37 protein-coding genes and 3 pseudogenes are annotated in these 43,497 nt (G+C 50.6%); 34 read left to right on the forward strand and 6 right to left on the reverse strand.

Annotated elements, in window-relative coordinates:
- Positions 1–8: 8 nt before the first annotated feature.
- From JCM17207_RS13855 to JCM17207_RS09080, 6 genes are all read left to right on the forward strand, one after another.
- Entirely contained in the window at positions 9–86 is a 78-nt protein-coding gene (locus JCM17207_RS13855; RefSeq protein ID WP_373871900.1) for a hypothetical protein, read from the forward strand.
- A 245-nt stretch (positions 87–331) separates the two neighbouring features.
- On the forward strand, positions 332–1,519 hold the full coding sequence (locus tag JCM17207_RS09060; RefSeq protein ID WP_238317346.1) for a cation diffusion facilitator family transporter: 1,188 nt from the start codon (positions 332–334) through the stop codon (positions 1,517–1,519).
- A 36-nt stretch (positions 1,520–1,555) separates the two neighbouring features.
- Entirely contained in the window at positions 1,556–2,743 is a 1,188-nt protein-coding gene (locus JCM17207_RS09065) for a pyridoxal phosphate-dependent aminotransferase (protein ID WP_238317347.1), read from the forward strand.
- Positions 2,744–2,788: 45 nt separating this feature from the next.
- Positions 2,789–4,003: an NADP-dependent isocitrate dehydrogenase gene (locus JCM17207_RS09070; protein ID WP_238317348.1), complete on the forward strand. Its 1,215-nt coding sequence runs from the start codon at positions 2,789–2,791 to the stop codon at positions 4,001–4,003.
- Positions 4,004–4,255: 252 nt separating this feature from the next.
- A complete protein-coding gene (locus JCM17207_RS09075; protein WP_238317349.1) occupies positions 4,256–6,091 on the forward strand; it encodes an NAD(P)-binding protein in 1,836 nt (611 codons plus the stop codon).
- Positions 6,085–7,866 carry a [FeFe] hydrogenase, group A gene (locus JCM17207_RS09080; RefSeq protein ID WP_238317350.1) on the forward strand — a complete coding sequence of 594 codons (1,782 nt, stop codon included), beginning with the start codon at positions 6,085–6,087 and terminating at the stop codon, positions 7,864–7,866. The genes JCM17207_RS09075 and JCM17207_RS09080 overlap by 7 nt, the downstream gene beginning before the upstream one ends.
- A 69-nt stretch (positions 7,867–7,935) precedes the next feature.
- On the opposite strand, the gene JCM17207_RS09085 is transcribed toward JCM17207_RS09080, so the two are convergent.
- From JCM17207_RS09085 to JCM17207_RS09100, 4 genes are all read right to left on the reverse strand, one after another.
- Positions 7,936–9,015, reverse strand: coding sequence for a foldase (locus JCM17207_RS09085; protein WP_238317351.1), 1,080 nt, complete (start codon positions 9,013–9,015; stop codon positions 7,936–7,938).
- A 72-nt stretch (positions 9,016–9,087) separates the two neighbouring features.
- The gene (gene mfd, locus JCM17207_RS09090) at positions 9,088–12,573 is read right to left on the reverse strand and encodes a transcription-repair coupling factor (protein WP_238317352.1); all 3,486 of its coding nucleotides are present in this window, start codon (positions 12,571–12,573) and stop codon (positions 9,088–9,090) included.
- A 141-nt stretch (positions 12,574–12,714) separates the two neighbouring features.
- Complete coding sequence (pth, locus tag JCM17207_RS09095; RefSeq protein WP_238317353.1) at positions 12,715–13,293, reverse strand: aminoacyl-tRNA hydrolase; 579 nt, start codon at positions 13,291–13,293, stop codon at positions 12,715–12,717.
- A 564-nt stretch (positions 13,294–13,857) separates the two neighbouring features.
- Entirely contained in the window at positions 13,858–14,610 is a 753-nt protein-coding gene (locus JCM17207_RS09100) for a DapH/DapD/GlmU-related protein (RefSeq protein ID WP_238317354.1), read from the reverse strand.
- Between JCM17207_RS09100 and JCM17207_RS09105 the strand changes: the two genes are divergently transcribed.
- From JCM17207_RS09105 to JCM17207_RS09240, 28 genes and pseudogenes are all read left to right on the forward strand, one after another.
- Positions 14,602–14,856 carry a hypothetical protein gene (locus tag JCM17207_RS09105; RefSeq protein WP_238317355.1) on the forward strand — a complete coding sequence of 85 codons (255 nt, stop codon included), beginning with the start codon at positions 14,602–14,604 and terminating at the stop codon, positions 14,854–14,856. The two genes, JCM17207_RS09100 and JCM17207_RS09105, sit on opposite strands and share 9 nt — an antisense overlap.
- Positions 14,857–14,950: 94 nt before the next feature.
- Entirely contained in the window at positions 14,951–17,617 is a 2,667-nt protein-coding gene (ppdK, locus tag JCM17207_RS09110) for a pyruvate, phosphate dikinase (protein ID WP_238317356.1), read from the forward strand.
- A gap of 267 nt (positions 17,618–17,884) precedes the next feature.
- Positions 17,885–18,244, forward strand: a pseudogene (locus JCM17207_RS09115) (replication initiator protein A); the annotation flags it as partial.
- 203 nt (positions 18,245–18,447) lie between these two features.
- Positions 18,448–19,326, forward strand: coding sequence for a ParB/RepB/Spo0J family partition protein (locus tag JCM17207_RS09120; protein WP_238317357.1), 879 nt, complete (start codon positions 18,448–18,450; stop codon positions 19,324–19,326).
- Positions 19,327–19,439: 113 nt separating this feature from the next.
- Positions 19,440–19,817 carry a TnpV protein gene (locus JCM17207_RS09125; protein WP_238317358.1) on the forward strand — a complete coding sequence of 126 codons (378 nt, stop codon included), beginning with the start codon at positions 19,440–19,442 and terminating at the stop codon, positions 19,815–19,817.
- 12 nt (positions 19,818–19,829) lie between these two features.
- Positions 19,830–20,114: a DUF6809 family protein gene (locus JCM17207_RS09130; RefSeq protein WP_238317359.1), complete on the forward strand. Its 285-nt coding sequence runs from the start codon at positions 19,830–19,832 to the stop codon at positions 20,112–20,114.
- Positions 20,115–21,319: 1,205 nt separating this feature from the next.
- Positions 21,320–21,772 (forward strand): annotated as a pseudogene (locus JCM17207_RS09135) (UDP-glucose 6-dehydrogenase family protein); the annotation flags it as partial.
- A gap of 509 nt (positions 21,773–22,281) precedes the next feature.
- Entirely contained in the window at positions 22,282–23,346 is a 1,065-nt protein-coding gene (locus JCM17207_RS09140) for an NAD-dependent epimerase/dehydratase family protein (RefSeq protein ID WP_238317360.1), read from the forward strand.
- Between the two features lie 87 nt (positions 23,347–23,433).
- Complete coding sequence (locus tag JCM17207_RS09145; protein ID WP_373871948.1) at positions 23,434–23,745, forward strand: 3-hydroxyacyl-CoA dehydrogenase NAD-binding domain-containing protein; 312 nt, start codon at positions 23,434–23,436, stop codon at positions 23,743–23,745.
- A gap of 702 nt (positions 23,746–24,447) precedes the next feature.
- Positions 24,448–25,497 (forward strand): NAD-dependent epimerase/dehydratase family protein, encoded by a 1,050-nt coding sequence (locus tag JCM17207_RS09150; RefSeq protein ID WP_238317361.1) that lies wholly within the window; start codon positions 24,448–24,450, stop codon positions 25,495–25,497.
- A gap of 39 nt (positions 25,498–25,536) precedes the next feature.
- Positions 25,537–26,769, forward strand: a complete 1,233-nt coding sequence (locus JCM17207_RS09155; RefSeq protein ID WP_238317381.1) for a nucleotide sugar dehydrogenase — start codon at positions 25,537–25,539, stop codon at positions 26,767–26,769.
- 39 nt (positions 26,770–26,808) lie between these two features.
- Positions 26,809–27,705 (forward strand): glucose-1-phosphate thymidylyltransferase RfbA, encoded by an 897-nt coding sequence (rfbA, locus tag JCM17207_RS09160; RefSeq protein WP_238317362.1) that lies wholly within the window; start codon positions 26,809–26,811, stop codon positions 27,703–27,705.
- 49 nt (positions 27,706–27,754) lie between these two features.
- Positions 27,755–28,774 (forward strand): dTDP-glucose 4,6-dehydratase, encoded by a 1,020-nt coding sequence (gene rfbB, locus JCM17207_RS09165; protein ID WP_238317363.1) that lies wholly within the window; start codon positions 27,755–27,757, stop codon positions 28,772–28,774.
- Positions 28,775–28,788: 14 nt separating this feature from the next.
- A complete protein-coding gene (gene rfbD / locus JCM17207_RS09170; RefSeq protein ID WP_238317364.1) occupies positions 28,789–29,703 on the forward strand; it encodes a dTDP-4-dehydrorhamnose reductase in 915 nt (304 codons plus the stop codon).
- A gap of 17 nt (positions 29,704–29,720) precedes the next feature.
- The gene (gene rfbC / locus JCM17207_RS09175; protein WP_238317365.1) at positions 29,721–30,329 is read left to right on the forward strand and encodes a dTDP-4-dehydrorhamnose 3,5-epimerase; all 609 of its coding nucleotides are present in this window, start codon (positions 29,721–29,723) and stop codon (positions 30,327–30,329) included.
- 15 nt (positions 30,330–30,344) lie between these two features.
- Positions 30,345–31,184: an NAD-dependent epimerase/dehydratase family protein gene (locus JCM17207_RS09180; protein ID WP_238317366.1), complete on the forward strand. Its 840-nt coding sequence runs from the start codon at positions 30,345–30,347 to the stop codon at positions 31,182–31,184.
- Between the two features lie 16 nt (positions 31,185–31,200).
- The gene (locus JCM17207_RS09185) at positions 31,201–32,193 is read left to right on the forward strand and encodes a WaaS/CpsH family glycosyltransferase (protein ID WP_507762593.1); all 993 of its coding nucleotides are present in this window, start codon (positions 31,201–31,203) and stop codon (positions 32,191–32,193) included.
- Positions 32,194–32,204: 11 nt separating this feature from the next.
- Entirely contained in the window at positions 32,205–32,765 is a 561-nt protein-coding gene (locus tag JCM17207_RS09190; protein ID WP_238317368.1) for a dTDP-4-dehydrorhamnose 3,5-epimerase family protein, read from the forward strand.
- Between the two features lie 14 nt (positions 32,766–32,779).
- Complete coding sequence (locus JCM17207_RS09195; protein WP_238317369.1) at positions 32,780–33,520, forward strand: glycosyltransferase family 2 protein; 741 nt, start codon at positions 32,780–32,782, stop codon at positions 33,518–33,520.
- Positions 33,521–33,528: 8 nt separating this feature from the next.
- Positions 33,529–34,065: an acyltransferase gene (locus JCM17207_RS09200; RefSeq protein WP_238317370.1), complete on the forward strand. Its 537-nt coding sequence runs from the start codon at positions 33,529–33,531 to the stop codon at positions 34,063–34,065.
- 11 nt (positions 34,066–34,076) lie between these two features.
- Entirely contained in the window at positions 34,077–34,775 is a 699-nt protein-coding gene (locus JCM17207_RS09205; RefSeq protein ID WP_238317371.1) for a glycosyltransferase family 2 protein, read from the forward strand.
- A 24-nt stretch (positions 34,776–34,799) separates the two neighbouring features.
- Entirely contained in the window at positions 34,800–35,645 is an 846-nt protein-coding gene (locus tag JCM17207_RS09210; RefSeq protein WP_238317372.1) for a glycosyltransferase family 2 protein, read from the forward strand.
- On the forward strand, positions 35,608–36,792 hold the full coding sequence (locus JCM17207_RS09215; protein WP_238317373.1) for an EpsG family protein: 1,185 nt from the start codon (positions 35,608–35,610) through the stop codon (positions 36,790–36,792). The genes JCM17207_RS09210 and JCM17207_RS09215 overlap by 38 nt, the downstream gene beginning before the upstream one ends.
- A gap of 12 nt (positions 36,793–36,804) precedes the next feature.
- Positions 36,805–37,740 carry a glycosyltransferase domain-containing protein gene (locus JCM17207_RS09220; protein ID WP_238317374.1) on the forward strand — a complete coding sequence of 312 codons (936 nt, stop codon included), beginning with the start codon at positions 36,805–36,807 and terminating at the stop codon, positions 37,738–37,740.
- Positions 37,741–37,756: 16 nt separating this feature from the next.
- A complete protein-coding gene (locus JCM17207_RS09225) occupies positions 37,757–38,605 on the forward strand; it encodes an ATP-grasp fold amidoligase family protein (RefSeq protein ID WP_238317375.1) in 849 nt (282 codons plus the stop codon).
- A gap of 23 nt (positions 38,606–38,628) precedes the next feature.
- A complete protein-coding gene (locus JCM17207_RS09230; RefSeq protein WP_282449905.1) occupies positions 38,629–39,030 on the forward strand; it encodes an ATP-grasp fold amidoligase family protein in 402 nt (133 codons plus the stop codon).
- 14 nt (positions 39,031–39,044) lie between these two features.
- Positions 39,045–40,547 (forward strand): polysaccharide biosynthesis protein, encoded by a 1,503-nt coding sequence (locus JCM17207_RS09235; protein WP_238317377.1) that lies wholly within the window; start codon positions 39,045–39,047, stop codon positions 40,545–40,547.
- A 3-nt stretch (positions 40,548–40,550) separates the two neighbouring features.
- Positions 40,551–41,078: an acyltransferase family protein gene (locus JCM17207_RS09240; RefSeq protein WP_238317378.1), complete on the forward strand. Its 528-nt coding sequence runs from the start codon at positions 40,551–40,553 to the stop codon at positions 41,076–41,078.
- Between the two features lie 938 nt (positions 41,079–42,016).
- Here the strand turns inward: JCM17207_RS09240 and tnpC are convergent.
- Together tnpC and JCM17207_RS09250 are read right to left on the reverse strand one after the other, a co-directional pair.
- Positions 42,017–42,751 carry an IS66 family transposase gene (gene tnpC, locus JCM17207_RS09245; protein ID WP_238317379.1) on the reverse strand — a complete coding sequence of 245 codons (735 nt, stop codon included), beginning with the start codon at positions 42,749–42,751 and terminating at the stop codon, positions 42,017–42,019.
- An 80-nt stretch (positions 42,752–42,831) separates the two neighbouring features.
- Positions 42,832–43,497: pseudogene (locus JCM17207_RS09250) on the reverse strand (DDE-type integrase/transposase/recombinase); the annotation flags it as partial.

Here is a 43,497-nt window from a genome sequence, read left to right on the forward strand (position 1 = left end):
ACGAGTACATCCACTTCTACAACCACGAGCGCCTCCAGACAAAGACTGGCCTGGCTCCGCTCTCGCTTCGCCAGGCCAGTCTTTGATTCGCTTGTTCTACCCCTTGCAGGCCTCTTTTTTGTACTGTCCGCACAATATGGGGCGGTTCATAAAGCCCCTGAGCTCCGCTTCGGCGGGGCTCTTTTTATTTCCGGGCCCCGGCGGCTGGAAAATTTTGCGCCCAGCACTTTAAAATGGTAAAGCAGGATGCTATAATAGATCCATGGTTTTTCATTCCGGATATTACGGAAGGTATAATAAAAACCGATATTTCCCCAAGGGAGAGGATTTCTTGACACAGCTTTTAACGAGACTTTTTGTAAAAAACCATCAGGACCTGAAAAAACCCGCCGTCCGCACCGCCTACGGCAACCTGGCCAGCCTGGTGGGGGTGGTCTGCAACCTGATTCTGGTGGTGGGCAAACTGGCGGCGGGCAGCCTGTTCGGCTCCATCGCCATTGTGGCCGACGGCATCAACAATCTGTCGGACGCCTCCTCCAGCCTGGTGAGCCTGGCGGGGTTCCGTCTGGCGGCCAAGGGCCCCGACGAAAAACACCCTTACGGCCACGCCCGGTATGAGTATCTGGCGGGGCTGGCGGTCAGTACCATGATTATGGCCATCGGCCTGAGTTTGCTGAAAGATTCGGCCCTCAAGGTCCTGCGGCCCGAGCCGGTGGGGTTCAGCGTCCTGTCGGTGGGGGTGCTGCTTTTTTCCATCTGCCTGAAATTCTGGATGAGCCGCTTTAACCGCCAGATCGGCGAGGCCATCGGCTCCGATACCCTGATCGCTACCGCCGCCGACAGCCGCAACGACGTGATTACCACCGCGGCGGTTCTGGCCTCCACGGTGCTGTGCAAAATCACCGGCCTGGACATCATCGACGGGCTGATGGGCGTGGGGGTGGCGGTGTTCATCCTCTGGTCGGGCTGGGGCCTGGTGATGGACACCCTGAGCCCTCTGCTGGGCGAGAGCCCCGACCCCGAACTGGTGGAGCGGATCGAGCGCAAGGTGCTGTCCTACCCCGGGGTGCTGGGGGTCCACGATCTGATGGTCCACGACTACGGCCCGGGCCAGCAGTTCGCCTCCCTCCACATTGAGTTCCCCGCCGAGGTGGACCCCCTGGACGCCCACGACCTGATCGACAACATCGAGCGGGACGTCCGCCGGGACGAAAAAATCCTGCTGACCATCCACTACGACCCCATCGTCACCTCGGACGCCCGGGTGGGGGTTCTGCGGGTGCGGCTGAACGAGAAAATCCGCCAGATCGACCCGGCCCTCTCCATCCACGATTTGCGGATCGTGCCGGGCACCACCCACTCCAACGTCCTGTTTGACCTGGTGCTGCCGGCGGGCTATACCGGCGACCGGGCCGAGGTGCTCCGCCAGCTGCGGGAGTTCGTCACCCAGCAGGACGAACATTACATCTGTGTGATCAAGGTGGAGCAGAGCTACGCCTCGGCCCACCGGGAAAAATAAACGGCCCCCAGGGGGCCAAGAGGGGGAGAGATCTCAATGCTGAACGAAACCTACCGCGCCATGCTGGGCCGGAAGAGCGTCATCCGGGAAACCTTCATGTACGGCCGCCAGCGGGCCGCCCAGATCGGGGCGGAGAACGTCTTTGATTATTCCCTGGGCAACCCCAGCGTGCCCTGCCCGGGCCAGTTTACCCGGGCCATGGAGCAGCTGCTGGCCGAGGGCGACCCGGTGGACCTCCACGGCTACTGCCCCAGCCAGGGAGACCCGGGGTTCCGGGCGGCGGTGGCGGCCCATCTGGCCGAGAAGTTCGGCCTAGCCTACCGGGCGGAGGATATCTTTCCCACCACCGGGGCGGCGGGGGCCATCGCCCACGCCATCCGGGCGGTGACCAAACCCGGGGACGAGGTGCTGACCTTTGCGCCCTATTTCCCTGAGTACGGCCCCTATGTGGAGGGCACCGGCGCCTACCTGAAAGTCGTCCCGCCCCAGGCCCCGGCCTTCCAGCCCAATTTGGACGAGTTTGAGCGGATGCTCACCCCGGCGGTGAGCTGCGTCCTCATCAACACCCCCAATAACCCCACCGGCGTGGTCTACTCTGAGGCCACCCTCACCCGGCTGGCGGAAATTCTGGCCGAGAAGAGCCGGGAATACGGTCATGTGATCTACCTCGTCAGCGACGAGCCCTACCGGGACATCGTCTTTGACGGCAAAAAGGCCCCCTATCCGGCGGCCTATTACCCCCACACCCTGACCTGTTTTTCCTATTCCAAGAGCCTGAGCCTGCCCGGCGAGCGGCTGGGCTATGTGGCGGTCTGCCCCGGCTGCGAGGGGGAGGAGATTCTGGTGGATATGATGAGCCAGATCTCCCGGTTCACCGGCCACAACTGCCCCCCCAGCATCATCCAGCGGGCGGTGGCCCTCTGCCAGGGGGTGACCAGCGACCTGTCGGTCTACGAGACCAACATGAACCTGCTCTACGACGCCCTGACGGCTTACGGTTTCGAGGTGGAGCGGCCGGGCGGCACCTTCTATATCTTCCCCAAAGCCCTGGAGGCGGACGCCAACGCCTTCTGTAGGAAAGCCCGGGAGTTTGATCTCCTGCTGGTGCCCAGCGACACCTTCGGGGTGGAAGGGTACGTCCGGCTGGCCTACTGCATCGAGACCGAGAAGGTCAAGCGCAGCCTGCCCGCCCTGGAACAGCTGGCCGCAGCCTACCGCAAATAAGGCGGCGCTGCTTTTATAAAAAAATTAGAGAGGAAGGGAACCCCGATGGAAAAAATCAAGATGACCACCCCCCTGGTGGAGATGGACGGCGACGAGATGACCCGCATCCTGTGGCAGATGATCAAGGACGAGCTGATCCTGCCCTTTGTGGACCTCAAGACCGAGTATTACGACCTGGGCCTGCCCAACCGGGACGCCACCGGCGACCAGGTGACCATGGACGCCGCCCTGGCCAACAAGAAATACGGCGTGTCGGTCAAGTGCGCCACCATCACCCCCAACGCTCAGCGGATGGACGAGTACAAGCTCCACGAGATGTGGAAGAGCCCCAACGGCACCATCCGGGCTGTTTTGGACGGCACCGTCTTCCGGGCCCCCATCATGATCGACTGCGTGAAACCGGTGGTCAAGAACTGGAAAAAACCCATCACCATCGCCCGCCATGCCTACGGCGATGTGTATAAGTGCACCGAGTTCCGGATCCCCGGCCCCGGCAAAGCCGAGCTGACCTTCACCGGCGAAAACGGCGAAAAGCAGACCGCTGTAGTCTACGACTTCGAGTGCGCGGGCGTCCTCCAGGGCTCCTACAACAAGGACAGCTCCATCGCCAGCTTCGCCCGCAGCTGCTTCAACTACGCTTTGGACGTGAAGCAGGACCTCTGGTTCGGCGCAAAGGACACCATCTCCAAGAAATACGACCACACCTTCAAGGATATCTTCCAGGAGATCTACGACGCCGAGTATAAAGAGAAGTTCGAGGCGGCGGGGATCACCTACTTCTACAGCCTGATCGACGACATCGTGGCCCGGGTCATCCGGAGCGAGGGCGGCTTTGTCTGGGCCTGCAAGAACTACGACGGCGACGTGATGAGCGACATGGTCTCCACCGCCTTCGGCTCTCTTGCCATGATGACCAGTGTCCTGGTGAGCCCCGACGGCAAGTACGAGTACGAGGCCGCCCACGGCACCGTCACCCGCCACTATTACCGCTGGCTCAAGGGCGAAAAGACCTCCACCAACCCCATGGCCACCATCTTCGCCTGGTCGGGCGCCCTGAAAAAGCGGGGCGAGCTGGACGGCCTCGATGATCTCGTGGCCTTCGGCGAGGCGCTGGAAGCCGCCAGCCTCCAGACCCTGAACGACGGCGTCATGACCAAGGACCTCTGCGCCCTGGCCGAGGGGGTCACCCCCACCGCCGTGGACAGCGAGGGCTTTATCAAGGCCATCCGCCAGCGTCTCGAGGCCAAACTCGGCGCATAAAATCGAATCCATAAAATAACCCCTGCCCGGGCAGCCCCCGGCGCAGGGGTTATTTTATTTAAGCAAAGACGGGGAATCCTTGCCTATTTTTTATCATAACTTGCAATAGTGCCAAATTTTGTATACAATAAAAACAGGTCGGTTTACCCGATACGAACGGGAAAAGGGGAGAAATTCCGTACAAAAGAGAGAGCGGAACCCCCGGCGGCAAAGCAGCCGCTTTTTTCACAAAGAAATAAGGAGGATTTACCATTGAGACGACTGGTCATCGAGACGCCGGGGCAGTCCCAGCGGGTGCTGGAAGGGCTCTACCGCGACATGCAGCGCCGGATTGGCTCCAGCCCCCTGGGCCTCTGCCCGGTGGATATGGCGCTGAACTTTTTGCGGGTCTGCCACGCCCAGACCTGCGGCAAGTGCGTACCCTGCCGGGTGGGCCTGGGCCAGCTGACCAAGATGCTGGAATCGGTGCTGGACGGCGAGGGCGAGCCCGAGCTGATCGACCGCATCGAGATGACGGCCGAGGTCATCCTGGACACCGCCGACTGTGCCATCGGCTACGAGGCGGCCCGGATGGTGCTGCAAGGGGTGCGGGGCTTCCGGGACGACTACGAGGAGCACCTGCTCCGGGGCCGGTGCATCTGCGGGCTGGAACATGCCATCCCCTGTACGGCGGTCTGCCCCGCCCATGTGGATGTGCCGGGCTATATCGCCCTGGTCAAGGCGGGCCGGTGCGAGGACGCGGTCCGGCTGATCCGGAAAGATAACCCCTTCCCGGCGGTCTGCGGCTATGTCTGCGAACACCCCTGCGAGGCCAGCTGCCGCCGCCATATGGTGGACGATGCGGTGAACATCTGCGGCATCAAACGGTATGCCGTGGACCACGCGGGCCAGGTACCCCTGCCGCCCCGGGCCGAGCCCACCGGCAAACGGGTGGCCATCGTGGGCGGCGGCCCCGGCGGCCTGACCGCGGCCTATTTCCTGACCCTGATGGGCCACAAGACGGTGGTCTATGAGCAGCGCCACAAGCTGGGCGGAATGCTGCGGTACGGCATCCCCGACTACCGGCTGCCCCCCGAGGTGCTGGATGGGGACATCCAGTATATCCTGGACACCGGCGTGGAGGCGGTGCTGGATACCGAGGTGGGCGGCAGCGTCACCCTGGAACAGCTGAAAGCCGAATACGACGCGGTGTACATCTCCATCGGCGCCCACGACGACAAGAAGCTGGGCATCGAGGGGGAGGACAACCGGAACGTGGTCAGCGCCGTCAAGATGCTCCGGGGCATCGGCGAGGGGGAGATCCCCGATCTGAAGGGCAAGCGGGTCTGCGTCATCGGCGGCGGCAACGTGGCCATGGACGCCACCCGCACCAGCCTGCGGCTGGGGGCCGAGCACGTCACCTGTGTCTACCGCCGCCGGGAGGAGGATATGACCGCCCTGCCCGAGGAGATCGAAGAGGCCAAGGCCGAGGGGGGTGAGATCCTGGCCCTCCACGCCCCGGCCCGGATCGAGGCGGACGAGTCGGGCGCCTGCGCCGCCCTCTGGGCCCAGCCCCAGCTCATCAGCCGGGTGGGCCGGGACGGCCGCCCCGCCCCCAAACAGGCCAGCCAGCCCCCGGTGCGGATCCCCTGCGACTACATCATCGTGGCCATCGGCCAGGCCATCCACACCCAGCCCTTTGAGACCAGCGGCATCGGCACCCGGCGGGGGGCCATCCAGGCCGAGCGGTCCTGCTTTGTGCCGGGCAGCGGCAACGTCTTTGCCGGCGGCGACGCGGTTTCGGGCCCGGCCACCGTCATCCGTGCGGTGGCGGCGGGCAAGGTGGCCGCCGACAACATCGACAGCTTTTTGGGCTACCACCACACCATCACGGTGGATGTGGAAGTGCCCGCCCCCCAGCTGACCAACAGCCCCGCCTGCGGCCGGGTCAACCTGCGCAGCCGGAACATCCCCCACATCGATGGGGATTTCGACCTGGTCAGCCAGGGCATGACCGAGGAGGAGTGTCAGCAGGAGTGCGGCCGCTGCCTGCGGTGCGATCACTTCGGCTATGGGGTCTTTAAGGGAGGGAGAAACGTCAAATGGTAACACTCAAGATCGACGAGCGGACTGTCTGTGTGCCCGAGGGCACCACCATCCTGGACGCCGCCCTCTCGGCGGGCATCCAGATCCCCCACCTGTGCTACCTGAAAGAGATCAACGAGATCGGCGCCTGCCGGCTCTGCTGCGTCCAGGTGGAAGGGGAGGAGAAGCTGATCCCCGCCTGCAACAACGTGGTGGCCGAGGGGATGAAGATCAGCACCAATTCCCCCCGGGTCCGCCGGGCCCGGCAGACCAACCTGCGGCTGATCCTCAGCAAGCACGATGCCCGGTGCGCCCTCTGCGCCCGGAGCGGCAACTGCCAGCTGCAAGCCGTCTGCAACGAGCTGGGGGTGGTGTCCAACCCCTTTGAGGAGGATCTGCCCAGCCCGAAACTCCGCCAGTGGAGCCGCCATTTCCCCCTGATCCGGGACACCGCCAAGTGCATCGAGTGCATGCGCTGCATCCAGATCTGCGACAAGGTCCAGAGCCTCAGCGTCTGGGACCTGGTGGCCACCGGCGGCCGGACCCGGGTGGATGTATCGGGCAACCGGCTGATCCGGGAGTCGGACTGCGCCATCTGCGGCCAGTGCATCACCCACTGCCCGGTGGGGGCCCTCTATGAGCGGGACGACGTCCAGAAGGTCCTGCAGGCCCTGGAGGACCCCGACACTGTTACGGTGGTCCAGATCGCCCCGGCGGTGCGGGCGGCCTGGGGCGAGGCCTTCGGCCTCGAGCCCGAGCAGGCCACCGTCAACCGTCTGGCCGGGGCGCTGCGGGCCGTGGGCTTTGACTATGTGTTTGATACCAGCTATTCCGCCGACCTGACCATCATGGAGGAGGGCAGCGAGTTTCTGGCCCGGCTGGGCCGGGGCGAGCTGGACAAATACCCCATGTTTACCAGCTGCTGCCCGGGCTGGGTGCGGTTTGTCAAGAGCCAGTACCCCCAGCTGGCGGGCCAGCTCTCCACCGCCAAGAGCCCCCAGCAGATGTTCGGCGCGGTGGTCAAAAACTGGTTCGCCGAGAAAATCGGCGTCCCCCCCGAGAAGATCTGCTGCGTCTCGGTGATGCCCTGCGTGGCCAAAAAGGACGAGTGCGCCCTGCCCACCATGAAAAACGAAGTGGGCATCCCCGACGTGGACTACGCCCTCACCACCCGGGAGATCATCCGGCTGATTCGGTCCGAGCACGTCCAGGTCCAGAACGTCCTGGAGACCCCCTTTGACCGGCTGCTGGGGGACTACACCGGCGCGGGGGTCATCTTCGGGGCCACCGGCGGCGTCATGGAGGCGGCCCTCCGCACCGCCTATTACCTGGTGACCGGGTACAACCCCCGGCCCGACTCCTTCCGCCAGGTGCGGGAGAGCCGCCGGGCCGACGGCCGGGCCTGGCGGGAGGCCGAGTTCGAGATGGCGGACTCCACCATCCGGGTGGCGGTGGCCAGCGGCCTGGGCAACGCCCGGGCCCTCTGCGAGGCCATCCTGAAAGGGGAGGTCCACTACCATTTCGTGGAGATCATGGCCTGCCCCGGCGGGTGCGTGGGCGGCGGCGGCCAGCCCATCCACTGCGACGACATCGAGCGGGCCCATGAGCGGGGCCAGGTGCTCTATGGTCTCGACCGGGTGAGCGCGGTCCGCTTCAGCCACGAGAACGCCGACGTCATGGCCCTCTACCGGGACGAGCTGGGGGCGCCTTTGAGCGAAGAAGCGGAGAAGTGGCTCCACACCGACCATTTCGGCTGGCAGATGCCGGGTGAGACCGCTCGCACCGGGTCTGCCGAATAAAATCCGGAAACCCAAAACGAGAAAAACCCCCTGCCGGGCAGCCGGCAGGGGGTTCATTTTATTTGGGGATTAGCCCATGGTGATCTTTTTAGCGGGCAACTTCGCCATCACCCCGGCGTCCAGCCCGTCGGCCAGGGCTTCGCCCTGGGCGGTCAGGTCGTTTTGCAGGGTCTCAGAGCAGAGATCCGAGAGGATATCTCCCCGCAGCTGGTCGAGGGTCAAAGTGTCCAGGGGGTCCAGCCGGACCAGGAGCAGGATGGCATAGCTGCTGTACTCCACAGCGGCGGCCTGGCCCACTTCCAGCCCCCGGACGGTGTCGGCGGCTTCCTCGGTGAAGGAAGTCTCAAGATCGCTGTCCAGCAAAAAGCCGGTGGCGAAATCGGCGGCGGTGGGGGTGTACTCGCCGCCCAGGACGGCGTACATCTCAGACACGGTGTCGGTGACCGCGGCCTGGAAATCGGCGGCCGAGCTGCCGGTGTACCCGGCGGCGGCCTCTTCGGCCAGGGTCAGCATCTGGGCGGTCTGGTCCTCGTCGGCAAAGGCGAAGGTGGACGAGTCATAGAGGGGCACCGAGATATAGCAGGTGTAGAGCATCTCGTCCAGATGGGCCAGCAGGTCGGCATCCGAGACGGGGGTCTCCCCCTCGGGGCCGTAGACCAGATCCAGCAGGGCGGCGGATTTGACCAGGTTCCGCTCGTAGAGCTTGAGGCTCTCGAGGCCGATGCCGTTGGCGGTGTAGATGGTGCCGTAATTATCCAAAAGCTGCTGGGCGTAGGCGTCGGCCTGGGCGGTCTGGGCCTCGGTCAGCTCGCCCCCCAGTTCTTCGAACCGCTCCTCCACCGCGGCGTAGAACCGCAGAGTCTCCATGGTCTTTTCGGCCACATAGTCGCTGACCAGGGCGGTTTCGCCGGTTTCCTCGTCCAGGGTGATGGTCTCCTTCAAAAAGGATTTGACGTCGTTATAGTCCTGGTCGGTGCCGGCCAGCTGGGCGGCCTGCTGGTAGGCGTCGAACTGGGCCAGCAGGTAAAGCCCCGAAGTGATTTCGGTCTCGCCGACCGTGCCCACCGTGTCGGGGGTGGAGATGTGACAGCCCGCCAGGGCCAGACAGAGCGCCAGCACCAGAGCCAGCGCGGAAAATGCTTTTTTCATGGGTGATGCTCCTGTATTTTTTATGGTTTTATCGTGGGATATCCTTGAGTATACCCCGCCGAGGTCCGGCCGTCAACCGGTTTCGGGGCGGTCGGGGGTCTTGCCGCTCTGGAGGGCGGCCATCTCCCGGAGGATGAGCTGCAGCAGTTCCAGCGGTTTTTCGTCGGGCCGGAGGGTCACCGACAGGTAGGGCCGGGCCCCGGCCCCCGCCGTCACCCGCCCGTCAAAGGCCACCAGCAGACCCCGGATCATGGGCAGGCCCAGCTCTTCCAGGGAGAGGGTGATCTGGTCTTTCTTCTGGGTGACCTCGTAGACCCCCACATTGGTGGCCAGCACCCGCACCAGGGAGACGTTCACCAGGTCGCTCACCGAGGGGGGCGGGTCGCCGTAGCGGTCGATCAGTTCGTCCAGCACGTCGGCCCCATCCTCGGGGGTCTGGATGGCGGCGATCCGGCGGTAGGCTTCGATCCGCCCCGGCCCGTCGGGGATGTACCGCTCGGGGATGTAGGCGTCCACCCGCAGGTCCACGAGACACTCGCTCTTGTCCCGGCGGATGGGCTCGCCCTTGGCCCGGGCGATGGCCTGGGTCAGCATTTTCACATAGAGGTCATAACCCACGGCCTCCATGTGGCCGTGCTGGCTGTGGCCCAAAAGGCTGCCCGCGCCCCGGATCTGCAAATCCCGCATGGCGATCCGGAACCCGGAGCCGAAGGCGGTGAACTCCCGAATGGCGGAGAGGCGCTTCTGGGCGATGTCCGAGAGGGTTTTGTCCCGCCGGAAGGTGAAGTAAGCGTAGGCTTTCCGGCCGCTGCGGCCCACCCGGCCCCGGATCTGGTAGAGCTGGGCCAGGCCCATCCGGTCGGCGTCCTCGATGATCAGGGTGTTACAGTTCCGCACGTCGATGCCCGTCTCGATCAGGGTGGTGCAGACCAGAATGTCGATCTCCCCGTTGATCAGGTGCTGCCAGACCGGGTTTAGCTCCTCCTCGGTCATCTTGCCGTGGGCGATCCCCACCCGGGCCCCGGGGGCCATCTGGCTGACCCGGGCGGCGGTGGCCTCGATGTTGTCCACCCGGTTGTGGAGGTAGTAGACCTGGCCGCCCCGGGCCAGTTCCTTCTTGATGGCCTCGGCCAGAATCACCTCGTTGTATTCCAGCACGAAGGTCTCCACCGGCTGCCGCTCGATGGGGGGCTCCTCGATGGTGGACATATCCCGGATGCCGCTCATGGCCATATTCAGGGTGCGGGGGATGGGGGTGGCCGAGAGGGTCAGCATATCCACCCCGATGAAGCTCTCTTTCAGTTTTTCCTTGTGCTTGACCCCGAACCGCTGTTCCTCGTCGATGATGACCAGCCCCAAATCGTGGAACCGCACGTCCTTGGAGAGGAGCCGGTGGGTGCCCACCACCAGGTCCACGCTGCCCGATTGCAGCCCCCGGAGGGTCTCTTTCTGCTGTTTGGGGGTGCGGAACCGGGAGAGCAGCCCCACCCGCACCGGGAAAGCCTCCATCCGGGAGAGGATGGTGTTGTAGTGCTGCCAGGCCAGCAGGGTGGTGGGGGCGAGGATCGCGCACTGCTTGCCCCCCATGATGCACTTGAAGGCCGCCCGCAGGGCCACCTCGGTCTTGCCCACGCCCACGTCGCCGCAGAGCAGCCGGTCCATGGGCCAGGCTTTTTCCATGTCTTTCTTGATCTCGGCGGTGGCGGCCAGCTGGTCGTCGGTCTCGTCGTAGGCAAACCGGGCCTCAAAGTTCTGCTGCCAGTCCCCGTCGGCGGGGAAGGCGTAGCCCTTGGCCTCCCGGCGGCGGGCGTAGAGCTCGATCAGCTCCTGGGCCATCTCCTCGGTGGCCTTTTTCACCTTGGCCCGGGTGCGTTGCCACTCGGCGCCGCCGAGTTTGGCCAGCTTGACCTTTTCTTCATCCCCGGGGGCGGTGTACCGGCTCAAAAGATCCAGCTGGGTCACCGGCACGTAGAGCACGTCCGACCCGGAATATTGAATCTTCAGATAATCTTTGATGGCGCCCTGGACTTCCAGCCGCTGGATGCCCGCATACATGCCGATGCCGTGGCTCTGGTGGACCACATAGTCCCCGGGCTTTACGTCCGACAGGCTGGTGAGAGCGTCTTTGTTCTTCTTCCGTTTTTTCTTTTGTTCGGCGGCCTCGTCCAGCCCGTGCCGCCGGGAAGAGAGTACCGCGAACCGCCCAAAGGGGAAGCTGCATCCCCCGTGGAGGTGGCCGGGCAGAATCTGCACCAGCTTTTTGGAGGGGCGGACGTCCCGGCTCATGCTGACGGCGTAACCCTTGTCCGCCAGATCCCGGGTGAGGGCGGCGGCGCTCTTGGGGGTGCCCGCAAAGAGAGCCACGGCGTAGCCCTGTTCCAGCAGGGGGTCCAGATCCTCGGCCAGGGTTTTCAAATCGCCGCTCCAGTTGGGGGCGGCGTGGGCCTCGGCGTTGATCAGGTCCTTGAGCTTGAACTCATTCATCCCCCGCAGGAAGTTCTCGCACAGGAGGGTGGAGTTTTTCTGCGCCGCCAGGGCCAGGTCCGCCATGGTCTGGTAGAGCACGTCCAGCCCGGGGCAGAGGACCCCTTCTTCCAACAGGCCGGTGAGTTCCTCCCCCCGGCGGTACTCGGTGGCCTTCTGGGCGTCCCGGATGCCCCCCACCTCGTCCAGGATGAAAAGGGGATTGTTCAAATGATCCAGCAGGGTGGCGGGGGTGGGATACCGCAGGCCGTAGTATTTGTCCATGGCCTCGGGGACGATGCCGGTGTCCAGCTGGGCCAGATCGGCGGCCATGGCCTGTTCCAGGGCGGTTTTCTTCTTGCCCCGGGCCTTGGCGGCGGCCTCCCGCAGGGCCTGGGCGGTGGCGGCGGCGTCCCCGAACAGCACCTCCCGGGCGGGGGAGAGGTGGATTTTTTCCAGGGGGGCGTCCCGCCGCTGGGTCAGAAGATCAAAAGAGGAGAGGGAGTCGATTTCCTCGTCCCAGTACTCGATTCGGGCGGGGGAGCGCATATCGGGGGCGTAGATGTCCACGATGTCGCCCCGGACGCTGAACTGCCCCGGGCCCTCCACCTGGCTGCGGCGGACGTACCCGGCGGCAAAGAGCCGCTGCACCAAAGCGTCCCGGTTATAAGTCATGCCGGGTTTTAAGGTGAGGGTGTTGGCCCGGAACTCGTCCGGCGGAACGGTATATTGGAGCAGGGCCTCGGCGGGGACGCAGACGGCCTGGAGCCGCCCGCCCGCCAGCTCGCCCAGGACGGACAGGCGGCGGTATTCGTATTCCCGGCCTGCGCCCTCCACGGGGCGGAGCATAAAGTCCCGGGGCGGAAAGACCGCCGCCGCGAGGCCCAGAGCTTTCAGGTCCTCGGCGTAGTGGGTGGCCTCGGCCTCGCCGGGGGTCACGATGCAGAGGATCCGGCCCAGATCTTTCTGGAGCGCGGCATACAGCAGCACACGCCCGGCCGGGGGCAGGCCGAAGAGGGCCGCCGGGCCCGGGGACGAAAAGCTGGCCGCGATTTTCTGGTATTCGGGGGTGGCTTTCAGCAGTGCTTCGTACATGGCAGCTCCTTTCGTGGGGGATCATTTGCCGCTTTTTCGAGAAAAAGCGGCGCAAAAAGCGTTTCAGCCGCGAGATACCTTTTGCGGGCCCATAAGGTGGAGCGCCGCGGCGGTCAACGGCTGCGGAAGGGATTCAAATGATTATCGGTTGTATTTGTTCTGCGCCTGGCCCAGTTTCCCGTCCATCATCAGCCGGGCGGCGGCCTCGATGTCGGGGTACCGGTCGGCGAGAGCTTTGGCGTCCTCGGCGCTGAAATGCCCCAGAACCCAGTCGGCCAGATCGTAGTCGGGGTGGGGTTTGGCCCCTACGCCGATCCGAATCCGGGGGAACTGGTCGCTCCCCAGCCGGGCGATGATGCTCTTGAGGCCGTTGTGGCCCCCGGCGCTGCCCGAGGGACGGATCCGCAGTTTGCCCGGGGCCTGGGTGATGTCGTCGCACAGGACGATCACATGGTCCGCCGGGATTTTAAAGAAAGCCGCCAGGGGCGCGATGGAGTCCCCCGAGAGGTTCATATAGGTCAGGGGTTTCAGAAGAACCACTTTGTGGCCCTCCACTTCGGTCTGGCCCCACAGGCCCTGGAACTTGGCCTTGCTCACCGAGACCCCCCATTTGCCCGCCAGGTAGTCCAGCGCGGCAAAGCCCGCGTTGTGCCGCGAGCCGTCGTATTTGGCCTCGGGGTTGCCCAGGCCAGCGATCAACCAGATGTCGTTTGCGTTCATATCCTATAACCTTTTCTGTTGGGAATTTGTCGTTTTAACGTGTGGCGCCCCGCCCCGCAGGGCGCAAAAGTCAGGCCCCGCCCCTTTTGGCGCGGAGCCTTTTTATTCGCGCTGTAACCTGATGGAAACCGTCAGGCCCGCGCCGCGGCAGCTGTACCGGCTGCAAACCATAGCGTTTTAGAGGCAGCGGGGAGAAAAATTTATTTGAACCCACCCGCCCATTCAGATGTGCGGTGTCTGTTCTCCTGCACAGGCCTCGGCAGCCGAACGGTTTGACCGGCTGGCCCCGCACCTTCGGGCCGCGTAGCAACAACAGCGACCGCTGCCAGTGGCAGGAGGAGGGAGCTATTGTTGGCGCCGCGCTCTGATTTGTGCAAGCACCCGCCAGGGTGCGCCGCAGAAATCAGTCAGCGCAAGAGGAGGACCGACTTGCGGGGACTGCCGGGCGAATCCGAACGGCTGCCCTTATGAAGTCGCTTTCGGTTTATTTCCCCCGAAGGGGGAACGCCGCGCAGCGGCAAGGGGGGAACATCTAAAGGGTGGGAGGGTGGGATTTAAATAATATTATTTCCCTTCCTCTTCCAGCTTCTTCTTTTTGGCGATATAGTCCGCCATCTTGGGCGCGGCCCAGCCCTCGAGATTGGCCTGGCGGCCCCGCTCGATGGCCAGCGCCCCCGCCGGCACGTCTTTGCCGATGGTGCTGCCCGCGGCGGTGTAGGCCCCGTCGCCCACCGACACCGGCGCCACAAGGTTTGTGTTGCAGCCGATGAAGCAGTAGTCCCCGATGGTGGTGCGGTATTTGTTCTCGCCGTCGTAGTTGCAGGTGACGGTGCCGCAGCCGAAGTTGCAGTATTTGCCCACGTCGGAATCCCCGATGTAGGTCAGGTGGCTGACGGTGTTCCCCCGGGCAAAGTTGGAGTTCTTGGTCTCCACATAGGCCCCCAGATGGACCCCGTAGTCGGTGACGGTGTTCACCCGCACATGGGTGAAGGGCCCGATGTTGTTGTGGGGCCCCAGCTTGGAACTGTAAATCTGGCTGGCGTTGACGGTGGTGCCCTCGCCGATTTCGCTGTCCTCGATCAGACTATTGGGGCCGATGACGCACCCCGGGCCGATCTTGGTGGCCCCCCGCAGGGTGGTGCCGGGCAGAATCCGGGCGCCGGGGGCGATCTCGACGCTCTCTCCAATATACACCTGGCGGCTGGTGATCACCACGCCGTTTGCAATATGGCGGCGGAGCACCGCCTCGTTGGCCGCCTCGGCGGCATCCAGGGCAGCGGCCGCCTCGGCCAGGGCCCCGGTTTCCGAATGATTCATGTGATCCATCAAAAAGATCCCCTCCCAAAAGCTCCCGCTGCCGGGCCGAACGCCCGCCGGGGCTGCGAATCTTTGGGCAAGAAAGCGTTTTCGGGCGAAACTGCCCGCTCGAACTTTCTCCCAGTTTATATTATCGAAAAACCTTCGGCATTTCAAGGGAAATGCACAAATTTCAGAAAACAAAATCGGCAGATTTATGGCCCGAACGGCTGGATTTTCCTCTCCCGTTTTGGTATAATATTTTAGCATCAGATCAGAACCGTTGATAAAAAGACAGGATAAGCGAAGATGCCTCCGGCGCGCCGCGCCGGATCCAAACCGAATTGGAGGTAAATGTTTCATGAGCAAAAAGTATCTCTACTACTTCAGCGAGGGCAGCAAAGCCTTTAACGGCGACATGACCGCGATGAAGAACACGCTGGGCGGCAAGGGCGCCGGCCTGGCAGAGATGACTGCTGCCGGTATGCCGGTGCCTCAGGGCTTCACCATCACCACCGAAGCCTGCACCCAGTACTATGCAGACGGCCGTCAGATCAACGAGGAGATTTCTGCGGATATCTTCGAGCACGTCAAGGGCCTGGAGGAGATCACCGGCAAGAAGTTCGGCGACAACTCCAACCCCCTGCTGGTTTCCGTCCGTTCCGGCGCACGTCAGTCCATGCCCGGCATGATGGACACCATCCTGAACCTGGGCCTGAACGATGAGGCTGTCGAGGGCCTGGCCAAGAAGACCGGCAACCCCCGTTTCGCCTACGACTGCTACCGCCGTTTCGTCCAGATGTTCGCCGACGTCGTCATGATGGTTCCCAAGAGCCTGTTCGAGGTCGAGATCGACAAGATGAAAGAGGCCAAGGGCGTCAAGAACGACGTTGACCTGACCGCTGACGACCTGAAGGAACTGGTCGCCATCTTCAAGAAGATCTATGAGGAGAACGAGGGCCGTCCCTTCCCCCAGGATCCCCGCGATCAGCTGATCGAGGCTGTCAAGGCCGTCTTCCGCAGCTGGGACAACCCCCGTGCAAACGTTTACCGCAAGATGAACGAGATCCCCTACGAGTGGGGCACCGCTGTCAACGTCCAGCAGATGGCGTTCGGCAACTCCGGCGACCGTTCCGGCACCGGCGTGGCCTTCACCCGTGACCCTGCCACCGGCGCCAAGAAGCTGATGGGCGAGTACCTGATCAACGCTCAGGGCGAGGACGTCGTCGCTGGCGTCCGCACTCCTTCTCCCATCAGCCACCTGCAGGAGCAGATGCCTGAGGTTTACGAGGAGTTCATCACCATCGCCAACCGCCTGGAGAACTACTTCCGCGATATGCAGGATATGGAGTTCACCATCGAGGACGGCCACCTGTACATGCTCCAGACCCGTAACGGCAAGCGTACCGCTCAGGCTGCTCTGCAGATCGCCTGCGACCTGGTGGACGAGGGCATGATCACCGAGCGCGAGGCTGTCCTGCGCGTCGAGCCCAAGCAGCTGGATACCCTGCTGCATCCCCAGTTCGATGCCGCTGCTCTGAAGGCCGCCGAGGTTGTCGGCAAGGGCCTGGCAGCTTCTCCCGGTTCCGCCTGCGGCCAGATCGTCTTCACTGCTGAGGATGCAGAGGAGATGGTCAAGTCCGGCAAGATGAAGAAGGTCGTTCTGGTCCGTCTGGAGACCTCTCCCGAGGACATCGTCGGCATGCAGGTTTCTCAGGGCATCCTGACCGTTCGCGGCGGTATGACCAGCCACGCTGCCGTCGTCGCCCGCGGCATGGGCACCTGCTGCGTCTCCGGCTGCGGCAACGACAACGACGTTAAGATCGACGAGGAGGCTAAGACCTTCGAGATCAACGGCCGCAAGTTCGTCGAGGGCGACTGGATCTCCATCGACGGTTCTACCGGCAACATCTACGGCGAGCAGATCGCTACCGTGGCTGCCACCGGCAACAAGAACTTCACCCGCTTCATGGGCTGGGCAGACGAGGCCCGCCAGCTGCTGGTTATGACCAACGCCGACAACCCCCGCGACGCACAGCAGGCCGTTGACCTGGGCGCCGAGGGCATTGGCCTGTGCCGTACCGAGCACATGTTCTTCGCTGAGGACCGCATCAAGGCTGTCCGCGAGATGATCTGCGCTCGTACCGTCGAGGCCCGCGAGGCTGCTCTGGCCAAGGTCGAGCCCTTCCAGCAGGGTGACTTCGAGGCGATGTACCGCATCATGGGTGAGCGCCCGATGACCATCCGTTACCTGGATCCCCCTCTGCACGAGTTCCTGCCCAGCAAGGACGAGGACATCGCCGAGCTGGCTGCTGATATGGGCCTGACCTTCGAGGAGCTCAAGAACATCGTTGAGAGCCTGCACGAGTTCAACCCCATGATGGGTCACCGTGGTTGCCGTCTGGCTGTCACCTACCCCGAGATCGCTGCTATGCAGACCCGTGCCGTCATCAAGGCTGCCCTGAACGTCAGCGCTGAGACCGGCAAGATGATCACTCCTCACATCATGATCCCCCTGGTGGGCGAGGTCAAGGAGCTGAAGTACGTCAAGAGCGTCGTCGTCGAGACTGCTGACAAGCTGATCGCTGAGGCTGGCGTTGACATGAAGTACCAGGTCGGCACCATGATCGAGATCCCCCGTGCAGCTCTGACTGCCGGCGAGATCGCCAAGGAGGCTGAGTTCTTCAGCTTCGGCACCAACGACCTGACCCAGATGACCTTCGGCTTCAGCCGTGATGATGCCGCCAAGTTCCTGGGCGCATACTACGACAAGAAGATCTACGAGAGCGATCCGTTCCAGCACCTGGATCAGGTCGGCGTTGGCCGCCTGGTGAAGATGGCTGCTGCTGATGGCCGCGCTACCCGTCCCGACCTGGGCCTGGGCATCTGCGGCGAGCACGGCGGCGATCCCACGTCTGTCGAGTTCTGCCACAACGTTGGCCTGGACTACGTCAGCTGCTCTCCCTTCCGTGTGCCCATCGCTCGTCTGGCTGCCGCTCAGGCTGCTATTAAAAACCCGAGGGGCTAAGAAATATCTCTCCTACGACTATTCTTTGACGCTGGATGACGCCTCTGCCTGGTGCAGAAAAGCAAATTTCGCGTTTCGGAAGAGTGTTTGGAAAGATATGGCCGTCACGGTTAACCTAGATTTGAATTAAATCAATCTCAGACGGAGGCAGTGAAAGCTGCCTCCGTTTTGTGTATGAACCCTTAAGCGTTTGCGTGTTTCAAAACCCGCAGACGCTTTTTTATTTTGTCCACAACAGAAAGACGGCGAAAGCCGGGAGGTGCGTGTATGAGCGATTTCTTTTACGGCGAGCAAGCAAATCTGTTTTCCTTCTACCGGCTCCCCAAGGCCCTGTTTACTAGCAGGAGATTTGAAGATGTCTCGGTGGAGGCTAAGGTCCTCTACGGTTTCCTGCTGGACCGGATGGGCCTTTCGGCCAAAAACGGCTGGAAGGATGAGGAAGGGAGGGTGTATATCATCTTCACGGTGGAGAGCATCATGGAGCATCTGGGATGCAGCAATAAGAAGGCGGTGGGCCTGCTGCGGGAGCTGGAGGAAAAGGCGGGCCTCATCGAGCGCAGGCGGCAGGGCCTGGGCCGCCCCAGCCTGATCTATGTGAAAAACTTCATCGAGGCCCCGGAAGAACGATTCAAGAGATGAAAAAAGAACACCTCCAGAGTGTCAAACCGACACGGCCGGAGGTGTAAAAAGGACACTCTAATAAGAAGAATAAGAACGATACTGATTATAGCGAAATATCCTTTCCTTTCCGGAGAGGGGAGGCAAGACCATTTATTTTCACGACTCTGGGCAGATGCACAGAGGATTGTTTTTCACAGGAGGTGGCAAGTATGTTGAAAACGAAAGCAGAACCGGCAGAACAGGTCGAGGAAATCCGGCAGGTTCCCATCACGGAATTGCACCCGTTCAAAGATCATCCCTTCAAGGTTCTGGACGATGAGGCCATGCTGAAAACGGTGGAGAGCGTGGCACGGTTCGGTCTGCTGACCCCGCTGGTTGTCCGGCCGCGGCAGGAGAGCGGCTATGAGATCATCTCGGGCCATCGGCGGCAGCATGCAGCCCAGCTGGCAGGCCTGAAAATATTGCCGGTCATTGTCCGCCAGCTGGACGACGACCAGGCGATCCTCCAGATGGTGGAAAGCAATTTGCAGCGGGAGAACATCCGCCCCAGCGAGCGGGCCTTCGCCTACAAGATGAAGCTGGAGGCCCTGAAACATCAGGGGGCACGGACAGATTTAACTTCGAGCCAAGTTGGCGAGAAGTTGTGGAGTGTGACCCAAGTAGGCGCTGCTGCTGAGGAAAGCGAGCGCCAAGTTCACCGATATATCCGTCTTACCCACCTGATTACCGAACTGCTGGAGATGGTAGATCAAAAGAAAATATCCTTTAATCCCGCTGTGGAGTTGTCCTATCTGACGGCCTCGGAACAGCGGGATTTTTTGCAGGCCATGGAGGATAGCAAGCACCCGCCGTCACTGTCTCAGGCCCAGCAGATCAAGAAGCTGAGCCGAGTAGGCGGGTGCAGCTATGACGCCATCATGGACGTGATGACATCGGATAAAAAGGCCGAGTTGGATCGGCTGATCCTGAAAAATGAGGCAATCCAAAAGTATTTCCCAAAGTCCTACACCCCGCGTCAGATGGAAGAGACCATCTTGAATCTTCTCGAACAGTGGCACAGAAAGCGCCAGCACAGCCGGGAACGCTGAATCGGCAGAAGATCAGCAGAGGGCAGCGGTGCGGCATCCTTCCGATACTCACAGTGGCCCTGCTATAATGAAGCTGAAAGCAAAGGCAACAGCAAAACAGGAAGGAGCAGACTATGGAAGCACTGAAAACTGAGATTCAGGAACAGGGTATCCGATATGTTTTGAAAGGCGATGTTTACCTCCTAGATCTGGAACTGCTGGAAGAAAGCCGCCCCATTGGCCGCTGGGGGCGGCTCCATAAGGAGTATTTGAAAACAAATCGTCCGGTCCTCTACAACGCGCTGCTTCTCTCCGGGAAACTGTACACCCTCTTGGCCGACCTGAACGAGCAGGCCTCCGAGCGGTACAGCCTCGTTGTCCGGCAGATGGCCCAGGCCGAGGGCGTCACTGAGGAGCTGAAAGCAAACGACCCGATGCGCTGGGTGCAAGCGATGAACTCCATCCGCAGCAGAGCAGAGGAAATCATCAAAGCCGAGATGATCTATCTGTGAGGAGGGCAGAATATGATTCTGGAAGCGATTTTTAACGGGGAATTTTATCCCAGTGAGACGGTGATGCCGAAGTCTGAGAAATACCGGAACGCACTGAGAGCCTGCGAGAAGATTATGGACCAGTTGGCCGAGAGGCTGACAAAGGAGGACTACGACCTGGTGGAAACGCTCTTGGATCAATCATCCATCGCCCAGTTTGAAGAATGTGCGTGCCACTTTAAGTACGGCTTCTCGGCGGGGATGCTGGTGCAGCAGGAGGCGTGGGAGCAGGTCAAAACGGTAAATTATGACGAGTGACGCAAAAGCGGCAGGTGCTTCGGGGAGAAGCGCCTGCCGCTTTTGTAATACGCTTGATGTAACATATAAAAACTATTTTTTGAACTAGAAAATGTTTGCGTTCCATAGTGTACAGCCTGTGATGTTTCATCACAGTTCGCGGGGTTTGGGGCACGACCCCAACAAGTTTTTGTATTTGTGTATACAAATGCACTGCTTGCGAAGTTTGTATTGAAGAAAATTGTGATTGTAGCTTTAAAAATGTTTTAAATTTTTCGCTATCTAGTTGCGGCAAGCTATGCTTCTGGCTATCCAACCTGTCAGATGCCGCTTGTTGGGGTAATCCCCAGGCCCCTGTTCATCGCAGAAGTTCCTTCTGCGGCTACGCGTTCAGACAACGCTTTAATTGGTTTACTTTAGCGTAAGAGAACCACTAGCTATGCTGGTGTGAATGATTCTGCTTTAGCATTTATCTTACGGGCAAAGCAAGATGATAAGTTAATCCCATGTCATAGAAGAATATGGTTTAGGTACTTGGATCGTTTACGAGCTGCGGGGCAAGAAATGTAAAAGGCAAAATTTTTTCAAGGTCTCTTGAGGACTTTGCTTATATGATGCCCTTCTAGCGCCTCGTCAAGTTATCGGCTTAGCCGATGGTTTAGCTCTTATACTGAAGAGCCAATGATGTTTTGAAGCCATTTTATCAACAGAAAGCCGCTTATGCCTACCTGGTGGCTATCCATCTAAGAAAAATGGAGGTGAAAGCCATACCAGGCATGTGAAGCGGTGACTATGGATTATGGGAAGCAGAAATAAGCATTTTCCAAAAGAAAGGTTACCGATCCTGGTTGAAAGCGTTTAAAATAAGATTTTATATTTTACTACACAAATGTGTTTTTGTCATGAAATCGGTTTTTGATTTTTGTGGAAAAGCGCAAAATAGATGAAAACATGTGAAAAATAGCGTTGTTTTTTTAAAAATTTAGTCCTTGCATTGATCTGCTGTAAATAATATAATTAAAATGATTTCTTATAGTGTTTTTGGAGATTAAATTGTTTGCGTTAACATAGATATGTGTGTTTTTTGCAAAAAGAGGGAAAGAGAGTAAAGACTGGAAGGCTTAGATTGGGGCTACACTGTAGGACGAAAAGTGTTCGGTGAGGTGTACTAATATTAGTGCGGAAAAACGTCTGTAGAAAATGAGGAGACTTTGTTATGAAAGAATTTGAAAATTGCTGTGGATGGTACCGGGTATGTTAGTCTCTCCGTTGCAACGTTTCTTTCTCAGCATCATCAAATGAAAGCAGTGGATATCATTCTGGAAAAGGTTACATTGATCAATGATCGAAAACCTCCGATTTAAGATAGTACATTGAAAATACCTGGAAGAAAAGGATTTGAATCTGACAGCCACCTTAGAGGCAAAATTTGCTTACAGCAATGCGGAGTTTGTGGGGATTACGGCTCCTACGGACTGTGGTGACAGCGGTACTCAACATTTTGATACCAGGTCATTGAGTTGGTAATGTAATATAATCCTAATGGGATTATGGTTATTAAAACTACTATTGTTGTTGGCTATATGGAAAGTGTGCGTAAAGAGTACGGGATTAAGAATGTTGTTTTTAGTCCAGATTTCCTGCGTGAATCCAAAGCACTCTATGACAATGTCTACCCTAAATTTTCAGTTGATTTTTCGTAGGCTATGATGATCGTTAAAATCATTCATTATTGCCGAAAAATAAGGCTTTAGGGAACAGGTTTTGGGATAGTGATAAATACATTTCGAACATGAAATTAGGCTGCAAGGAGTTTTGATAGGTATTGAAAAATGCAGTAATATCAAGGGCTTTCAATAGATGATATAGAGAGTGAAAGGGGTCTACCCTATGAACTTTAGTTGATGGAGTTTCGGGGATAGATAAGGAATTTTTGAGGCTTGTGTGATGGTTCTTGAAGCCGAAAATGAACATTTCAGGGGCTGAAAAATCAACTGAAATGAACATGAGCATTTTCGGATAGACCTGTCCTTGAAGTGATAAGGACAATTCGTGAAGTGATAAACATATTGAGGCTCAAGATAAAGATAGCAGATTCCGCACTGTGAGTATCACCTTGTGATGACAACATCATCTCCGATGATAACCACAGCTTTATATAAAGAAATCAGATTGGAGTTTACGAAGAATGAGCAAGATTGAATTAAAAGGCAAAACGATATTGGTCACAGGTGCTGCTGGATTTATTGGCAGCAACCTGGTAAAGCGCCTGTACAACGATGTGAAGGACGTGACTGTCATCGGCATCGATAATATGAACGATTATTACGATGTTCGACTGAAGGAGGCACGGCTAGAGGAACTGTCTGTTCATCCTTCTTTTGTTTTTGTAAGGGGCAGCATCGCTGACAAAGCAATTATCACGGAGATTTTCGAGAAATACAAGCCGCAGATTGTTGTGAATCTGGCGGCACAGGCCGGTGTGAGATACTCCATCACCAACCCGGATGCTTACATCGAAAGCAACCTGATCGGTTTCTATAACATCCTCGAAGCCTGCCGTCATTCTTATGACAATGGCGCGACCGGAGTAGAGCATCTGGTGTACGCTTCTTCTTCCAGCGTCTATGGCTCCAATAAGAAGGTGCCGTACAGCACGGATGATAAGGTGGACAACCCGGTATCCCTTTATGCAGCGACCAAGAAGAGTAACGAGCTTCTGGCACACGCCTATTCCAAGCTCTACAACATTCCGTCTACCGGCCTGCGTTTCTTTACCGTTTATGGTCCTGCCGGTCGCCCGGATATGGCGTACTTTGGCTTCACCAACAAGCTGCGGAAAGGTAAGACCATTCAGATCTTCAACTACGGCAACTGCAAGCGGGACTTCACCTATGTGGATGACATTGTCGAGGGTGTTGTACGCGTGATGCAGAAAGCACCGGACAAAGTGACCGGCGAAGATGGTCTGCCGCTGCCGCCATATGCAGTCTATAACATCGGCAACAACCAGCCGGAAAACCTGCTGGATTTTGTGACCATTCTCCAGGAGGAACTGATTCGCGCCGGTGTGCTGCCGGAAGATTATGACTTCGAGGCTCACAAGGAGCTGGTTCCCATGCAGCCGGGAGATGTGCCGGTGACTTATGCGGACACAACTGCGCTGGAGCGTGACTTTGGGTTTAAGCCTAGCACGAGCCTGAGAACTGGATTACGGAAGTTCGCTGAGTGGTACAAAGAATTTTATATGTGATCATTTTACATTGATAATCCAGCATTGATATGTCGGATCTACCCACAGTGTGGGAAGGAGAAAAGTATTATGAGAGATTTCAAGGATTTGAAGATTGCAGTCGCCGGTACCGGTTACGTTGGCCTTTCTATTGCCACGTTGCTGGCGCAGCACCATAAGGTGACTGCTGTGGATATTGTGCCTGAAAAGGTGGAGCTGATTAACAATAAAAAGTCCCCGATTCAGGATGAGTATATCGAGAAGTATCTGGCAGAGAAGGAGCTGGATCTGACTGCCACGTTGGATGCAAAGGAGGCGTACACTGACGCTGATTTCGTGGTTATCGCTGCGCCCACCAATGTCTACTCAACAAACCGCATTGACGTAGCAACGTCGAAAAGAACCTGTTTTGCACACTAATTGAGTTGCTGAAATTGGTTATATTTCACAGCTATATGAGCTATAAATACTAGATACTTATACAAAACGCTGAACTTTTGGCCTGTGTGGCACAAAATTGGCACATCTTTTTCAGAAGAACCATAGATATGGCGGAAAACAGGAGAAAACAACAAAAATCCATGAGTTTATCATTAACGTCTGAAACTGCTGTTGAGTACACTATCTGACCCGCTAATGACACCTACATCATAACGGTTTGTTGAGTCATGAAAAATAGAGAAAAACAGATGATTTCTACTTCATAAAACAGCTGTTGAGTAGAGCATGTATGGTGATGATAAATACATGTTTTGTGCGGTGAGAGTGAATGATTTGTTCATAACGAACAATGAATGATGAGAAAAGGACTGAATGATATGTACAGTTTTAACAAAACTCATGCGCCGACAGGGTTCGATTCAACAATCCAACACTTAGAAAAACGTCATTGCAGGGTATACGGGGTTCGACTGTATAAATCAACACTTCGGCTATAGAGGAATAGAGACGAGTGTACTCAACGGATGTTTTATGAAGTAGAAACATGATTGCTGGGGTAATTGGATACGACAGTATAAGAAAACACTTAGCCGCATGAGCGGTAAGAGGAAAAAGTAATACTATCTGTGAAGAGCAGATGTGTACATAGATTAGGAAGTTAACAAAAATGGAGGAATACATATGAGCACAGTTACTTTAGATAATAAAACGATCTTAGTCACAGGTGCAGCCGGTTTCATAGGCTCCAATCTTGTGAAACGAATTTATCAGGAGGCTCCTTCTGCTACGGTTATCGGCATCGACAACATGAATGCTTACTACGACGTGGCACTCAAAGAGTTCCGCCTGAATGAGCTGGCCAAGTATCCCACATTCACTTTTGTAAAAGGTAACATCGCTGATAAGGCACTGATCACGGAGCTGTTCGAGAAGTACAAGCCGTCTGTGGTCGTCAACCTTGCTGCACAGGCTGGTGTGCGTTACTCCATCACCAACCCGGATGCTTATGTGGAATCTAACTTGGTCGGCTTTTTCAATATTCTTGAAGCATGCCGCCATTGCGAGAGTCTGGAGCACCTGGTGTATGCTTCTTCTTCCTCCGTCTACGGTTCCAACAAGAAGGTTCCGTACAGCACGGATGACAAGGTAGATAATCCTGTGTCTTTGTATGCAGCCACTAAGAAATCTAATGAGCTGATGGCACATGCCTACTCGAAGCTCTATAACATTCCGTCCACTGGACTGCGCTTCTTCACCGTGTATGGTCCTGCAGGTCGCCCGGACATGGCCTACTTCGGATTCACCAACAAGCTGGTGAAGGGCGAAACCATCAAGATTTTCAATTACGGCAATTGCAAGCGTGACTTTACTTATGTGGATGACATTGTCGAGGGTGTTGTCCGTGTGATGAAGAAAGCACCGGACAAGAAGAACGGTGAAGATGGGCTGCCGATTCCGCCGTATGCAGTTTACAACATCGGTAATCAGAATCCGGAGAATTTGCTGGACTTCGTGCAGATTCTGAGTGAGGAGCTGGTTCGTGCAAAGGTACTGCCGGAAGATTATGACTTTGAAGCACACAAGGAACTTGTTCCGATGCAGCCGGGTGATGTGCCTGTGACCTATGCAGATACCAGTGCGTTGGAGCGGGACTTTGGATATAAGCCGAGCACAAGTCTGCGGACTGGATTAAGAAATTTCGCTGAGTGGTACGCTGAGTTTTATAAATAAAAGAATTAGAGGGATAGAGAAATGAGAGAATTTAAGGATTTGAAAATTGCTGTGGCTGGTACTGGTTATGTTGGTCTTTCTATTGCTACGTTGCTGTCTCAGCATCACAAGGTGACGGCAGTAGATATCATTCCTGAGAAAGTAGAGCTGATTAATAACAAGAAGTCTCCGATTCAGGATGAGTACATTGAAAAGTATCTGGCAGAAAAGGAACTGGATCTGACCGCAACGTTGGATGCGAAGGAAGCATACAGTGATGCTGATTTTGTCGTAATCGCTGCACCGACAAATTACGATAGCAAGAAGAATTTCTTTGATACCTCTGCAGTGGAAGCTGTCATTAAACTGGTCATCGAATACAATCCAGAAGCCGTTATGGTTATCAAGAGCACCATCCCGGTTGGTTACACTGCAAGTGTTCGTGAGAAGTTCCACTGCGACAATATCATCTTCAGCCCGGAGTTCTTGCGTGAGAGCAAGGCTCTGTATGATAACCTTTATCCCTCCCGTATCATCGTCGGAACCGACGTGGATAATGCTCGACTGGTAAAGGCAGCACACACTTTTGCAGAACTTCTGCAGGAAGGCGCAATTAAAGAGAACATTGACACTCTGTTCATGGGCTTTACTGAGGCAGAGGCAGTTAAGCTGTTCGCCAACACCTATCTGGCACTGCGTGTCAGCTACTTCAACGAACTGGATACCTATGCCGAGATGAAGGGACTGAACACACAGCAAATCATTAACGGTGTTTGTCTGGATCCTCGTATTGGTACTCATTACAATAATCCTTCCTTCGGTTATGGTGGATATTGCCTGCCGAAAGACACCAAGCAGCTACTAGCAAACTACGCCGATGTGCCAGAAAATCTGATTGAGGCTATTGTCGAGAGTAACAGAACTCGTAAAGACTTTATTGCAGATCGTGTGCTTGAAATTGCTGGTGCTTATGAAGCGAATGACAGCTGGGATGAGAGCAAGGAAAAAGAAGTTGTGGTCGGTGTATACCGTCTTACTATGAAGAGTAACAGCGATAACTTCCGCCAGAGTTCCATTCAGGGTGTCATGAAGCGTATCAAGGCAAAAGGCGCAACTGTCATCATTTATGAGCCGACTCTGAAAGATGGTGAGAAGTTCTTCGGTAGCGTTGTGGTTAATGATTTGGATGAGTTTAAGAAGCAGAGTCAGGCCATCATCGCAAACCGCTATGACAAGTGTCTGGATGATGTGAAAGAGAAAGTATATACGAGAGATATTTTCCAGAGAGATTAAGAAACAAATAATTACACATTTAAAAGGGAGGAAACAATTATGAAGGGCATTATTTTAGCAGGAGGATCTGGCACACGCCTGTATCCTTTGACAAAGGTGACAAGCAAGCAGCTCTTACCTATTTTTGATAAACCGATGATTTATTATCCGATGTCAGTTCTGATGAACGCTGGCATCCGTGACATTTTGATTATTTCCACACCACAGGATACTCCTCGCTTTGAGAACCTGCTGGGTGATGGTCATCAGTTTGGTGTGAATCTGACCTATGCTGTTCAGCCTTCTCCGGATGGATTGGCACAGGCCTTTATCATTGGTGCTGATTTTATTGGCAATGATTCTGTGGCTATGGTGCTGGGTGACAACATCTTTGCGGGCCACGGATTAAAGAAAAGATTGACTGCCGCAGTAGAAAACGCTGAGAGCGGCAGGGGTGCAACAGTGTTTGGCTACTACGTGGACGATCCAGAGCGTTTTGGTATCGTTGTGTTCGATAAGAACGGTAAGGCCATTTCTATCGAGGAGAAGCCAGAACATCCGAAGAGCAACTACTGCGTGACCGGTCTGTACTTCTACGATAACCGCGTGGTCGATTTTGCCAAGAACCTGAAACCGTCTGCCCGTGGTGAATTGGAAATTACCGATCTGAACCGTATTTATCTGGAAGACGGCACCCTGAATGTAGAACTGCTGGGTCAGGGCTTCACTTGGCTGGATACAGGTACACATGAGAGCCTGGTGGATGCCACCAACTTCGTAAAGACTGTCGAGCAGCATCAGCATCGTAAGATTGCTTGCCTGGAAGAAATCGCATATCTGAACGGATGGATCAGCAAGGATGAGCTGATGGAAGTCTATGAGGTCATGAAGAAGAATCAGTACGGACAGTATCTGAAGGACGTCATGGACGGTAAGTATCAGGAACATCTGTATTAATTAGAAACGAGCAAAAAAAACATAGATAAGTGTAGAGGAGATTAAAATCATGAATATTATTGTTACCGGTGGCGCTGGTTTTATTGGTAGTAACTTTGTATTCCATATGCTGAAGAAGTATCCGGATTATCGGATCATCTGCCTGGACAAGCTGACCTATGCAGGCAATCTGTCCACACTGGCGCCTGTTATGGATAATCCGAATTTCCGCTTTGTGAAGGCAGATATCTGCGACCGCGAAGCAGTGGACAAACTGTTTGAAGAAGAACATCCAGACATCGTGGTCAACTTTGCGGCAGAATCTCATGTTGACCGTTCCATCGAAGATCCGGGAATCTTCCTCCAGACCAACATCATCGGTACCAGTGTGCTGATGGACGCATGCCGCAAGTACGGTATCCAGCGTTATCATCAGGTTTCTACCGATGAAGTTTACGGTGACCTGCCGCTGGATCGTCCTGATCTGTTCTTCACCGAGGAAACTCCGATCCATACCAGTTCCCCGTACAGTAGCTCTAAGGCTGCCGCTGACCTGCTGGTTCTGGCCTACCACCGTACCTATGGTCTGCCTGTGACCATTTCCCGTTGCTCCAACAACTATGGTCCGTATCACTTCCCGGAGAAGCTGATTCCGCTGATGATTGCTAATGCTCTGGCTGACAAGCCGTTGCCTGTTTACGGCGAGGGTCTGAATGTCCGCGATTGGTTGTATGTGGAAGACCACTGCAAAGCTATCGACCTGATTATCCACAAGGGCCGCATTGGTGAAGTCTACAACGTCGGTGGTCACAATGAGAAGCAGAATATTGAGATTGTGAAGATCATCTGCAAGGAGCTGGGCAAACCGGAGAGCTTGATTACCCATGTTGGCGACCGTAAGGGTCACGATATGCGTTACGCAATCGACCCGACTAAGATCCACAACGAGCTGGGGTGGCTGCCGGAGACCAAGTTTGAGGATGGCATTAAGAAGACCATCCAGTGGTATCTTGATAACCGTGAGTGGTGGGAGACCATCATCAGCGGTGAGTATCAGAACTACTACGAGAAAATGTACAGCAACCGCTAACAGGAGGAAAGAACATGAAGTTTTTTGTAACAGGCGTTGGTGGTCAGCTGGGACATGATGTGATGAATGAACTGCTGAAGCGCGGCCATGAAGGTGTAGGTTCTGATATTCAGGAAAACTACAGCGGTGTAGCAGATGGTTCTGCGGTAACAAAAGCACCGTATGTAGCACTGGACATTACCGACAAAGATGCTGTTGAGAAAGTTATTACAGAAGTAAATCCGGATGCTGTAATTCACTGTGCAGCATGGACTGCTGTGGATATGGCAGAGGATGACGATAAAGTGGCGAAAGTTCGTGCCATCAATGCTGGTGGTACGCAGAACATTGCAGATGTCTGCAAGAAGTTGGACTGCAAGATGACCTATATCAGCACGGATTATGTGTTTGACGGTCAGGGCACTGAGCCTTGGCAGCCGGACTGCAAGGATTACAAGCCCTTGAATGTGTACGGACAGACGAAACTGGAAGGTGAGCTGGCGGTCAGCCAGACACTGGAGAAGTATTTCATCGTCCGCATTGCTTGGGTATTCGGTCTGAACGGTAAGAACTTTATCAAGACCATGCTGAATGTCGGCAAGACGCACGATACTGTCCGTGTGGTTAATGACCAGATTGGCACACCGACCTATACATATGATTTGGCTCGACTGCTTGTTGATATGAATGAAACCGAGAAGTATGGCTACTACCATGCGACTAACGAGGGCGGTTATATCAGCTGGTATGACTTCACGAAAGAAATCTACCGTCAGGCTGGGTATAAGACAGAAGTCCTGCCGGTGACCACGGCAGAGTATGGTCTGAGCAAGGCTGCCCGTCCGTTTAACAGCCGTCTGGATAAGAGCAAGCTGGTGGAAGCTGGCTTTACTCCACTTCCGACTTGGCAGGATGCACTGAGCCGTTACCTGAAAGAGATCGAGCAGTAATAGAGGAGATAGAAGAAATGGGACAGATTAAAGTTGAGAAAAATGTAGGCGGCATTGAAGGACTTTGTGTTATTGAGCCTGCTGTTCACGGTGATGCCCGTGGCTATTTTATGGAAACCTACAACGAAAAAGATATGAAGGAAGCTGGCATCGACATTCATTTTGTACAGGATAACCAGTCTATGTCCACAAAGGGCGTGCTGCGTGGCCTGCATTTCCAGAAGCAGTATCCGCAGTGCAAGCTGGTGCGCGCCGTGCGTGGCACTGTGTTTGATGTTGCAGTTGATCTCAGAAGCAATTCTGAGACTTATGGCAAGTGGTATGGAGTTACGCTGTCTGCCGAGAATAAGAAGCAGTTCCTCATCCCGGAAGGTTTTGCACATGGTTTCCTGGTTCTGAGTGGTGAAGCAGAGTTCTGTTATAAGGTTAATGACTTCTGGCATCCGAATGACGAGGGTGGCATGGCTTGGAATGACCCGGAGATCGGCATTGTATGGCCGGAGTTGAAGGGCGAGTACAAGGGCAGCGCAAGTGCAGAAGGATATACACTGGAAGATGGTACTGCACTGAATCTGAGTGATAAGGATCAGAAGTGGTTGGGATTGAAGGATACCTTTAAGTTCTGAGAGGAGAAAGAATATATGAAAATCTTGGTAACAGGTGCTAATGGCTATCTCGGACAAGGTGTTGTAACTGCACTGTTAAATAACGGACATGATGTAATTGCCGCTGATTTTAAGACAGATTATATTGATAATAGAGCTGAGAAAAAGGCTTGCGATCTTTTTGCAATAGAAGATCCGTATACATACTTTGATAAGCCAGATGTCCTTCTTCACTTGGCATGGAGAGATGGTTTTATACATTATTCGGAAAATCATATTGCTGATCTTCCGAAGCACTATCATTTTTTGAAACAGATGGTTGATGCAGGAATAAATAAAATTAGCGTTATGGGAACAATGCACGAAATTGGATTCTTTGAGGGAAGTATCAATGAGAATACGCCTTGTCATCCCATGAGCCTTTATGGTATTGGTAAGGATGCTCTGCGCAATTGTGTAACAATGATGACTAATGGCAAACACACGAACTGGCAGTGGTTACGTGGCTATTATATTGTGGGACACTCTGAGTTTGGTTGTTCTATTTTCTCAAAAATTACAGCTGCTGAAAAAGAGGGAAAAACAGAGTTTCCGTTCACAATGGGACAAAATCAGTTTGATTTTATTGATTATGATGATTTCTGCGAACAGGTTGCAGCTGCTGTCGGTCAGGATGAAATTAATGGAATTATTAATATTTGTTCTGGCAAGCCTGAAAAACTGGCAGATCGTGTAGAGCGCTTTATCAAAGAAAACGGTTATAGCATCAAATTGAAGTATGGTGCATTTCCAGATCGTCCCTACGACTCAAAAGCTGTATGGGGTGATAATAGGAAGATTGTACAGATTATGAACGAAAAGAAGTTTATGGCATAAGTGAGGTCTTGTGGAAATGAAGAAAAAGTTATTACTGATAATGCCTAATTTTTTCGATTATCCACAGGCGATTAGCAATGAACTAGAAGATATGGGTTATGAAGTGGATTGCTTTGATGATCGACCTAGTACAAACGGATTTATCAAGGCAATCATTCGTGTAAATAAGGATTTGATTGGAAAATACATTGCAAAATATTTTGAAACTGTAATGAAGACTATTCGTAGTAAAAAATATGATGTCGTGTTTTTAATATCTGGACAGTCACTCTCGTTTAGTGAAGAGATGGTGTTACAGATTAAGAAAGAACAGCCACAGGCAAGATATGTTTTGTATCAGTGGGATTCACTGAAAAATTTTCCATATATAAAGAGAATTGAACCTTTATTTGATAGTTGCTATTCGTTTGATCGAAAGGATGTGGAAGAAAATCAGAATTTGAATTTTTTGCCGTTGTTTTTTACGAGACAATATGAGCAAATTGGAAGTCAAAAGAAGACAGATTTTAAATATGATTTCTGCTTTGTCGGTACTGCGCATCCTAAAAAATATAAGTTTATTCAGTTGATGTCAAGCCAATTGAAGGACGTATACCCTAAACAGTTTATATACTACTTCTTTCCATCGAGAATTGTTTTTTTCTATAGAAAGATAATGAATCCAGAGTTGAAACATGCGCACTATAATGAATTCCACTTTGAATCACTGAAGGGCGAAGAAATGAACGCTATATATAGCGATTCGAGATGTGTGCTTGATTCAGCTCAAGCGGGACAATTGGGACTTACAATTCGAGTGCTTGAGGCATTAGGGGCGAAGAAGAAACTCATTACAACAAATGAAGATATTGTAAATTATGATTTTTATAATGAAGAAAACATTTATGTTTATGATGGTAAATCATTTGACTTCGAGTCACCTTTCTTCAAGAAGGCATACAAAGAAATAGATAAAGAAGTATATGAAAAGTATTCTCTTCGGAATTGGCTTAGAGAAATGAAAATATGAGGACATAATAGATGGTTGTATTGGAACAGAAAAACGGTTGCATTTTACTAGAGAACAAGAAAATAAATGATAATAGGGGCTGGTTTTCTGTTCAGATAAATGCCGATGAATTAAGTAAATACGGATTTAAAAGAATAGTTCAACTAAACCATTCACTCACTTTAGAAAAAGGTGTGATACGAGGGTTTAACTATCAAGCTGCACCATTTCAGCAGATGAAAATTGTACGTTGTGTAAGCGGATCAATTTATAGTGTGGGCGTAGATATAGATCCACACAGTATAAACTTTGGAAAGTGGGTTGGCTATGTACTTTCAGCAGATAATTGTAAGCTGATGCTAGTGCCAAGAACGTTTGCACATGGCTTTATAACACTGGAAGAAAATAGCGAAATGGAATATTTTACGGATGAGATATACTCATTTGAAAGCGCCAAGAGTATTCGATTTGATGATCCAGACATTGGCGTCGATTGGACAGTAAATGGTAAGATATGTCCCAACGAAAACATTATTTCAGAAAAAAACCGTTGTGCGGGAATGATTTCTGATTTGAGAAAGGAGATGGCATAATGATATCGGTTTGCATGGCAACTTATAATGGAGAGAAATATATTCGAGAGCAGCTGGAATCGATTCTGAAACAGATAGGATGTAATGATGAAATTATTATTTCCGATGATGGGTCAAAGGATGCAACGCAGCAGGTGATAGAATCCATTGGTGACAAAAGAATTCGATATGTGAAAAATACTGGAACACATGGGTTTACACATAATTTTGAAAATGCACTGCGTTTAGCACAGGGAGAATATATATTCTTGGCGGATCAAGATGATATATGGCTGGATAATAAGGTAGATGTTGTTATGAAAGCGTTGCAGAATGTGGATTTTGTAACACATGATTGTATAACTGTTGATCCTAACATGCAAATATTATCACAGTCAAGATTTCAAGAGTTTAATGTCAAGCCGGGATTCTTGAGACACCTAATGAAATCACGATATTTAGGATGTTGCATGGCATTTAATCGACAGGTTTTGGAGGCTTCCCTTCCTTTCCCGAATAATGACTTTTTGGTTGAGCATGATATATGGCTCGCTGCTGTAGCGTTTGCATACTTTAAAGTAAGTCTAATTGATGAGCCGTTGATTTATTATAGAAGACATGGCAAGAACGCATCTTCCGGTGGCTTTAATAAGGGCTATTCGGTGCGAGTAAAAATTGAAAAAAGATTATATCGAATAAAAAAATTGATTGATATTTATCCGAGCATTAAAGAAAGGAGAAAACTGTATGTGGGGGGGGGCACAGCGAGAAAATAAAATGGGGATTGCGTGCGTTGCTTAATAAACCTTTTCTGGGTAAAGAAGGACGCATGTGCTATATGGGAAAGCCTTGCTACGTTGCACGAAAAAGAGATTTATTGTTTGGCGATAAGGTTCGCATATATCCAGGAATGCGAACAGAAACTCAGAATGGCGGGAAAATAATCATAGGAGATAACGTTTCTATCGGACAAAATTTTCATGCTGTGGCGGTTCAAAACAAACTCAAAATAGGAAGCAATGTGACCATTTCTGGAAATGTATTTATTTCAAACTGTGATCATACATTCAATGAGGAAAATTTACTTGCACTAGAGCAACCATTAATAGTTAAAGATACCTGTATTGAAGACTACTGTTTTATTGGATATGGAGCAGTTATTTTAGCTGGTACTCATCTGGGTAAACACTGTGTGGTAGGAGCCAATTCAGTAGTGAGGGGAGATTTCCCTGATAATACCTTGCTGGCAGGATCACCTGCAAAAGTGTTAAAAAAATTTGAAACCGAGAATAAAAAGTGGGTAAAGGTGCAAGAAGTATGATATCAGTGTGTATGGCAACGTACAATGGCGAAAAATATATTCGGGAGCAAATGGACTCCATTCTTCAGCAGTTGGGAGAAGGGGATGAGCTGATTATTTCGGATGACTTATCTTCTGATAAGACTGTTGAAATTATTAAAAGCTATAAAGATAAACGGATAAAACTCTATATTCATGGGGATAATCATGGGTTTGTAAGAAATTTTGAGAATGCATTGGTGCACGCCGACGGAGATATAATCTTCCTTTCAGATCAAGATGACATTTGGATGCCTGATAAAGTGAAAGTAACAATTGCAGCGTTAGCTAATTGTGACTTTACTGTGTCCGATTGTATCACTATAAATGAAAATGAGCAGGTAATAAGTCAATCAAGAATTAAGGATTATAATATTAAAACTGGCTTTTGGAGATTGATGATAAAAACACGGTATCTAGGATGCTGTATGGCTTTTAGAAGAAATGTTTTAGATTCGGCTCTTCCTTTTCCAGATAATGCTTATTTAATGGAACATGACTTGTGGTTAGCTGCAGTAGCTGAATGTTACTTCAAAACTTCTTTGATAGATAAACCGTTGATTAAATATCGAAGACATGGGGGAAATGTATCTTCGGGCGGTGCAAGCAAAGGGTATTCTGTACCTATTAAAATATATAGAAGACTGTACAGACTGAAGTGTCTTGCAAGAATTAGAAAAAAGATAAGGTAATTTATATAAAAGAGGAGTGAAAAGATGAATATTTGTGCGGGTATAGTACTATTCAATCCGGAAATTGAAAGATTGAATGAAAATATTGAACATATAAGAAAACAGGTACCAATGTTAATATTGGTAGATAACGGCTCTAGTAATCTGGAAAATGTAAAGAGTTTAATTTGTGGCTTACCTAACATTATTCTTCTTGAAAATGGAAAAAACCTCGGAATTGCACAAGCATTGAATCGTATTTTAAGGAAAGCTCAGAAAGAGCACTATGAGTGGGTGCTAACATTAGATCAAGATTCAGTGTCAACCGATGGATTAATTAGAGAATATAGAGATTTCCTTGAAAATTGCTCAGAAAAAAATATTGGGTGTTTAACATGTAATATTGTGGATAGAAATTTTAGTTTGGAGAAAAGAGAAGAAGGGTTTGAAGATATTGATTATTGCATAACCTCTGGAAGCCTGATGAATGTCGAAATAACATTGAGCGTGGGCGGCTTTGATGAATCTATGTTTATTGATAAGGTTGATTGCGATGTATGCATTAATTTAAGACAACACGGCTATAGAATTGTAAGAATAGCCTATGAGGGATTGCTTCATGAAATTGGTCATGCAAAGCAGATCAATTTGGGATTTAGAAAGTGGGAACTGTATAATCATAGCTCATTTCGACGCTATTATATGTGTCGAAATGCTAGCTATCTCTTGAGAAAATATCATAACGGATATGTCTTTAAGATGTTTTTAAAAGAAATATTTCAATTTTTTTTAGTACTGTTATTTGAAGAAGATAAAAAGGAAAAAGCGGGGAAGAGCATAAAAGGCTTTTTTGATGGATTTAAGGCGTCACCTGCTTGCAGCAAGGGGTGAAAAAATGCTATACATTTTAGCAATTGCGATTTTTTTCGCTGGTATTGTATTAAGCAAAGAAAAGTTTCAAAGTAATATAATGTTAATCTTTTTGTGGATTTTATTTGCGTTTAGTTATGGAAATGCGGATTACAATATTCACTTGAGAAAGTACACACAATACCAGGTTTTAAATTCACAAACAGAATGGCTGTATAATCAGCTTATGATATTTTTTAATCGTCTTGGACTGAGTTACAGAGGGTTTCTGATAATTGCAAGTGCATTTATTTTGTTGGCTTTATTTTCCTTTGCAAGAAAGCATACGAAAAATACCGCGTGGGTTTTAGCGATGTATATGCTGTATCCATTTTGCATGGATGTGACTATGGTACGATATACACTGGCGATTTCAGTGGTTTATATTGGATTGGTTTTTCTATTTGAAGGAAAGAAATGGTGGCTACTGAAATACTGCTGTTGCATTTTAATTGCTTCAATGATCCATTTGTCTTCAATATTTTGCTTGCTTTTTATTTTGCCTAAATTCATAAATCTTAAGAAGCTAGCGAAGATAATGGTACTGTTATCATTGGGACTGACTGTTTTCACGAGCGTTCTAACTGCTTTTATTGATAAGCTTGTTAACATTAGTTTCTTGAATATAGGAACTAAGTTGAATATTGTTCTTAATGCATCGGATATGAAGTATAATTTCCGGAGTGTTATGAACTATAGATTAAAGATGCTCTTAATATTAGGATGCTCTTTAATGATCTATTATATCGTATATATTTGGATGAAAAGAAATAGAGTGGAAGAGCAAGAAAAAATTAAATCAAATGTTCGATTTATTGAGTTGGCACTTGGGATGAATCTGTCGATCATTCCTTTAATTGGATTGTTGAGTTTTAGTGCAGATTTGTTTAGAATTCAACTTTCCCTTTCTATGGTAAACTATATTGCATTTGCACAATATTTTGATATGAGGGAAAAGATGCAGATGCAGAGAGAAACCACAAGGGTGTCGAAGACAACGTTAATGCTTGTTATCGGCACAATATTTGTGGCTGCAAGCGGATTATACTTGTGGGTATTGAGCAGTTCAAATATTACATCTGTATTTAGAGCACTTTTTGAAAATAATACATTATTTTCTTGGCAGTAGAAAGGAAAACAAATGACGGAATTAGAATATGAGCTGATGAAATCTTTGGAAGAATTAAATTTGAAATATATTGATCTTCAAAATAGCAAAGAAATGAGAGTGGGCAGAAATGTACTTTCTATAAAAAATGCTATAAAAAAAGCTCATCTTTCAGATATTTCATTGATTTTAAAAAAAAGAAGAGGACAAAAAATAATTGACGCAAAATATCCTGGGAAGAAACCAGGTGATAATCTGAGAATTGAGGATAGAGAAAATAATATTTGCCATATAAGAAGCGATGCTCGTGTAGCAGTATATACATGTATCGTCGGTGGATATGATAAACTTAGTGATCCGATATTTGCAAATGATGGATACGACTTCTTCGTGTTTTCAGATAAAAAAGTTAAATCTGATATTTGGAAGAATCGTGAGATTCCACAAAGTGCCCAAAAATTAAAAGATAAAACTTTGATAAATCGATATTTGAAAATGCATCCTTTTGAAGTCTTTCCAGAATATGATTATGCTATCTATATTGATGGAAATGTCTGCGTAATTTCGGATATTTCTCCGCTTATTTGTGCCGCAGATAAAGGTAAAACAGGATTTGCGATGCATCAACATGTTTTGCGCGACTGTATATATGAAGAAGCTGAGGCATGTATACTTTACGGAAAGGGAAATCCAAAGAAATTAGGGGAGCAAATTAATAGATATAAACAGGAAGGATTTCCAGAAAAATATGGAATGTTGGAAGCAACAGTTATTATTTTTAATCTTAAAAGTCAAGAATGCAAAAAGCTCATGTCAGAATGGTGGAAAGAATTTTTGAATTCTGATAGTAAACGAGATCAAATTGCGTTACCGTATATTCTTTGGAAGAATAAGTATCAGATTTCTGATGTGGGATATCTTGGTAATAATGTATACAAAAATCCAAAGTTCCAAGTGGAATCTCACTGAGATTGGGGGCTGTATAATGATGAAGAAAATTAAAGATATGATTCCTGACAGTATATATCTGAAAATGAGATTTAAGAAGTCGATGGGCTATTCTTTGAATTTAAAAGAGCCGAAAACATTTAATGAAAAACTTCAGTGGTTAAAACTTTACAATAGAAATCCAGAATACACGACAATGGTGGACAAGTATGCGGTTAAAAAGTATATTTCAGAAAAAATCGGTGCCGAGTACATAATTCCAACGCTTGGAGTTTGGAATTGTTTTGACGAGATTGATTTTGATGCTTTGCCGGATCAATTTGTCTTGAAATGTACACATGACAGTGGCGGTCTTGTTGTGTGCCGTGATAAATCCAGCTTGGATATGGATGCAGCAAGAAAAAAAATTGAGACAAGTCTGTCAAATAATTTCTACTACATGGGGCGTGAGTGGCCTTATAAAAATGTACCACACAGAATTATTGCAGAACAATATATGGCAGACGATTTACGTGATTACAAGTTGTTTTGTTTTGACGGTGTGCCTCGTATGACACTGGTGTGTAGTGAGCGTTTTACAAAAGATGGATTAAAGGAAGATTTTTACGATGAAGCATGGAATCATCTGAATGTACAAAGACCTGCTCATGGTAATGCTATTTTACCGATTCAGCGTCCAAAACAGTATGAACTGATGAAAAAACTGGCTGCAAAGCTTTCTGAAAAAATGCCTTTTGCAAGAATTGATTTTTACGAAATCAACGAAAAAGTATATTTTGGTGAGATTACATTCTATCCAGCTAGTGGATTTGAAGGTTTCAAGCCTGAAGAATGGGATCTGAAGTTGGGTGAGTGGATTAAATTACCTACCGGGGGTACAGACTAAATTCTGACGATTATTCAATAATTATTTCTGATTCTTACTACAACAATAATGTGGAAAAATCTATTAATGATTACAAGATTTTTTGCTTTAATGGAGAGATAGACTCAATTATGGTTTGTACTGGACGTGAAAAAGGACATCCAGATTTTTATTTTTACGATGCGAATTGGAATCGGCTCTATTATCAACATGAAGCACTAGAAAAAGCAAATAATATTGAAAAACCTCAAAATCTAGATGAAATGTTGAAAATAGCAAAAAACCTTTGCAAAGGATATAGCCATATTCGAGTTGATCTATTTGATGTAGATAACAATATCTATTTTGGCGAATTGACTTTTTTTGATAATAGTGGATTTGATACTGACATTTCATATGAAACAGATTTAAAATGGGGAGAGAAGATTTTGCTTCCTAATAAATAAAGGAATAATTTAAAATGCGAGAAAAACGACTATTTTATAATACAATCTCATCGCTTGTCTTTCAAGTGACAACCATAATCTGTGGATTTATTTTACCGAGATTAATCTTAAATGCATTTGGTTCAGAAGTTAATGGACTGGTAAACTCAATTACTCAGTTTTTGGGAGTGATTTCTTTCCTTGAACTAGGCGTAGGTGCTGTTGTTCAATCTGCGTTGTATAAGCCATTAGCGGAAAAAAATCAGGAAGATGTCAGTAAAATAATATCTTCGGCCAATAAATTTTTTACAAGATTGGGTCAAATTTTACTGATATATGTAATTGCGCTGGTTATTTTTTATCCTCAATTTGCTGGAAAGAACTTTGGATTCATCTATACAGCAACATTGATTGTGACAATTTCTATTAGTTCTTTTGCGCAATATTTTTTTGGAATCGTTAATCGCTTACTCTTAACAGCTGATCAGCGCGGTTATATTCAGTATAATGCGCAAACATTAGCGGTTGTCTGTAATACTGCAGCATGCTTTATTTTAATTCGTGTAGGATGTAGCATTCAGATTGTTAAACTGACTACATCTCTTATATATTTGTTACAGCCATTCTTAATTTACCTATATGTTCGGCATCATTATAGCATAGATAGGAAGATTAAATACATAAAGGAACCGATTCCACAAAAATGGAATGGTATTGCACAGCATGTGGCGGCCGTTATTCTTGATGGAACGGATACGATTGTATTGACCTTGTTTGCCACTTTATCGGATGTTTCAATCTACTCAGTTTACTTTTTGGTTGTTAAAGGTGTGAAACAGCTGTTCATGTCTATGACAAATGGAATTACATCCTTAATTGGTGAGCTGTGGGCGAAACAGGAAATAAAAGAATTAAATAAGACTTTTTCTTGGACAGAATGGGTGATTCATACTGGCACGACCTTTGTATTTGGATTAACGGCAATTTTGATTGTTCCATTTGTAAGAGTATATACATTGGGTATCCATGATGCTAATTATATTCAGCCACTTTTTGCTGCATTAATTGTAGCCGCGAATGCCGGACATTGTTTGAGATTGCCGTATAATATTATAATTCTTGCGGCAGGTCATTATAAACAGACACAAAATAATTATATTATTGCAGCAATTCTCAATATTGTAGTATCTGTTGTAACTGTAAAGGCTTGGGGACTGATTGGTGTTGCGATTGGTACATTAGTTGCAATGGGATATCAGACAGTGTGGATGGCAGTATATGATTCAAGAAATTTAATCAAGTGGCCGTTAAGAAACTTTGCTAAGCAAATTTTCGTTGATGGGTTGACAGTGATAATAGGCTTTTTTGCTACGAGAATGATTGTTATGCCAGAAGCTACATATATTGAGTGGGTTTTTCTTGCGGTTAAAACGGCTATTATTTGGATTGTTATTGTCGGTGTACTTAATATGGTATTTTATCGTGACAAAATGCAGAGTATGATCCATAAGATATGTGTGAAAGTTAAGAGGGGATAAGCAGTGCAACGTAGATTAGAAACGATAGATAATGTTAAAGTATTAATGATGTTAGCAGTTGTGCTTTACCACTCGTGCATGTTTTTTACTGGTAGTTGGTTTGATGGAGCAACTCCTGTGTATGAAGCAAGTTATCTTTCAATTTTTGCTCGGTGGCTGAATACGTTTCATGTTCAGACATTTGCGATGGCCTCTGGCTTTTTATTTTATTGCTTAAGAACAGAAAGGGGAAAATACACTAATTTTGGAAAAGATGTTTTGAAAAGAGGAAAGAGACTCCTGCTGCCATATTTTTGCGTAATGTTAACATGGGTTATTCCATTTTATGTACATTATAGCGGCTTCGACTTATCCAAAATAGTATACAAGTATGTTCTTGGATGTGCTCCATCACAGTTGTGGTTTCTTCCAATGCTCTTTTTGCTGTTTATCATTTTTTATAGAGTCTTGTATGAAAAGCATGTATCAACTAAAGGAATGCTTGTGGTTGTAGCCGTATCTATCGGGGGGGGTACCTGCTCGATAAGATAGGCATCAATGTTTTTCAAGTTTCAACAGCTGTTAAATACGCAGGTTATTACTATCTAGGAGCGTACCTTTACAGAAAAGAGACAGATAATAGGTGGATCATTCCAATAAGTGGCTTTGGGTCAATCGTTTGTTTTGTGATTAACAACACAATTGAGGTAAATACAACGGCATCGGCAGTAGTTCGATTGGTTGGTTTGATTTTAGGGTATATGTGTTCGTATATGGGAGTGATTTTTGTATACTACACTGTAAAAAAGATTACTGAAAAACTGATCAATGCAAAAAAATCAAAATTGTGGAACGAATTCAAGAAAAGGAGTTTTGGAATTTATTTGTTCCATCAGCAGATTATATATTTGACAATCATTCCGCTGAACGGCAAGGTGCCGCCGATAGTACAGGTTATGCTTAGCTTTTTGTGTGCGGTGGGAGTAGCTAACATTATCACAGCTGTGTTAAAGAGATTTAAATTAACACGAATTCTGTATGGGGTGTGATATTTAGCTGACCCACGAGGAAGATGACAACTTCAAGAAGAAATGGCGTGTACAAGGCTGATTTATTTGCAGACTTGTGATATACTGGGAGCGATAGCTCCCTACGCTGCTCTGATAATCACACACCTCTCCGTGGTGAGCAGCAGGCAACGATCTTATGGTCGGCTGAGATGTGAGAATGATACAAAGATAAAGGAAAGGAATAAAAAAGCATGCCAAATTACAATAGCATCGAAGGTAATGTTTTGTTTCCGACAATAGATGGTTACGATATGCATAAGGCCGGGGATATGGCGTTATATCTTGCACACTGTGATTTTTATCCTTTCAAAAGTGTAATTGATAATAATAAAATGGCGATTGATCTTGTCACAAAGTAAGCGCCTCACGAGACCCCGTACTTGACAACAGAAAAGGACCAGCCAAAGCTGGTCCCCTAGGTTATTCCTGTTCAAAACAACTGCGCATGTAGTCGCTCCAGGGTATCAGATCCTTGAGCAGCTCAGGGTGCTGGCGGAAGTCCATGGAGGGAAGATTGGACAACACAATGTGCAGGTATCCCCGCTCAGACAGACCATTGGCGCCGGCTGTTTCCACCAGGCTGTAGATTACAGCACTGGCCCGGGCTCCTTTTACCGTGTCGCTGAACAGCCAGTTCTTGCGTCCCACAGTAAAGGGACGGATGGCGTTCTCAGCAAGGTTATTGGAAATCTGGCACCTGGGGTCAAGCAGGTAGTTCTCCATGTAAGGCTGCTGTTTACGGGCGTACTGCACAGCCTTTTTCAGATTTCCAGCCAGAGGCTGCTGTTCCAGCTCTTCCAGCCAGCACCAAAAAGCCCTGAGCATGGGTTTCTCCACCGCAAGGCGCTGTTTCTGTTTTTCTTCGGCTGGCAGTTCAGCCAGTTTCTTTTCAGCTGCAAACAGCTGGTCACAGTAATCCCGGCCAACCTGTGCCGGCGTGAGAAGCCCTTTGGGATTGCTGGATGCAGCAGGCATGGCCTCTACGAACTTCCGGCGCAGATGGGCCCAGCAGCCGCAGCGGGTAATATCCGGTACCTGGTTGTAGCCAGCATAGCCGTCGGTATGCAGGTATCCACGGAAACCTTCCAGAAACTTCTTTGGGTATTCGCCGCTGCGCTCTACTCTCGCTGTTGCACCAGGATAGCTGTAGGGCACTCCGAAACGCCTGCCCTCGTAATTTACAAAGCCGTCAAAGGATATCTTTCTTTCCGGACAGAGGTAGAATCGTATAGCCTCTATTTCCGGAACCATGCGCAGATGCTCTCCGCATACAGTTTGGTGGAGCTTTTGAGGCACACCATCCACTGTGCGGCGGTAAGTTCCGTTTTGTTTGTTACACCACTCCACTCCAGCGCCTGCCAATTTAGATCCGTAAGATCACAAAATACCCGGTCGGCCAGGAAGTTGTCCTTTACAAAGCGAACCAGCCGTTCTACTTTGCCCTTGGTAAAAGGATGCCGTGGTTTACAGAGCTTTGTCTCAAAGTCAAGGACTTGCATAAAGGACTCGTAGTCTTTCTGCCAAACTGGATGCCCCTCAAGATCCCGGTGAAGCACCACACTCTTCATGTTGTCAGTTAACACAAAGCGGGGAATTCCCATGTATTGAAAAGCATGGACCATCCCAATAAACAGGTTTTCCTGCCGTGCGTTGGGGAAAAACTCAATATATTGCTGACCACAATGGTGGCAGATCATAGCAAAGCAGGCAACACGGTAAATTTTCCCGTCATAGTCCAGAACATCCGTGAACCCCCAGTCCATCTGGTAAGTTTCACCGGGTTCTGTAGTGTACCGGCGACCACGGTTTCCCTGGGGCGCAACCAGCTGGCGTTTAGCTGGAATGAGGTCCTTGTGGGCGGCAATATACTCTTTTACAATGGTCGCTCCTCCTTCAAAACC

It is taken from the genome of Faecalibacterium gallinarum (assembly GCF_022180365.1).
In the GTDB taxonomy this organism is placed as follows: domain Bacteria; phylum Bacillota; class Clostridia; order Oscillospirales; family Ruminococcaceae; genus Faecalibacterium; species Faecalibacterium gallinarum.

Bases quoted from the DNA above. Each gene is read 5' to 3' on its own strand.
- JCM17207_RS09130 (WP_238317359.1), top strand. From the start codon at position 19,830: ATGATTCTGGAAGCGATTTTTAACGGGGAATTTTATCCCAGTGAGACG.
- JCM17207_RS09140 (WP_238317360.1), top strand. From the start codon at position 22,282: ATGAGCAAGATTGAATTAAAAGGCAAAACGATATTGGTCACAGGTGCT.
- JCM17207_RS09120 (WP_238317357.1), top strand. From the start codon at position 18,448: ATGTTGAAAACGAAAGCAGAACCGGCAGAACAGGTCGAGGAAATCCGG.
- JCM17207_RS09195 (WP_238317369.1), top strand. From the start codon at position 32,780: ATGGCAACTTATAATGGAGAGAAATATATTCGAGAGCAGCTGGAATCG.
- JCM17207_RS09080 (WP_238317350.1), top strand. From the start codon at position 6,085: ATGGTAACACTCAAGATCGACGAGCGGACTGTCTGTGTGCCCGAGGGC.
- pth (WP_238317353.1), bottom strand. From the start codon at position 13,293: ATGAACGCAAACGACATCTGGTTGATCGCTGGCCTGGGCAACCCCGAG.
- JCM17207_RS09125 (WP_238317358.1), top strand. From the start codon at position 19,440: ATGGAAGCACTGAAAACTGAGATTCAGGAACAGGGTATCCGATATGTT.
- JCM17207_RS09070 (WP_238317348.1), top strand. From the start codon at position 2,789: ATGGAAAAAATCAAGATGACCACCCCCCTGGTGGAGATGGACGGCGAC.
- rfbA (WP_238317362.1), top strand. From the start codon at position 26,809: ATGAAGGGCATTATTTTAGCAGGAGGATCTGGCACACGCCTGTATCCT.
- rfbB (WP_238317363.1), top strand. From the start codon at position 27,755: ATGAATATTATTGTTACCGGTGGCGCTGGTTTTATTGGTAGTAACTTT.
- JCM17207_RS09100 (WP_238317354.1), bottom strand. From the start codon at position 14,610: ATGAATCATTCGGAAACCGGGGCCCTGGCCGAGGCGGCCGCTGCCCTG.
- JCM17207_RS09205 (WP_238317371.1), top strand. From the start codon at position 34,077: ATGGCAACGTACAATGGCGAAAAATATATTCGGGAGCAAATGGACTCC.
- JCM17207_RS09220 (WP_238317374.1), top strand. From the start codon at position 36,805: ATGACGGAATTAGAATATGAGCTGATGAAATCTTTGGAAGAATTAAAT.
- JCM17207_RS09210 (WP_238317372.1), top strand. From the start codon at position 34,800: ATGAATATTTGTGCGGGTATAGTACTATTCAATCCGGAAATTGAAAGA.
- rfbC (WP_238317365.1), top strand. From the start codon at position 29,721: ATGGGACAGATTAAAGTTGAGAAAAATGTAGGCGGCATTGAAGGACTT.
- JCM17207_RS09225 (WP_238317375.1), top strand. From the start codon at position 37,757: ATGATGAAGAAAATTAAAGATATGATTCCTGACAGTATATATCTGAAA.
- JCM17207_RS09190 (WP_238317368.1), top strand. From the start codon at position 32,205: ATGGTTGTATTGGAACAGAAAAACGGTTGCATTTTACTAGAGAACAAG.
- JCM17207_RS09105 (WP_238317355.1), top strand. From the start codon at position 14,602: ATGATTCATGTGATCCATCAAAAAGATCCCCTCCCAAAAGCTCCCGCT.
- JCM17207_RS09180 (WP_238317366.1), top strand. From the start codon at position 30,345: ATGAAAATCTTGGTAACAGGTGCTAATGGCTATCTCGGACAAGGTGTT.
- mfd (WP_238317352.1), bottom strand. From the start codon at position 12,573: ATGTACGAAGCACTGCTGAAAGCCACCCCCGAATACCAGAAAATCGCG.
- JCM17207_RS09215 (WP_238317373.1), top strand. From the start codon at position 35,608: ATGGATTTAAGGCGTCACCTGCTTGCAGCAAGGGGTGAAAAAATGCTA.
- rfbD (WP_238317364.1), top strand. From the start codon at position 28,789: ATGAAGTTTTTTGTAACAGGCGTTGGTGGTCAGCTGGGACATGATGTG.
- JCM17207_RS09150 (WP_238317361.1), top strand. From the start codon at position 24,448: ATGAGCACAGTTACTTTAGATAATAAAACGATCTTAGTCACAGGTGCA.
- JCM17207_RS09065 (WP_238317347.1), top strand. From the start codon at position 1,556: ATGCTGAACGAAACCTACCGCGCCATGCTGGGCCGGAAGAGCGTCATC.
- JCM17207_RS09185 (WP_507762593.1), top strand. From the start codon at position 31,201: ATGAAGAAAAAGTTATTACTGATAATGCCTAATTTTTTCGATTATCCA.
- ppdK (WP_238317356.1), top strand. From the start codon at position 14,951: ATGAGCAAAAAGTATCTCTACTACTTCAGCGAGGGCAGCAAAGCCTTT.
- JCM17207_RS09085 (WP_238317351.1), bottom strand. From the start codon at position 9,015: ATGAAAAAAGCATTTTCCGCGCTGGCTCTGGTGCTGGCGCTCTGTCTG.
- JCM17207_RS09235 (WP_238317377.1), top strand. From the start codon at position 39,045: ATGCGAGAAAAACGACTATTTTATAATACAATCTCATCGCTTGTCTTT.